The organism is Desulfuromonas acetexigens, from assembly GCF_900111775.1.
Taxonomy (GTDB): domain Bacteria; phylum Desulfobacterota; class Desulfuromonadia; order Desulfuromonadales; family Trichloromonadaceae; genus Trichloromonas; species Trichloromonas acetexigens.
Genome location: NZ_FOJJ01000041.1, coordinates 112,884 through 167,678 on the forward strand (window position 1 = coordinate 112,884; position 54,795 = coordinate 167,678).

Here is a 54,795-nt window from a genome sequence, read left to right on the forward strand (position 1 = left end):
CATAGGGCGCCGTGCCCAGTTCGATGCCGGGGGGGAGATAATGCAGGCGCGAGCCGAGTTGCGGATAATCGCGGCGCAGCGCCGCACAGGTCAGGGGATTTTGGCTTGCGACGACGGCGGCTTCGCGGAAGGCCCGCAGAATCCAGGGACGCTGCTCGGAGTCGTCCAGGCCCTGATGGACATCGGTGCCGGTCAACAGCACCAGAAAGGGCAGCTTGGCGCCGGCCTCCAGCCAGGGGCGGCCGGTGCGGTAGGCGTGCAAGAGAATCGCCAGATCGGGGGCGAAGGCGGCGACTTCCTCGGCCACAGCCGCCGGCTCCGGAGGGACTTCCGCCAGCCGGACAACGGCCCCAAAAGCTTCCAGTCCCCGCTGAAAACGGCGGGCGGTCACGTAGTTGCCGGTGGCCCGGTCCTGCCGGGGGGAGAGGATCAGGATGCGCATGCGCAGGCTCCGAAATGGGTCAGGTGGATTTCTTTTTCACAGACAAGTCGGGTCATACGCGGATCGGTCAGGGCCAGGATTTCCCGAACCCGCTCCGGGCCGGAAAAGGGCTGCCCCGCATCACGGTAACCGGGATGCACCATCAGCTCCCAGACCCCATCCGGCATCTCTTCCAAAACCGCCAGCAGCGCCTGGTTGTCAAGCCGGTCGAGAATGGTCATGCCCCACAGGCCTTGCGGCGCGAAGAACCCGGCCCCATCGATTAGCGCCGAAACGGCGGGTGCCAGGCGCCGGTAAAGAGCCAGTTCGTCGCCGAGAGGGGGCGGCGGATCGCGCCGGGGATCTTCCGCCGGCAATGGCCGCCGCAGAGCCCGAATGCCTTCGTCACGGGCGAGATCGAGCACCAGTTCGGTCACAGCGGAAAAGAGGAGGAAATGCTGGTGGCTGTCGAGATGATCGGGCGTCAATCCAGCCTGGCGCACGCGGTCGATCTGTGCCGCCAGCTCCCGCCGTGCGCCCTGGCGGTCGAAATCGCCGGCGGCGAGAATCCGCCGCAGCTCAGGCTTGCCGGAAAATCCCCCCCCTTCGTCGGTGAGACCGGCGATAACGCCGGTCAGCGCCCGCCCTTCCGAGAGGTTCAGGTGAACCCCCAGCGGCATCCCCAGGCGCAGGGCTTCGCGGGTCGCCTCGGTGAAGTGTGGGCCGTTCGCCAAAAGCGAAACACTGGTGACAATCCCCTGCTCAAAACAGCGAAAAATTCCCCGGTCCCGCTCCGGCCCGCTCCCCAAATCATCGGCATTGACAATCAGCTGAATCATCTCTCCACCCTCCCTTTCAATCTAATCGGCGAGAACAAGTTAACCCGCAAGGCGCGGTCGCGGCAATCCCAAAGTCGACCGGACCCTTCCGCCGCCCGGCTGGACCTTTGCCGGGGAGCGGCTATGATTAAAGTGTAAACGTTTCCAGCCCCGTGATCAGGCCCCGCAAAGAAAGCCCCCCTTATGGCCGATGTGAACCACAATCCGGGAACCGTCGTCGCCGTGCGCGGCTCGGTGGTGGATGTCCGCTTCGACGGCGAACTCCCTCGCGTCGACACCCTGCTCCAGGCCGGGGATAACGGCGAAGTCGTCATCGAGGTTGCTTTGCATCTCGATGCCCGACGGGTGCGCGGCATCGCCCTCACCCCGACCCAGGGGTTGTCCCGGGGCGCCGTCGTCACCAATCGCGGCGAGCCCTTGCGGGTGCCAGTTGGGCCGGAGATTCTCGGCCGCGCCTTCAACGTCTTCGGCGAACCGATCGACCGGGGGGAGTCGCTGCCCGATGCGGAGCGGCGCTCCATCCACCGCAAGCCGGTGCCCCTGGCCGAGCGCTCGACCCGCGAGGAAATCTTCACCACCGGCATCAAGGCCATCGATGTCCTCGCCCCATTGGAGCGAGGCGGCAAGGCCGGTTTTTTCGGCGGCGCCGGGGTCGGCAAAACGGTCCTCATCACCGAGCTGATTCACAATATGGCCGGCGAGCATGAGGGGGTTTCGGTCTTCTGCGGCATCGGCGAACGCTGTCGCGAGGGGGAAGAACTCTATCGTGAGATGCACGACGCCGGCGTGCTGAAAAATACGGTCATGGTCTTCGGCCAGATGAACGAGCCGCCGGGAGCGCGCTTTCGCGCCGGGTTCACCGCCCTGACCATGGCCGAATACTTCCGCGAGGATCGCGGGCAGGATGTGCTGCTCTTGATCGACAACATCTTCCGCTACATCCAGGCGGGCATGGAGATTTCCGGGCTGCTCGGTCTGCTCCCTTCGCGCCTCGGCTATCAGCCGACCCTGGCCACCGAACTGGCAGCCCTGCAAGAGCGCATCATCAACACCCGGCGCGGCGCCATTACCTCGATTCAGGCGGTCTACGTCCCCGCCGACGATTTCACCGACCCCGCCGCCGTCCATACCTTTTCCCACCTCTCCGCCACCATCGTCCTCTCACGCAAACGGGCGGGCGAAGGGCTCTATCCGGCCGTCGATCCCCTGGAATCGGGCTCGAAAATGCTCAGCCCCGAGGTAGTCGGCGAACGCCATTACCGCATCGCGAAAGAGATTCGCCACACCCTCGCCACTTACGAAGAACTCAAGGACATCATCGCCATGCTCGGCATCGAGGAACTCTCCCGCGAGGACCGGCAGACGGTCTTTCGGGCGCGCCGCCTGGAGCGCTTTCTCACCCAGCCTTTCTTCACCACCGAGCAGTTCACCGGGATGGCCGGACGGGCCGTCCCCCTGGAAGCGGCCTTGGCGGGCTGCGAGCGGATTCTCGCCGACGAGTTCAGCGACCTGCCGGAGAAGGCTCTGTACATGATCGGCACCATCGACGAAGTCAAGGGGAAGGATAAGGGATGAAGCTGCGGGTGCTCGTTCCCGACGAGGTGGTGCTCGACGCCGAGGTCGTCTCCTTGATGGCCGAAGGGGAAGATGGGCACTTCGGCATCAAGCCCCGACATATCGACTTCGTCTCGGCGTTGCCGCCGGGACTGCTCTTTTTCACCCGCAAGGACGCGGCCGAAGGGGAATATCTGGCGGTGGATCGGGGGATTCTGGTGAAACAGGCCGAAACAGTCACCGTCTCGACCCGCCGCGCCGTCGGCGGCGTTCCTCTCGAAGAATTGCTGACGACGGTCACCGAACGTTTTGTCGAGCTGGATGATCGCGAACGGGCCGTGCGTTCGGCGGTGGCCCGCCTCGAAGCGGGATTTCTCCGCCGGGTGATGGATCTCAAATGAACGATAAACCGCGCACGCCGGATAAAACGCCCGCTCCCGACCGGGACTTTCAACGGCGACTGGCCGCCAAACAGCGCCGCCGCCTGCACAGCCAACGGCAGGGGGAGCAAACGGCCTGGTTCGGGCTGGGGATGTTCGGTCTGGTCGGCTGGTCGGTGGCCATTCCCACGGTGCTCTGCATCGCCCTCGGCCTCTGGCTCGACCGCACCGTGACCGGCCGCTATTCCTGGACGTTGCTGCTCCTCGGCGTCGGCATCACCCTCGGCTGCCTGAACGCCTGGTACTGGGTCGGCAATGAGCGCCGGGCGATCGAACGGGAGCGACGCGATCCAGAGGAGAAGGACGATGCCCTTTGATCCCATTCTCATGACCTGTGCCTTTGCCGTCGGCGCCGCTGTTGGCGGCCTCTACTTCGGCGGTCTCTGGCTCACCGTGCGCCGCCTGGCGACCGCCCGGCAGCCGAAAAAGCTGCTGGTGATCAGTTATGGATTGCGTCTCTCGCTCTTATTGGCGGCCTTCTATCCCCTGGCCCGGCATGGGCTGACTGCCGTCGCCGCCGCCATGGCCGGCCTACTCCTTTCCCGTCACCTGTGGCTGGCAAGCAAGGGGCGCAACCGCTCCACTCCCCGGGAGGCATGATGCAGATCAGCCCCGACCACATCCTGCTCTGGCAAGGACCGGGCTTCGCTCTGAACGCCACCTTGGCCTTCACCTGGCTGAACATGCTGCTTCTGGCAACCGGGGCGGCGGTCATCACCGGCCGCCTGACGACCTCCGGAAACCTTTCGAAGGGGCAAAATCTGCTCGAGACCCTGGTTACCGGAGTCTGCAAGGAACTGGAGGCGCTGGGCCTTACGCCGGCCAAGGAATTTCTTCCCTTCATCGGCACCCTCTTTCTCTTCGTCCTCACCGCCAATCTGCTTTCGGTCGTCCCCGGTTACCAGGCGCCCACCGGTTCCCTCTCCACCACCACGGCCCTGGCCCTCTGCGTGCTGGTCGCCGTCCCCTGGTGGGGCATCAAACGCCAGGGGGTGCGCAACTATCTCAGGCTCTACCTGGAACCGACGCCGCTCATGCTCCCCTTCAACCTCTTCGGTGAACTGGCGCGGACCCTGGCCCTGGCGGTGCGCCTCTTCGGCAATATCATGAGCGGAACGATGATCGCCGCCATCCTGCTGACCGTCGCCCCGCTCATTTTCCCGGTCATCATGAATCTCCTCGGACTGATCATCGGCGTCATCCAGGCCTACATCTTCGCCATCCTCGCCGCCGTCTACATCGCCGCCGCCGTGCAGACGCGGGAGGGGGAGGAAAGCGAATGATGAGTGATGAATGAGGCGACAACTACCAACTACCAACTACCAACTACCAACTACCAACTACCAAAGGAGCCCATATGGACATTCTCGGATGGATTGCCGTCGCTTCGATTTTCGCCGCCGGCCTATGCATGGGGATCGGCGCCATCGGCCCGGCCCTCGGCGAAGGCCGCGCCCTGGCCCAGGCCCTGAGCGCCCTGGCCCAGCAACCGGACGAAGCCAACACCATCACCCGCACCCTCTTCGTCGGCATGGCCATGGTCGAATCGACGGGCATCTACTGCTTTGTCGTCACCATGATCCTGCTCTTCGCCAACCCCTTCTGGAACCACTTCATCAAGCTGGCGGCGGAGAAGTAGATGCTCATCGACTGGACCACGGTCGCCTTTCAGCTCTTCAACTTCCTGCTGCTGGTTGTGCTGCTCAAGCGCTTTCTCTATGGCCCGATCACCCGCGCCATGGACCGTCGCGAAGAAGAGCTGACCGAGATTCGGGACGAGGCGTCACGCCTGCGCGCCGAAGCCGAGACGGCCCTCGATAGCTACCTGCGCCAACAGCGGGAGTTGGAGGAAGAGAGCGCCGAGCTGCTGCGCCGGGCGACCGAAGAGGCGGAGACCCGGCGTCGGGAACTCCTTGCCCAGGCGCACGCAGAGGCGGAAGTCCAGCGCGATCAGTGGCGCCAGGCCCTGCACAGTCAACAGCGGGAATTTCTCGCCGAACTACAACAGCGCTCGGTGACCGGCGTCCTCACTCTGGCCCGCCGGGCGCTGGCCGAGTTGACCGATGAAACGCTGGAGAACGCCCTGGCCCGGGAGCTGCTGACCCGTCTGCGGGAACTGCCGGAGCCGGATCAAGCCCGTTTCCTGGCGGCGGCCAGGTCGGGACGGCTGGTTGCCCGCGGCGGCTTCGCGGCGGACGAGGATTTACGGCACAAACTGGAACAGGCCTTGGGCGACAAGGTCGGCGCGCCGGTCGAACTCGCCTGGGAAGAGAGCCCCGAGGCGACTCTCGACATCGAAATCATCGGCGACGGTCGGCGCCTGGCCTGGGGCATCTCCGGTTACCTGGAAGAGGTACGGGAACGGGTGCGGAAGCTCTTTGATGGGCAGGGGCGCGCGGAGGTAAACGGAACCGATTCGCCGATGGAGGAACCATGAACCGGACCCCGGAAAGCCTGACGGCGGCGCTCGATGCAGCCATGGCCACCCTGGACGAGGCGGTCGCGGGGGGCAAGGCGCGCCTCACCCCGGAAGAGATCGGTCACATCACCTATATCGGTAAGGGCATCGCCCTGATCGACGGCCTCCCCGGCGTGCGCAGTGAAGAGCTGCTGATGCTGGGGGACGGCGTTCAAGGCTTGGTCTTCAATATCGATCCCGAGCAGGTCGGCGTCATCCTCTTGGGGGATTACGGTGCCCTCGGCGCCGGCGATCTGGTTCGGCGCAGCGGTGAAGTGCTGGCGGTCCCGGTCGGGGAGGATCTCCTCGGGCGGGTCGTCGATCCCCTCGGGCGGCCCCGCGACAGCCGGGGAGAGCCCGTCTGCCATGAGCGGCTGCCGGTCGAACGGCCGGCGGCGGAAGTCATGGACCGGGCACCGGTCACCGTCCCCCTGGCGACGGGGATCAAGGTCATCGACGCCCTGATTCCCATCGGCCGCGGCCAACGGGAACTGATCCTCGGCGACCGGCAGACCGGCAAAAGCGCCATCGCCATCGACACCATTGTCAACCAGCGTGGGAAAGATGTCGTTTGCATCTACTGCGCCATCGGTCAACGCTCATCGAGCATCGCCCGGGTGATCGAACAGCTGCAGCGGCACGGGGCGCTCGATTACACCCTGGTCGTCGTCGCCGAGGGGGACGATCCGCCCGGACTGCAATATATCGCTCCCTACGCCGCCACCAGCATGGGGGAATTTTTCATGGAACAGGGACGCGACGTGCTCGTGGTCTACGACGACCTCACCCAGCACGCCCGTGCCTACCGGGAACTTTCCCTGCTGCTGCGGCGGCCGCCGGGGCGGGAGGCCTTCCCCGGCGACATCTTCTATCTGCACTCGCGCCTGCTCGAACGCTCCACCCATCTGCGCCCCGAGCGGGGCGGCGGCTCACTCACCGCCTTGCCGATCATCGAAACCGAGGCGCAGAATCTTTCGGCCTACATCCCGACCAATCTCATTTCCATCACCGACGGCCAGATCTACCTGTCGCCGCAGCTTTTCCAGAAGGGTTTGCTTCCCCCGGTCGAGGTCGGCAAGTCGGTCTCGCGGGTCGGCGGCAAGACCCAGTTGCCGGCCTATCGGGCGGTGGCCTCCGATCTCAAACTGAGCTACGCCCAATTCGAGGAGCTGGAAATTTTCTCTCGCTTCGGCACCCGGTTGGACGACGAAACCCGCCGCACTTTGGAGCGGGGGCGCAAGGTGCGCGGCATCCTCAAACAGCCCCAGCTCTCCCCCTTGAGCCCCGCCGAGCAGGTCATGGTCCTCTACGCCGTCACCCAGGGGCTCTTCGACGCCGTGCCGGAACCGGAGTTGTCCCAGGCCGAAGCCGCCGTCGTCGCCGCCCTCGGAATACTCCCCGACATCGTCCGCACCATCGAGCAAGGGGAGACGTTAAAACCAGAGGCCCTCGAAGCCTTGCTCGCGGCGGCACGAAAAGCCGTGTCCCCCTTGCTGGGCCCGGAAAAAGTAGCAGACGATCACTGAAACCGTTATTGGGCTGATCAAAAATGTCCAGGCGCAAGGCGCCCGAAATTCGAGGAGTGAGTCGTACCTCTAAGGTACGTCGCAACGACGAGGATGAGGGCAACGCCGCGAATGGGCGTTTTTCATCAGCCCTTCAGGAGCGTGGATGGAAACCTTGCAGGACATCCAACACCGCATCCGTGGCACCGCCGATCTGCATGCCGTGGTGCGCACCATGAAATCCCTGGCGGCGGTAAATATCCGCCAGTATGAAAAAGCCATGCTCTCCCTCGGGGATTACCGGCAATCGGTGGAACTCGGCCTGCGCGGGGTGCTGCGCCTGCGCCCGCTTCTGCCGCGCACGCCGGAACCCCGACGGGGCGTGGTGCTGATCCTTGGTTCCGATCAGGGGATGGCCGGACGCTTCAACGAAGTCCTCCTCGACTTCGCCGAAGAAGAGCTGCGCGACCAGCCACTGCCCGAAGCCGGATGGGAATTCTGGGCGGCGGGAGCGAAAATGATCGGCGGCGTCGAGGATCGTTTCCGTCCCCCTCGCGAAGCCTTCCCCCTCCCCGCCTCTTCCCACCAGATCACCGCGACGGTGCAGGAGGTGGTGCTGCGCTTCGAGGCCGCCTGCAGCGAGGGGGGAGAAACCCGCCTGCTGCTGTTGCACAACGAGCCCAGCCCCGGCGCCGGGTACCGCCGACGCCAGGCGATTCTCCACCCCCACGACCGGCGCTGGCTGGAGGCCATCGGCGGCCAGACCTGGCCCGGCCGCGCCCTCCCAGCCCACACCCTGCCCGCCGAACAACTCCTTTCCGCGCTGCTGCGGGAACATCTCTTCATCTCCCTCTTCGAAGCCTTCGCCGCCTCCCTCGCCGCCGAAAACGCCGCCAGGCTGGCGGCCATGCAGCAGGCGGAAAAAAAGATCGAGGAAATGACCCTCGATCTCACCGCCCGCTTCAACCACCTGCGCCAGACCCAGATCACCGAAGAACTCCTCGACGTTATTTCCGGCTTCGAAGCGCTCTCCAACTGACGTCCAAAAATCGCCCACGACCTAAGGACCCGAATGCAAAGATCTTTTAACCAAGACATTCTCCTGTTTTTTTTATGGACGCCGGAGCATCATTCCCCGTAAGATGAAAAGCGGCTTTAAAGCCGGATCTCTCATTTATGCACGGAAGGAAATCTGAATGGCACAGGCAAAAAAAGGTGATCGCGTCACCATCAACTTTATCGGCACCCTTGAGGACGGCACGGTTTTCGACACCACCTTTCCCGATTCCAATCCCGAAGCGGCTTGCAGCACCGAAGACTGCGGTTCGGACGATTGCGGCTGCTGTGATGAAAGCGGTCCCATGGAACTCGTCATCGGCGAGGACGATTTCTTCACCCAGATTGAAGAAGCGCTGGTCGGCATGGCTCCCGGCGAAAAGAAGATCGTGAAAATTCCCGCCGAAGACGCTTTTGGCGAATACGATGAAGACAAGGTCTTCACCGTCCCCCGCAGCGAAATTCCCGACGACATCTACCCCGAAGTCGGCCAAGAGTTGGAACTGACCGGCGAGGACGACGAAGTCATCGAAGTGACGGTCATCGAAGTCGACGAAGAAAACATCACCCTCGACGCCAATCATCCCCTGGCGGGGGAAGATCTCAGCTACGAGGTAGAACTGTTCGAAATCCTCTAGCCAACCGCCGCAACATTAAACAAAAGACAAAAGCCCCCGGAATTAAATTTCCGGGGGCTTTTGTCTTTGCGCCCTTGCCGACGAAAAAAGCCCCAGCGGTTGCCGGGGCTTTTCGTTTCATGCGTATCGCGGAAGAAGCTTACTTGACCTTCTGAGCCACCAGGTCTTCTTCTTCGATACCCACCGGTACTTCGGCTGCAACTTTGACCTTCTTGGGCTTGAGCGTCAGGGCCATCATGGCACCGACCAGAAGCATCACGCCGGCGGAGGCGAAGGAGACGGTGACGCCGCCGAACTTGGCATTGAGGGCCGCCGAGAGTTTCACCAGGACGAAGGCGCCGATGCCCCAGGCGGAGAAGAGGATACCGTAGTTCATGCCGTAGTTCTTGGTGCCCCAGTAGTCCTTGGCGAAGGACGGGAAGAGGGACAGGTTGGTGCCGTAGTTGAAACCGATGAAGGTAGCCAGCAGGGTGACGATGAGGCCGCTGGAAGCGTCGCTGGTGACGACCGGGATGGCGGCGAACATCAGAACTGCCTGGAAGCTCAGCATAATGGTCAGGGTAGCGGCGCGACCGATTTTGTCGGAAAGAACCCCGGCGACGATGCGGCCGGCGGCGTTACCGATCGCCATGACGGCGACGGCGATGAAAGCCATTTCGCCCATGCTCTTCTTGGCCAGACCAGCGATGCTGCCGATAACCATCAGGCCAGCACCGGCACCGATGAAGTAGGTCAGCCAACAGGTGTAGAAGCGGCCTTCTTTGAGCATCTGGGCAGGGGTCTTGTCTTCAACGTGGCTCTTCTTGGCAGCGGCGCTACCGACGGCCGGGGTTCCGGCGGGAATGTAGCCGGCCGGGGGATTGGCAACCAGCATGGCCATGCCGCAGACGATGGCGATGAAGGCGATACCAAGGATAAGCATGGTCTGATGCAGGCCATAAGCGCCCAGCAGGTACTGGCAGGTCGGCGCCAAGTAAACCGGGGCGACACCGAAGCCGGAGACGACGATCCCTGCGATCAGGCCGGTTTTAGCCGAGGGGAACCACTTGAGTGCCGGAGGCGTGGCCGCCGAGTAACCGAAACCGAAACCCGCGCCGGCGAAGACGCCGAAGCCGAGGATCCAGCCCCAGTAGCTGGAGGTCTGGGAGCAGATGATGAAGCCCGCGCCGACCAGCAGACCACCGAGGATGGCGGTGAGCCGGGGACCGACCTTGTCTTGCATCTTGCCACCGAGGATCATGCAGAGCGCGAAAACGAGGCAGGCATAGGCATAGGGGTCGCCCGAACCCGGGAACAGTTTGCCGATCTCGCCTTTGAGCATGCTGTAAGCATAAAGGATACCCAGGGCCAGGTTGATTCCGAGTCCGGCCATCGTTACGGTCCAACCTCTGTTTTTCACTTGTTGGCTAGTCATGACATTTACCTCCTTGGTTTGAATGGGTGTTTCGCTGTGATAGAGAGCCTGGTAACGCATATGGTAAGGGAGCGGCCATTTCACCTTGAAGGGCGGCACTTCCGGCCGTGTGTTCAAGGGTTTTTCCATGATGATTTCCCCCGCTCCCCGGGTTTCCTTCCCGGTCTTTCCCGTGTGGATTCTGATGCCTTTGTTTTCCATCTCCGGTGCCATTCGTGCCGCCAACTGCTGGTAACGAGCGCATGCGGTGTATCGGGTGTTACAGAAATCGACCATCATCTTGACGTCATGGGGGGAGATGTATCCGCACCCTACATCACAATCATCTTCGTTTTTTCTGAAGTAGGGGCAAAGTTTGTTTCCCGCCATGTCTGTGGCCTCGCTGTCTGGGTCCAAGTGCGGCGACCGTCTGTGCTTATCCATAAGAGCAACCCCCATACCAATGTTTTAAATTTTTGAATATTATTTTTTTATTGTTTATATTCAGACACTTACAAAGACATATTGAGGATTAAAAGAGCATCTTATCGATCGTTTGATTTCGCAGGAATGCAAAAGCGGACGGACTCAGACCCTGTTTCCCCGCTGGGATCAAACAACGCAGAAGCTGAATACAAGCCGGCATTGGGCGATTTTCATCAGCGAGAAAGGCCACTTAGAGATTTTCAAAACAGAGTTTTGCAATCCTGCAAGGGGTCCAGGAGCGAGATTTCGCAGCTTTGCGAATGGGCGGTTTCTCATGAGTCAGGCAGGTTCGTCGGGATCTCTTCGCTCAGACCATAACCACCATTGCCTAAAACGCCGCCGGCAACGTCGGCGAAGATTCGGTCGTCGTCTATCGTTAACAACCTCCTTCCTCCCCGTGTACGCAAAAAGGACCAGGCTCGTAGCCTGGTCCTTTTTGCGTTTTTCGGCGGCATTTGCCGCACTTCGTTCCGTCAATTCGCCATCCGCACAGCCTTTTGACAAGACCCGGCCGAAACTGTCGCCGGGAAAACCCTTCGTTACGCCAGATAAGGAAGATTCAACCACATGGCACAAAAAGTGCTTTATTGAAAATATTAAATTAATTAACAACCATTTTTTGATTTTAATACATCGGTCGCGAGGTTCTCATGGCCAGACCCATTCCGCAACGAAACGTCCATGAACAAGCCTGTAACTTTTTTTCTACATGCTTGATCTTGCTCCTCTTTAGCCTTGTCTCCGGAATGTCGACAGCGGCCTGGGGGGGCGATGGCACCATCGTCGGCGCCGTCGTTTTGAAACCGGGGCCGGCAACCAAGGTTGCGGAAGCGTCAAAGATCACCGTCAATATTCCGTACACTGGTGACGACAACCACAACAACACCGCGCAGATCGAATGGGGCCTGGACGAGGTCGACTTCACCCTCGGTTCCGCCGACCTGCTCCATAACAATCTCTTCTACACCCACCAGATCACCAACCTCGACTGGGACAAAACTTACCAGATCCGCGTCACCGTCAGCGATGACGATGGCGGCGAAAACCTGGTGCAAACCCTGACCGGGGTGAAGGCCTACAATCATCTGGTTCACAACGCCGTATCCACCGGTTCGACCAGACACGAGGGCAGCTGGGGCCTGGCCGACGGCCAGTACGGCGAATTCACCTGTGCCACCTGTCATGATCGCAGCACCGGCAACATCAAGCGCATCAAGGAGACGATCACCCCACCCAACCCCGACCATCCCCTCCCCGGCAGCAGCGTCATCCTCACCGATACGCGGGAAGGCACCGCTACCTTCGGTGACGACAGCATCAAACGCACGGCCACACCGTCCAACCGCATCTGCGAGGTCTGCCATTCGGAGACCAACTACCACCGCTGCCTCAACGCCGAACAACTCGGCGGGGTCAATCACTACAACAACAAGGATTGCGTCTCCTGCCACCTGCACCGCTCGGCCTTCAAGGCGAGCTGCGACGGCTGCCACGGCAATACGGCGACCGGCGCCATCTGGCCGGACGATCCCTCGGCAGGCGCGGTCCTGCCCGACCGCGTCGGCGCCCATGTCGAGCACATGACCTCCATCGGCGACATTCTCAACGGGGCCGGTCAGGGCAGCGCCACCGTCGCCAACAAGAACGCCTCCTGCATCTTCTGTCATCCCGAAGGCGCCCATACCGGCGCTCACCTCGACGACGACCATGTCGATGTCTACATGGACGGCACCAATGGCGCCGCGCAAGGATACTATGTCTACCTGCTCGACAACCCGAGCGATCCGCGCGGCGACACCGACGGGAGTTATGACCCGGCCACCGGCACCTGCTCCCTCATCGACTGCCACGGCAACGCCCCCTACACCCCCGGCTGGTACGGCGACGACCTCCCCCCCGGCGCCGTCACCGACCTGACTGCCGCTGACAGCGCCGAGCCTGGCAGCGTCAAACTCACCTGGACCGCCCCCGGCGACGACGGCATGCTCGACGGCACCGCCTATCAGTACCAGATGCGCTACAGCACCGCGACCATCACCGAAGCCAACTTCGCCGCCGCCGCCATCGCCGGCGGCGCGCCGAGCGTTGACCGCAGGGGCAAAGCCGAAGAGATGGTCGCTTCCGGCCTGACCCCGGGGCAAAACTACTACTTCGCCCTGAAGACCGCCGACGAAGCCGGCAACTGGTCCGGGCTCTCCAACGTCGCCGGGCCGCAAACGGCCCATGTCGACGACGTCGCCCCCGTTTTCTATGGGCTCGACTCGGCCACCGCCGACGACAAGGCCGGCGCGGTCAATCTGCACTGGCAGGCCGCCATCGACCATAGTTTGCCCGTCACCTACCGCATCTGGTGGAGCAGCCATTCCCTGATGGATCATCTGGCGAGCTTGCTCACCGTCACCACCACCTACTATCCGGGGACTAACGACGAATACACGATTTACACCGCCACGACCCCGGGCCTGGCCTACCAGGTTCACGATCTCTCGGCCGGCGTCCTCTACAACTTCCTGGTGCGGGCCTACGATGCCGCAACGCCCACCAACAACGACGGCAACACCGAAATCAAAATGGCTCTGGCCGGCAAATGCTCCAGCCAGCCGCAGGATCTGCGCACCTACTATGCCAACGGCCCGTTGAGCGGCACCACAACCGATTTCGCCGCCGTGCTCGACACCAGCGGCTACACTGCCAGTGTCACGAAGATCATGGCGGCCAACGACAACATCATCTGGATCTTCGGTACCCCCTATGCCGTCAAAAAGAAAGTCACCGGCCTGAGTTTCGATATCTATGCCTACAACGGCGACCGGCAGCCACAGGTATTCAGCTACCAGTTGGGGTACGTGGATTCCGACAATACCTTCATAGCACTGGGCGATGCGCTGACCGTGAGTCTTTCGAAAAAATCCGGGCGCATCATGAAACTCCCCCTCTTCAGCTTCTCCGGAGTTATCGATGTCGGCAACCGGCTCGCCGTGCAACTCGCCTACGCCGGCGGCGCCACAATCTTGCCCACGGTCAAATTCGGCGATGCCGTCAACAAAGGGCTGCTACTGGTCAACGAGCAGAACTACAACCATGCCCCAGGCGTCTTCAACATCCTCAATCCGACAAACGGCAGCACCCAGACGGGTCTGGTCAATATCTCCTGGACCGCCGCCACGGATATGGACAATTTCGACGACGGCGTCCATTACGATGTTTACGGCTCCCTCGACGGCGGCCTGAGCTATCCCCATCAGATCGTCATCGGCACCACCGCGACCAGCGCGGTCTGGGACACCATCCGCGGCGGCGTCGGCCTCCTTGCCCCCAACACCCAGGTCCGCATCCGGGTCGAGGCGGGGGATGGCTACATGCCGGACGATATCGGCACCAATCATCGCCAGGTGACGACCGGCAACTTCACCATCGACAACACCAGCGATACCACGGCACCGGCGGCGATCGCCAACCTCCATGCCGAAACCCGGCCCAAGGCGGGAGCGGTCTACCTGACCTGGACCGCCCCCGGCGACGATGCCGACCGAGGACGGGCCGCCCGCTACGACGTGCGCTACAGCACCAGCGCCATCACCAACGAAACCCTCTTCAACGCCGCCAATGAAGCCGTCGGCGAACCGGTGCCGGGCCTGGCCGGCAGCCATCAAGGCTTCGAAGTTCTGGGGTTGGAGCCCTACACCACCTATTACTTCGCCATCAAGACGGCGGACGAAGCGGACAACTGGTCCACCCTGTCCAATTCGGTCAGCGCCGCCGGCGGCGAAAAGTGCGGCATCTGCCATAGTACCCCGCCCGACGAACCCCAGACCGCGGGCACCCATGCCGCCCACGGCTACACGAAAAAGGATTGTGCCAAGTGCCACGGCTTTGAAGCGGAATTCTTCGATGTGCGCCATCAGGACGGTCTGCTCAAGCTCGGCTGGCAGACTGACGAGCCGGTGGTCGGTACTGTCGACGGCATCAAGGTCACCTACATCCAAAATGGCGTAAAAATTTACGAGGACACCACCGGATCGGGCGGTTTCAACACCACCGGCGGCGACAACACGGATACCGGCACCTGCTTCGGCTTCGTCGGCACCAACGCCGTCGGCTGTCACGGCCCGGCCAACACCCCGCCGGTCTGGGGCACCACCACGCCGCCCCAATGCGCCGACTGCCACGGCAACCTGACCCGGACCACCGACCCCTACGGTCGGGCCTATGACGACGCGAGCCACGATGTCATGGCTTCGCCCCCCCTGGACAACGAGGGCAATAGCACCGGCAAGTTCGTCGGTCAACACGAGAAGCACCTCAACTTCTCCTTCCGTTTCTCCAAGGGAGATTCCTGTAAGCTCTGCCACCTGGACAACTACCATGCCGACGGCATCGTCGACATCAAGCTCGACCCCGTCGGTGCCGGCGAGGAAGCAAGCTGGAATGCGGGAGCCGGCGCGACCCCCGGGACCTGCGGCGGCACCTCGACCAGCGGCTGCCATGGGCCGAATCCCGTCGACCCGCCCTGGGATAGCGCCGTGCCCATCGCCTGCAACAACTGCCACGGCCATCAGGACAACCGTTTTTCCGCCGGTTCCCCCAGTTCGGTGACCGCCGATCGCACGGCGACCCTCAGCGGCAACGTCACCGGAGACGGATCAACCGTCACCATCCCGGTCAACAGCGGCTACACCATTCAGGTCGGCGACCGGGTGACCAAGGGAAATTCCTATTTCGTCGTCGCCTCCGCCAACTCAACCTCGTTGACCTTCAGCCATGCCATCCCGGTCGGCGTCAATTTCACCAGCGGCGAAGTGCTCATTTCCCGCCACATTCAGCACGCCGTCGACGGCGGCACGGTACGGGCCTGCGACTGGTGCCATGCCGAGGGGCATCCCCAGGGGAGCGGCGACGCCTCGCTGATTCTGTTGCCCAACAACCCGGCGGTGGGTATCGACTACCGTTCCGGCGGCATTCATCTGAAAAAGGTCATCAACGGCCGCACCACCCTCAACAACGGCGAACCCATTGACACCGAGGCGGAAATCTGCTGGGGCTGCCACGAAGACAACGGCATCTCCGAATGGGGTGTCAACAACAACGTCAATACCGGCGAGATGCCCTACGACTACGGGTCACTGAATCAGACCAGTTGGTACGGCGCTACCTGGACGAGCCCCAACTTCGCCTACAAGACCGGCTCGATCCAGTCGACCCACACCGCCAACTCGGTCTCCAATCCCGGTTCCAGCGCGGTGACCGGATCGTCCTTCAATTACACCGAAGCACCCGATGCCGTGGCTAAGATCCGCTGCTCCTACTGTCACGACGTTCACGACATGAACATGGCCGAGTACGACACCCAGAACGGGCAGCCTTACCTGCGCGGCACCTGGAAAGGAAACCCCTACAAAGAAGACGGAGCGCCTTGGAACAAAGACTATGCGGATGTCTTCTATAGTCCATCTGGACAAGCTAAAAACCTGTTTGGGAAAGTGCCTCGGGGCGGCACCGCTTACCGAGAACTCGGAGGCTATTTCATCGATCAGAACAGCGACTACCCGACCTCGGGCTGGACCATCTGGAACTCGGCGGGTCTCTGCGTCCTCTGCCACGGCGACGACGTGGATAACATGGACCAACTTACCGATGAAGGCCTTTGGCTTGGAACCAATGGGCACAGCAATTCAAGTATCGGTGGAACATTCGCCAACAAAGCCAACATTTTCGATTTCAGTCACGGAAGGCCGACACCAATAACCGTTGACTGGACAAACCAACCCGGCTCGGACTACAACACTCAGGTCCCCAGCATGGCCTGGATGGCACAAGGTGATCTAGGCTTGGGCGGCGGCTATCGTGGCAATGAAACAAACGCCGGCAATTATATTCCTTATGTTTATGAAACGGTTGTGGGCAAGAATTCCTTCCCCTATGCTTTCAACGACTACGACTGGGGCGTCAGTGTCGACGCCGACACCACCGATGTCATGTACCATCAGTTCTCCTGTTCAAAGTGCCACAACCCGCACGCCTCGCGGTTGCCCAAGCTGCTCATCACCAACTGCCTGGATATTCAGCACAACACCTGGGACGAGAACAAGACGACCTTGCAGACCAAATACACCAACGCTGCCCTGACCGCCGTCGATCGCAACAAATACGGCGCCTACTACGCGGCGGCGCAGAACTGCCACCGCTACGACGGTAGCCGCGCCACCGAAACCTTGAAAGGCGGCTGGAACAAGGTCTCCCCCTGGGCACCGTAACGGGGGTATGAACGGAACAAGGGGGGCGCATCGTAAGTGCGCCCCCCTTGTCTTTTCCAGAGAAATTCTACTGTTTGCTTTCCCTGTCAGTCTCCGTACATCGCCAATACTTCCGCCGAATACCCTTCCCCCTCGTAAATATAAAGCGGCGCCGCCATGGTCAGGCCAGGGCGCCCCGCCTTGCGGCCTTCGACCAGCACCAACCTCGCCCCCTCCCCCAGGCGGGAATGGACGCAGCGCAGCCGCTTCGGCTCCAGGCGAAGGCGCTGCATGGCCGACAAAATTTCGGCCAGGCGCTCGGCGAGGTGGATGAGGTAAAAGTGCCCCCCCTGTTTGAGCAGATACTGGCCGGCGGCGAGAAAATCCTCCAGCCCTCCGGCCAGTTCGTGCCGGGCGACGGCCCGCTCGTCCCCGGGGGCGATCTTGCCGGTGCCGGTGGGACGAAAGGGGGGATTGCTCAAGACCACATCGCGGGATTCGGGCGCGAGCGCACTGCGCAGATCCCGCAGATCCCGATGGAGAATGGTGATCCGCTCGGCCAGACCATTAAGAACCGCCCCGCGCCGCGCCCGATCGGCAGCCTGCTCCTGGATTTCCACGCCGACAATCGACCCGGCGGCAGTGCGGCGCGCCAGCAGCAGGGGAATCACCCCCGAGCCGGTGCCGAGATCGACCACCGACTCCCCCGCGCCGATCCGGGCGAAGGCACAGAGCAGCACCGGGTCGAGGGAAAAGCGGTAGCCGTCCCGCCGCTGGATAATCCGCAAACCGCCGCAGCGCAGATCATCAAGGGTTTCGTCGGGGGCGAGGGGAAATTCATCCATGATCATCACCGAATCTGAACGCCGTATTGCCGCCAGAGGCGCAGGCGTAACTGCGCGGCCAAGGTTGCCGTGGCCGGGTCGTTGAAGGCGAGAAAGGCCCGATAGTGAAAAAGGGCTTGCTCGCGGTCGCCGAGCTGTTCGTAAACCCTGCCGAGATTGTACCAGGGCATGGGATTGTCGAAGTTGGCCGCCGCCTGCCTGAACTCGTCCCGCGCCTCCTCCAGCCTTCCCAGTTCCAGATAGGCCGCGCCCAGGTTGTTGCGGGCGCTGGTCGAGGCGGGCGCGACCCGCGCCGCATGGCTCCACAGGGAAAGGGGCGTGGACCAGACCCGATTCTGCTGCCAGCTGAGCAGCGCGCAGGCAAAGAGCAGCAGCGCCAGCAATTGCACCGGCAGGTGATTCTTCCCGGGACACCAGCGTTCGATCACCAGCGGCGTCAGCAGCGCCAACCCGGCGAGAGGCGTATACAGATAGCGGTCGGCGGCGAAATAGGAGAGAGGCCAGAGGTTGGCGGTCGGCAGCCAGAAAAGCCCGAGCCAGAGCAGGGCGAAGGCGGCCAAAGGCCAGCGCCGCCAGGCGCGACCCAGCAGCAGAAGATAGCCGGAAACCAGCGCCAGGGCGCCCAGCACCCAGGGATCGAACCAGCCGCTGGGGGCGCCATAGACATATTCCGGCGCCAGGGCCAGGGGCCAAAGCAGCTTGCCGACCATGAAGCTCAGCGACTTGAGCGCCATGAGCAGATAGGGGGCGACGCTCCCCGGCTCCAGATAGATCGTCATCTTTGCCAGCACCGGCGCCATGGCCTGCTGGTGCAGTTCGAGCCCACCGAAACCGAAATACCAGACGCACACGGCAAGCGCCCCGGCGGCGGCGATCCCCAGGATCAGCTTGGGAAAGCGCAGCAACAGCCGGTTTTCGGGAAGAACAAAAAGCGCCTCATACCCCAGCCATAAGAGCGGCAACACCACCGCATTCTCCTTCGCCGTCCAGCCCAGCAATCCCAAAACGAAAGCGCCGGCCAACCACAGCCAGCGACGTCCGTCCGCGCGCATTCCCCGCAGATAGGCGAGGGTCGCCAGCAGGACGCAGGTCAGGGCGAGGCTGTCCTTGCGATGGGAAATGTTGGCCACAACTTCGACCGTCACCGGATGAACGAGAAAGAGCAGCCCTGCGCTCCAGGCCGCGAAGCGCCCGGCGCCCAGGCGCAGCGCCAACAGCAGCAACAGCCAGGCGTTCACGGCATGCCAGAGAATATTCTGGAGATGCCAGCCGGCGGGGTTCAGACCGAACAGGGCGTGATCGAGGAGAAAGGAGAGTTCCCGTAGCGGCCGCCCGGGATAGCTGTTTTCAAGGAACCCGGCCCAGGACTTCACATCCGGGTTGTCGACGATCACCGGAAAATCATCCAGCGTCCACTGATGGCCGAAGCTCTCGGCGTAGAGGATGAAGGCAAGGACAAGCAGAACCGGAAGGGAGCAGAGCAGACAGCGTTTTTCGGCACGAGTGGTCATGAGGTTAACCGGTAGGCAGCGGGTTGAGGCGACTTCCGATGGGCCAGCCACCAAACTCTATCAGAAATCGACCCCGTATGCCCCTTGCAAACGCGCCCGCAGTGCCTCGGCCTGCGCGCGAAACTTGGGATCGTCCAACTCCAGAAAGAGCCGGTAGTGCTTCAACGCCTGTTCCTTCATTCCGACCCGCTCGTAAATCAGCCCCAGATTATAGAGGGCGGTGGTATTGAGCGGGTTGACCGCGAGGGCCTCGGTGTAATAGTCCCGCGCCTTGAGGAGCTCCCCCTTGAGCAGATGGACGTTGCCGAGATTGTTCAAGGCGAAGGCCGAGGTGGCGCTGACCCGGTGCGCCTGGGTCCAGAGGGTTTGGGGACTTCTCCAGACCGGGATCTGCCGCCAGGAAAGCTGCGCGAGCAGAAGAACGACGGGGACTATCAGAACCACGCGCAGGGGCAGCGGCAGGCGCCCGAGAGCCAGGGCCGCCAGCAGGCAGAGTCCGGCCAGGGGCGCATAGCAATAACGGTCGGCGGCAAAATACGCCAGCGGCCAGAGGTTGGAGACCGGCAGCCAGAAAAGCCCAGCCCAGGCAAGAAGAAAAAAGACTCGGGGCGCCCGCCGCGCTGTCAGCCACAACCCGGCGGCAAAGACGGCGAGACCGAAGAGCGCCGTGAGTACCCAGGGATCGAACCAATCCATGGGCAGCGGATAGGTGTACTCCAGCGCCAGATCGACGGGCCAGAGCACCTTGCCCGCCATGAAGGTCCAAGATTTGAGAACCATCCGGTAATAGAGATCCCAGGAGACCTCGCCGAAATAGTTGGCCTTGGCTTGCAGCAGCTGCTGCATCCCCGCCAGATGCCGGGCCCTCCCGCCCTCGAAAAGATACCAGCCGAAACCCCAAGCAATCGCGGCGAAACCCGCCACCGGCCAAAGCCCGCGTCCTTCCGGCAAGATCCGCCGCCGCGACGGGACGAAGCAGCGCTGATAAACCAGAAGCAGCACCGGCAGCACCACGGCATTCTCCTTAGCCAAGAGCGCCGTCCCCCAGGCCAAAGCGGCAAGCACCACCCACCCTGCCCGCCTCTTCCGAGCGGCGCAGGCGCGGCTGAAGGCAAGAAACGCCAGCAGGCAGAAGGCCAGGGCCAGGCTGTCCTTGCGGTGGGAAAGATTGGCCACGACCTCGACGTTCAGGGGATGAACCAGAAACAGCAGCGCCCCGGCCCAGGCCACGAAACGCCCGACACGAAGGCGCCGCGCCACGAGGAAAAGCAGCCAGGCATTGAGCCCATGCCAGAAAATCTGCTGCACCCGCCAGCCCGTCGGATTCATCCCGAAGAGGGCATGATCGAGCAGAAAGCTCAACTCCCGCAGCGGCCGCCCGGGATACACGTTTTCCCAAAACCCCGCCCAGGAACGCACATCGGCATTCTCGACAATCACCGGAAAGTCGTCATAAGTCCAGGCATGGCCAAAAGTCTGGGCATAGAGGGCGAAAGCGAGGGAGAGGAAGATGAGCAGGGGGAGGAGGGTTCGAAAGGTTGGGTTATTTTTCGCCATGCGGCAAGCTCACAGGGTTTCCGCGAGGGAAGCGACTTCGCGCCAGGAAGATGAATCGAGAAAAGACTTCATGGCGTTTTTGTTAATCATATCGATAAGATAGAGAAGTTCTTGCAAATTGTCAATTCAATTGCCAATTTGCAAAAAACTCGCTTACCGTCAGCGGGATAGGCTTTAGTCAGTCAAGGATTTCCCGCCTCCGGCCGCCAAAGACCGGATAGATCGCTTCTGTTCCGATAAAAGATCAATACGGCCGCGCCGGCGATGCTGAAAACCAGACTGATTGCATAGACCAGAAGAGAGAGAGCAATCGCGTCCGCCCCGGGGACACCGGCCCGGGCAAGAAAAAAAGCGAACCCGCCCTCCCGTACCCCCAGGCCATTCAAACTGACTGGAATCAACGTCAACAATGTCACAACGGGAACCACCGCCGTCATCTGCGCGAGAGCGACCTCCATATGCAACGCCTTGGCGGCGGCGAAATAGGTGGCGACCGCCAGCAGTTGATAGACCAGGGAAGTCCAGGCCAACGGGACAAAAAGGCCGGGCCGAGTGAAATAATGCAGGGTTCCCTGCACAACGCCGACCAACCATGAAAGGATGCGGCCGCGATCCTTTATATCAGACAAAGCCGTGCGCACAGGAAGGTAAGCTAGAGGGGCCAGCAACAGCAACCACAAAAAGATGCCACATCCGACAAATAGACCCGCGAACGTCGGGCCAATAACCGACGGCGCCAATAAAATGCCGCAAAACCCGACCAGCACCAAGGCCAGAAGACCGGAAAAGCGTTCCGCCAAGACCGAATTCACCCCTACCCGGTAATTTCCACACTCTTTTCCGACCAGAAACATTCGCGCGGCATCGCCGCCAACGGAAGTGGGTAAAAAATTGTTGAAAAAGTACCCCAGCAGATAAAACCCGGCAAGCGTCGAAAAGGTACATTCTTGTCCGTCGGAAAGCAGTAACCGCCGCCATTTGAGGCAGGAGATAGCAAAGGCCAACAGGGCAAGAGCCAGGGATAAAAACCAGAAGACCCAATCGACGCCAAAGAACGCCACCTTCAGCCTGGCAGGCTCCGCATAGATCACCAGGAAAAGGAGGATTACAAAGCTGATGACGGCTTTAATTATGAACTGGAGGGGTTTCATTCGATTTTCATTGCCACAATCTGCATCCGGCCCCCGATACGCAAGCACTTTTGCAAAAGGGTCAAGGGTAAAAACATGCCAAGGGCAACGGGGTTTTTAAGATTGAAAAATCGATATAGCGAAAAATCGGGGTGAAGGGAGTGCAGCATATTGCGGGTGCTCCCAACCCAGTCGTTCGGTGCAATTTCAAAACGAACTGAATTAATCTGAAAGCCACAATCGTTCAACTGCCTCTGCAAGGTCGATACGGAAAAAACAACTTGGTGCCTGGGGACATCTAAATCATGCCAAAATTCTTTGAACAACCGTCTGTTGAGACTGTCGAAGTTGGGAGTCGAGATATGCAAAAAACCACCAGGTTTCAGCCATGTCCGGATTTTCTCCAGCGCCGCCCTGGGTGAAGGGAAATGTTCGATAACGTGCCGAAGAACGACCGCATCAAACATCTTTCCGGGAAAAGGGGCATCAAAAACCGTACCCCGATAAACGTCGAGCCCGTACTCGCGATGCGCCTTTTCCGCCGCGTGAAGACTCGGCTCCAAGCCGGTCACTTCTAAACCACGATCACGAAGGGCTGTCAGCAATTCACCAGCAGCGCATCCGACCTCCAAAACCCTAGCCCCTGGGAGTAAAGAACCGGCGATACCAGCAGCCTCGCGCCTTCGAAGAACCGTACGGAGATAGCCAACGACGCCGCGATCCGACGCGAACGGACTGTATTCCTCCGGATAAAAATCCGCCATCGACGATTCGTCGGGCCTGGGGTTGAGATAGACCAAACCGCATTCCCGGCACTGAACCACCGGGAAAGTTCCCGGCAATCCATGCAGCCGGTCCCGTCCCTCGAAAAGAAGGTCGTAATTATCCGCGCCGCACAAATCGCAGTTTACATGTTCAAAGTTCATATGACGGCACCCGCGACTCAATCAGCGGACAAAGGCCTTCTTGCGACAAAAATCTCGTTATAGAGGTGCACCAAACTCCGTGCCGCCACATCCCAGCCATGTTCGGACACTGCCCTTGCCCGCGCCGCCCCGGCGAGTCTCCTCCGCTGAGACTCATCCCTTCCGAGTTTCTCGACCGCTTCGGCAAAAGCGCCCACATCGCCCGGCGGCACCAGCACCCCGGTTTCTCCCAAAATCTCGCGATTCACTGGGTTGTCAAAAGCGATCACCGGCAACCCGCAGGCCATATAATTCAGAATCTTGCCATTGGCTTCGCTGTCGGACATTTTCGGGGCCAGGGCCAGATCCCCGAGATTCAGATATTCGGCCGCCCGGCTGTATTCGATCCGTCCAGTAAAGGTGACGCGCTCGTCAAGGCCAAGCTCTTCGGCCCGCCGACGATAGCCCTCTTCCGGATAACCCATGAGCAGGCAATAAACCTCATGTCCGTCAGCCCGCAAAGCGCCAATCGCTTCAAGGAGCATATCGACCCCCTGATGCTCGCTCATGACCCCCATAAAAACCGCTATCAACCTGTCTTGCGGTAAATTAAGCTCTCGGCGCAGACCAGACACCTCCAAACCCGGCCGGAAGATCTCAACATCGACACCATCGGCCACCACCGAGACGATTTCAGCGGGGATGGCGAAATCTTCGATCAGAATTCGGGCGGAGGGACCGGCACTGCACACCGTTCGATCCGCACGGCGCACGATCCAGCCTTCCAGAAAACGGAAGACGCGATACAACCAAGAACCTCTTCTGATGAAGCGATGCTCGACCAGTTCCCCCGTCAGGCTCCCCTGGCAATCGAAAACCATGGGGATACCGAAGAGCATCTTAAGCAGAAAACCAACCAAAGCACCTTCGTGAAGGTGGGCATGTATCAGGTCCGGTGACAACTCGCGGATGGCCTTAAAGGCCGTGAAAAACAGGAGGAGGTCCAGATAAAATTTGTGCCACGACGGCCCGGCCGACAACTTTCGATACCAGGGGATGCGGGGAATGCGCCATGTTGGTATATCGCCCAGATCACGGCCCAAGTGATAGGTGCAGATCCGGACATCGTGCCCTAAAATCCTGAGCGCCTTGGCTTCTTCATAAATACGCACATGACAGCCCCTATCCGCGAAATACGGGGTCGGCGCGAGCATCAGTATTTTCAACTTTTTCGTCGTATTCATTTGATGAGAACGTACGTTTCCGATAGGGAAAACATCGGCCGGAATCGACTCTTGATTTCGCCATCCATCTCGCCGCTGATAATTGATGTGATTTTCCAATTCGTATAAAGCCAGATCCGGCGATGTTCGGTTTTCAAAAGAGCATCAAGCTTCACGGGCGAATCGATATGCCGGTAAGGATATCCGGCCTTTTCCTTCGCGGGGAACTCCGAATACCCTATCGTTCCCCCGTTCATTTTTTCCCGCAGAAAATAATCCACCGGGCGCCCGAGGTAGAACGCAGAGAGGGCGGGTTCCGTCGAAATAATTATATCCCCGGGCAACAGCCGTTCGCGGATGAATTCGTGCGCCGGGCGCTGATCCACAAATTTGAAATAGCTGCCGAATGCTTTGTTCAGATCGAGATTTTCCAGAACGAATAGGTGAATCAGGGCAAGGATCACGACCAGCCCCATCGGCAAGGGGGCGGGAATCGATGCCCATCCTGCGCGGTTGCGTACAACGCTGGCCAAGCGACGTAACCACCAAGACAGTGATGCCGCAACCGCAACGATGCCTAAAGGATAAATATTACTCAGGTAACGGGGATTGTCGCCGGAGGAGAAGATGGTCAAAAAGAGCAGCAACCCGACAAATCCCAGAAAATACAGGGTCCAGCAGCGATTCCGTTCTCGCAAAAGAGGGTACATCCCCAAAATAAGCAGCGTCATACCCAACGGGGTCGTCTGGCGAAACCACTCGTAAAAGGCCGCCCTGTTTTCGAGTCCGAATAATTGCAGGGGGATGGCGGAGTAATTGACGAAAGCCGTCGCCGGGCGGAACACCAGACAAAAATAACCAACGACGGCGACAGCCACGCACCCCAGCCAGAAACTTCTTTGCCAAAAAGATCGGCGCCCCCCCAGCAACAGGGCCAGGGCGAAAACCGGCAAAAGTTCGAAGGCAAATTCGTGCGTGCCGATGGCTCCCAGGGTGGCCAACAGCAGCCACTTGCCCGCGCCGGGACGCCGGGCGATGAAATATTCCCCCGCCCAGTAGACCGCCGCCACGAAAAAGAACTGGAACGGCAGGTAAAAGCGGGCCATGGAAGCATAAAGATTTTCAAAGGCGGAGAAGCCGAGAAACAAAACGGCGAGCCATCCTGCCGTTTTTCCCGCCGCCCGAGTTCCCATGGCATAAACCACGGGCAGCAGCAGGGCACTGAAGATAATACCGACCAGTCGCGTCGAGACCGGCGATACCTCGGCGAAAAAAAGCGGGATCGCCATCAGGTAATGACCGAGGAGCGACCGCCAGTACAAGGTGCCGTTTTCGGCGAAAGGCAAACCGGTTGCGACGATTGAACGCATGACACCGATGCTGCCGATTTCATCCTCATGGTAGGGATAGTTGGGGGCATGGTAGATGCGCAAGCCTACCACCAGCAGCATGAAGAGAAACAAAAGCGCCCGCTCCCAGCGGGACATGGCGGAAGTATCCATGGGGATCACCGCGCCCCTCCCCCTTGCGGCACCAGGGGATAAAGTATGCGGTACAACGCCTCCGCTTGAGGATCGGGGACGGGCGTTCGCCGCAGATACTGTTCGAGGGCAAGAAAAGCCTCGGGGTACTTCCGGCGGGCCATCTGAATTTTGTAGATCTCCCACCAGCCTTTGTAGCGTTGCGGTTCCATCTCGACCAGCAACCGTGCCTCGGAAAGGATGGTGTCGTCGGCGCGGGAGTCAGGCAGCTCGTATTGGGCCAGCCAGTCGGCCGACACGGCATCGCTGCGCACGAAAATCAGCGCCGAAACATCGGCAAAGACCAACCGCCATTCGGGATCCTTACGCAGCAGGTCGATGATCGGGTAATGCTGGCCGGTGTCCACGGTACAGGCCTTGGTGACCACGGTTTTCACGTCGAACTTCTCGAATATCCCTTCCCAGCCGGGATGCCCGGACATGACCCGCCAGCCGTAACTGAACATTTCCGCCGAATTCTGCCGCGCATCCCAGAAAACCCGATGCTCCGGGTAGAGGGTCCAGGCCAGATAGCCCCCCCAGTCGTAGGTGTTGTAGATATTGGCGGGAAGGCGATGCTCTTTCACGAACTCGGCCACCGCCACGGGAAAATGCCAGGTGCGCAAGCCGGTGCGGAAGAGGCCGTAGGTGTGATAGGCCGGCAAGGCGTAATGGATGAAGATCGCGGCGGCCGCCAGGGTCGCGGCCCAGCGCAAGACCGATTTAACCCCAAGGGGGAAGCGAGAGAAAATCCAGGCCGCCGCGCTGTCGGCATAGACCGGCAGCATCGCCGACATGGCGAAGAAGAAAAACGAGGTATGGCGGCTGAGTTGCTGCCCCATGATCGCCAGGCCCCCCACCAGGCAGAGATCGGTCAACGTCAGCCGTCGCCGGCCCAAAGCCATCAGTACGGCGGTCAGGGCCAGACTCAAATAGAAATAGGGATCGGAAGAGAAGGTCGTTGGCCGCCAGTCCATGTTGAAAACCTGGGCGATGGGCGCCCCCTCCTTGCCGCCGCCGAGCTGGTGGGCCGAGAAGAGAGTATCGATGAATTCCCGGGTGTAGGGAGTGAAGAGAAAACCGAGCAGCACCAGGCCGACCACGAGCCACAGCCTTTTATAGGCGGCACGGGAGAGAGTGGATTTGCCCTGCGTAAGCGCCCCGCCCTCCCCGACCAGATAGGCCGCAAGAATCGGCACCGCCAGAATCGCCCCGGCATGGAGGTTGACCCAGAGGAGCATCAGCGGGAAGAGGAGAAAGACCAGCTTTCCCCCTTGGCGGCGGTGGCGTTCGAGAACGAGGACAAAGAGAGCGAAGAAGAGAAAGGTCCAGAGTTGCGGCCGCGCCGTCCACCCTCCCCGGCTCAGCCAGAAGGGGGTCAGAAGCAGCAGCATGGACGGCCAAGACGCCCCCCGGACTCGGGCCGCCCACAGCAGCACCAGGGCCGTGCCGCCCAGGGCCAATCCCTTGATGACGCTCAGGGCATGGTAGCCGCCGAGTCGATGGCCGAAATAGAGGATGAGATCGTGCAGCCAGCAATGCTCGAAACGGGGAACATCCGCCGCCAGGGTGAAGAGATCGGTATGGATGAAACTCTTTGTTTCGACCATGTACTTGCCCGACTGCAACTGCCAGAAGGTGTCGAAGTCGTGAATGACCGTCGTCGCCACCCCGAGGATGGTCAAAAGCGCGGCAAAGAGCAGCAGTTTTCCTACGCGGTCAATCAAAATTCACCCTGTTCGCTGAAATGTGAGTGTTCTCTGGTTTACCCGGTAGGGGCGCAGCATGCTGCGCCCTGCCCCTTCGCGTTGGCCCGACCTTGGGCGCAGCATGCTGCGCCCCTACGTAACGGGTGCAATTTACGGTACCGGGCGACACATTCATCGCCCGCCTTGCCACAATCGCGCCGCCATCCGCCCGAATCCAAACATCCGGTCCCATGTAGGGGCGCAGCACGCTGCGCCTTGTCCCTTCGCGTTGTCCCAACCTTGGGCGCAGCATGCTGCGCCCCTACGAATCGGCACGAATTCCGATTGATTTCGAATGGTTACGCGCCAACACGGCATCAATCAAAATTCACCCTGTCGCGAACGATATAGATCGGCTTGTCCTGGGTTTCGTGATAGGTGCGGGTGACGATTTCACCGAGCAGGCCCATCACCACCAGCTGCACCCCGGAAAAGAGCAGAAAAGCGGTGAGAATCAACAAAGGGTTGCGATTCATGGGCAGGCCGTCAAACCACTTCATGTACAGGGTCGCCATGCCCGAGAACGTTCCTCCCGCGAAAATCCATATCCCCCATTTACCGAAGAGCTGCATGGGCCGGGTCGAATATTTGAGCATGAACTTGACGGTGATCAGATCGAGAATCACCCGCAGGGTACGATCGATGCCGTATTTGCTCGCGCCAGCCAGACGCGGACGATGATTGACCGGAAGTTCGGCGACATTGGCCCCGACCTGACTGGCCAGGGCCGGCACGAAGCGGTGCATCTCGCCATAGAGATTGATCTGGCTGAGCACCTCGCGCCGGTAGGCCTTGAGTGTGCAACCGTAGTCGTGCAGATGCACCCCAGTCATGCGTGAAATCAGGCGGTTGGCCAGCACCGACGGCAAGCGGCGGCTGAACAGCCTGTCGCGGCGATCCTTGCGCCAGCCGGAAACCACATCGAAACCATCATCAATCTTCGCCAAGAGGCGCGGGATATCGGCGGGGTCGTTCTGCAAATCGCCGTCCATGGGAACGATGACATCCCCCCGGGCGGCATCGAAACCGGCGGCCATGGCAGCGGTCTGGCCGAAATTGCGACGCAGGCGAATCACCCGCACTCGGGGATCGGCCAGGGCCAGTTCCCGGGCGACGGCGAAGGAATCATCGGCGCTACCATCATCCACCAGCAGCAGTTCGTAACCGAGACTCGTCCCGGCCAGCGCCGCGACGACTTCAGCGTACAAAGGACGTAAATTGGGGGATTCGTTATAGACGGGAACGACGATGGAAAGATCCATGCGGAAAAAGTCCTCTTGTTACATTTAATGAATGGTTCCCCCTTTGACAAAGTGGGGTCAGGGGGATTTCAGGTCACCAAAGCAAATCCCCCTCGGTCCCCCTTTTCCAAAGGGGGAGGCCCTTAGAAAGTCTTCCGCACCTTCACTTCCCAGCGGTGCTCATTGCGTTTCGCCTCGTCGTTGTAGGCGGTACGCATGCCGTAACTGTAGTCGAAGCTGACCATGAACTTGGCGAAATTCACGCCGGCGGTGAGGGTGCAGAGGTATTCGTCGAAGTCTTCCGGCTGATAGACCCGGTAACGGCCGCGCAAGCCGAGCAGGGTGCTGTAGGTCGGGTAGAGCTCGGCGCCGAGCAGCAGGCTGTACATCGAGCGGCTGTCGCCATCCACCGCGATGTTCTTCTCGTACTCAATTTCCTCGCGCAGCTCCATGAACTTGCGCAGGGTGCCGGTGCTCCGGAAAAAGCTGTAACGGTATTCCTGGGTAGCGAAAATCTGCTGGGTCGAACCCTCATCGCCATCCTGCCAGTAATAATCGAGATCGGCCTTGGCTTCCCAGATCCGTCCGGGAGAATAGCGCAACGAACTGTTGTGGTAAAAGGTTTTATCGACATTGGTCACCCCTTCGGGATTGCCGAGATTCTCGCTGCCGATATTCACCCCACTGAGCCCATCGCCGTAGGCAAGTTCGTTGCGCATCCGCGCCAGAAACTTATGGCGATCGTAACGCATACTGTGGCGCAGCATGACCTGATCATCGCTCCCATCTTCCGTGGAAAGATAGTCGTAAATAATTTCGAAACGATTGCTAAGGGGACGACTCGCCCTGTGATCGGCGAACCATGACGTGGTTGAACGCAGGACGCTGCCGTCGCGACGGGCGCGACCGCTGTTGGAACCGGTCAGGCTGGTGTCGCCGACGATATCGATGTAGCGGGTCACCGAGGTGTCGGTCGTTCCCGAACCGACAACCAGCCGCTGTTCGATGCCAGTACGCAGGGCGCTGGTGGGCATCCCTTCGAGGCGACCGAGCACCTGGTTTTCCCAGTATTCCACATCGGCGCCGTCCTCGGCGGTGCCGTCGATGCGGGTCAGGGAGTAGGAAGTGAACCAGTCCACCGGCGGCCGGTGGGCGCGATTGGTGAAATACTCGAAGCCGCTCGAAACGCCGTAGCCCTTCCCCTGATTCCCCGTCTTCCATTCCGCCTCGAAGCGCGGGGTGAGCTGCTGGGCGCGGGTGCGATGCAGATCGGCGCTGGCGGCGAAATAGACATCCCCTTCGTCTTCCCGCAGGCTGCGGTCATAGCTGACTTGGGTTTCGCGGGCGGCGATCATGCGCATCCGGTAGGCGGTGTCCTTGCTCAGTTCATGCTGAAAAAAGACCGGCACCTCGATGTTCTTTTCGATGGTGCTTTCATCGGTGGTACGAGAGAAGGTGGGAAAGGCCGATGCCCGCCAGTCGCGGCGGGCGGCCACGGCAAAAAGGTTGTAGTTGTAGGTACGCTCGGGAACTTCCCCGAGGCTGTTACGGTTGGAAACGATATACGAGGCATCCGTCGAGATCTTGATCCAGTTGGTGAAGTTAATCCACTGCCGGGTCATGGCATGGTCGACGGTGCCGAGCATGTAGGTGGTTTCCTGATAGTTTTCCAGCTCGTCCTCAAAGTCGGTGTAATCGTAAAGCCGATAATGAAACCAGTTGTCTTTCTTGTTGAGGGAAACAAAGGCCAGGTTGCGGGTGCGGTAGTGCTGGGGGGTGTCGTTGTTCAGATCGCGCACGTAATCTTCGCGATAGTCAATCAGAAGGCGCGGCACCTGGGAAAGAATTTCCCGGTATTTACCCAGATAGCTGCCGTTACGGATGCCGACCATCAGGGTCGCCCCGGTCTGCACATACTGCCCCCCGTACATGCCGCCGATCATGTAGGGGTCGATGATGTCGTAGTCGAGATTTTGACTGTCGTAATCCCAAGTCGGCAGACGCATGTCATGGGAATAGAGGTGCAGATTGAAGGGAAGCCCGCCGGGGGCGAGCAGCAGATCGCCGCGATAAAGAAACTTCAGCTCATCGGTGTCAAAATCCTGGCCGTCAAAGGAACTGTCAACGGAAGACCACTGGGCGCCGAGCCCCAGGTCGTAGCGACCGGCGCGGCCGCCGCTGATGAGGCCGCTCTTTTCGTAGAGAAGGGAGTAAAGCTGGGTGAAATGGGATGCATCGGCGACTGTTTTGCCATCCTCCTTGGCTGCATAATCGGCATAGCGCCACTCGACCAGACCGGAAACTTCGGCCAAGGCAGAGGCGCCGCAGAGAAGCGACAGAAAAAAAAAGAGGATTACAAAGCGCATAAAACCGCTCTGACATTGGCAAAAAAGGGAGTGGATAGAAGCCCATTTTTCGAAAAATCGGAACGCGCAAATTCTTTGGGAATTGGCCCGATGTCTGTCACCCCACCGGCCCGCAGCCCCAGTTTTTACGCCCCCCAGGGCCGTAGCCCTGGGGGAGTGGGTCGAAGCTTATTTGTTGTGACAGGTCAAGCAGAGAGCTGAACCCGTATTGTCAGCCGCCAAGAATGGCTCATGATCATTGTCATGTACGTCATGACAACTTGAACACCACATTACACCACTACCATATAGTGGCAGGGTTCCTACAACAGGCTTACCATTGGCATCGGTGCCATCGGCGTGAAAACCGGAATCGACCTTAACAACAGAGTTGTAAACCATGCCAATCGGGTGGTCATCATGAAGGTCAGTTCCGATGTTGGCAGTAGCGACCATTGTTGCCGTAAAAGTAGTAACAGCGGCCTGTCCTGTCGTTGTGTTTGGAGGGTTCTGCAATGCGTCCGTCAAACTTGAACCATCGTGGCAGGAAAGACACAAGGGGGCGTCAGATGCAACGATAATATCATCGACATTTGTCTCTTTAGTGTAACTTTCGATAGTTGCACTATTGTAGTAATTGGTGATGTCATCGATGCTATCAACTGATAGTGACCTATTCCATAACGGAGCGTTGTCGTGAGGCAAAGCCTTATGTGGCGTGTGACAAAAGACACATATTTCATCATAATCTGTATTTTCAGCTTTCAATGTAGTAGTAGAACCTGTTGAAAGGTCATGTTTGGTATTCTTGATCGTCACAATCGCTAGGGATTGGGTGGCAAACAGCGTTAGTCCTGCTGCCACCAACAACATGAAGATCCTCATTTTTCTACCTCCTTTGAAAAGGTGTGGCCATGGCCACGTGGGTTGGGGAATCCTTCTCTCACCGAGACAAGGAGTGACAGCGAAACAATTTCACGTACCTTTATATGCAAAAAAACGACCATCTTTTTATATTGCTTTCTAGGCACTTAGATTGCGGCCCAATGCTTCTAACCGGACATAAATATAGGACAAAACCACAAAACCGACTCAACTACCACCTGAGGTTTTTTGACTTATCCCGTCAAATAACGGAACAGAATCGTGCTGAAAAGCGTGGCCGCACCAAGAGTCCTATCGGCAAAAAAAACGTAAAATTAAGGGGCGCACAAAGTGCACCCCTTAATTTTACAAATCGCTGATCATAAAGGCGACTTAACTACCTAAAGCGCCTTTGTCGTTCTATCCCGCAAAGCAACCTATTCAACCGGCTGTTCCTTGAGATAAGCATCATTGAGATACTGCCAGATGGCGAAACGGCGGCCGATCTGATCCACCACATAAATCTGATCTTTTTTATCCACCCAAATCCCAGCCGGAAGCATCAGAGACAGCGGGTGAGAAGCTTTTCCTCCACCGGTAAAAAGCAGCAGTCGCCCCTCAGGATTGTACGTCAACATCGCTTTTTTACGGGCATCAGTGATGTACAGATTGCCGTTGCTGTCGATGGCGATTCCCTTGGGCATCTCGAAATTCGACTGCAAATCCCCCCGCTCGCCAAACTTGCGCAAAAACTTGCCTTCGGCGTCGAAAACCTGGACCCGGGCATTGAACATATCCGCCACATAGAGATTGCCGTTTTTATCGACCGCCATCCCCTGCGGGCTGTAGAAATTACCGTCCTGCGGCCCCCAGTCGCCAAAGGAGCGAAGATGTTTGCCCTGCATATCAAATACGGCAATTCGGTGTGCACGAGCGTCGGAAACGTAGATCCGGTCGCGCGCCTCGTCCAGAGCTACGAAGGTGGGATGATCTAATAACTCGGGCCCACCAATGGAAAAAAGCGGTGTGTCATCAGGTGCAAACACCAGTACCGTCTTGCCGGCGGCGTCGGCGACAAAAAGTCGACCAGTGCTGTCCATCGCCATCCCGAAAGGCGTGCGAATGGATCCCGTGTTTTTAAAGGGATATACCGAGCGTTTATTGAGGTCATAGACGATAACCTGTCGTTGATCGACATCGGATATAAAAATCCGTCCATCTCCGGAAGAAGCAACACCGAAAGGGCGTTTAAAAACCGGCACAGGTTGACCACCAAGGATCGATTGGGTCATCTTTTCACTTGCAGTCTTCGGCATCTGATCCAAAGACCTATAAGTACCAATCCACTCCAGCTTAGGCGGATTGGGAGGCGGTGGCCAAAGCACCCGAGTCTTTGTTTCTTTCGCAGAGCAGCCGCCAAGGAAGATCATAACGGTAAACAACAGAAACAATCGAGTGACGGGCTTTTTCATATGGTCTTTCATCTCCACCTCTTTTCTTTATTTTCAATAGGTTAACAAATCAACGACTCACTTCTTGTGACACATCTGGCAAAGCTCCATGCGGGCGCTGATCCCCCGCTGGAAATAGGCCGACGAATTCCCGCCGTGGGGATCGTGGCAGCCGATGCAGGAAAAGCGACGGTCGGGAGTGCTGGGATCGACCGGTCCTTCCAGGGGATGGCCCTTGCCGGAGAATCCCCGCACCACATGGCTGGTGGTGTCGACCTTGGAATGGCAACCCATGCAGAGATCGTTCACCGCCGCCGTCAGCTGGCCGAAATGGGCGCTGGCGTGGGAGTCGTGGCAGACCGAGCAAAGCCCGGCTTCGATGGGGCCATGGACAAACTGGCGGGACTTGAACTCGTCGATCTTGTGTTCGTGGCATTCGGCGCAGAGAGCGATTTCCTCGACTCGGGTCGCATACTTGACCGGCGCGCTCTTCACGTCGTGGCAATAGGCGCACTGAAAGACCCCGGCGGGACCGTGAACGTAGTCGTAATTGAGCCGTCGGGCATGGCAGGCGCCGCAGGGGTTTTTATCCGCCGACTCGTTATCGAGGGATTCGGGACTCGGCTGCATGTTGTGGCAGGCGGCACAAAGTTCTTCCTTTTCCGGGGTGTGCAGCACATAGGGGGCGAATTTAGTCGGCGCCGTGACCCCGGGCCGGTCGATGTAGAAGAATTCGGCTTGCGTCCGCGCCACCGGCTTGCCCCCGGCGAAACCTTCGACCTTGATGGTATCGGCGCCCGGTTCGAACCCCGGTTCGAGAATGACCATATCGCCGAAAGCCTTGCGGTATTCGGCGCCGGAAATATCGATCTTCCCGCTCTTCGCCCCGCCGAATTCGACGGTGATCTGCTCAATGACCGGATCATTCCCAGCCTTGATGATGAGAAAATCGGAACGCACGATGGAAGTCCCGTCCGCCGGATAAAGGATTTCCAGCGCGAAGGACGGCGCCGCAACCAGCATCAAAACCGGCAAAATCGACAATAGCCGTTTAATCATATCCAGACCCCATGTAGGGGCGCAGCATGCTGCGCCCTGGTTCAATTATTCATCCCCCAACAGCCACACCAACCATTTCACCGACATTGCCACGTAGGGGCGCAGCATGCTGCGCCCTGATTTCTATCGGATCGTCAGATTCGGGCGCAGCATGCTGCGCCCCTACGGCTGTCTCACCGTCAAGATGGCATATTGTCCATCATATCCGTGTCGGATGATTGTCATCCAATGCCCATTTCGCCGGATTGTCGGCGATATATTGCCGGATGGCGTATAAATCCCGTTCGTCGCGAATGACGTGTTCATGATAATTCCGTTGCCACACCGGACACCCCGGGTTGTCGCGCATGGTGTTTATCCGTTTGGTGACGGCGGATTTGAACGATCGGACAACGGCGCCCAACGACCCGGGGATGACGTTGTTGGGGGTTATCCCCCTCTTCTCCATTGGTTCCGGCATCTTATGCGCCGCCCATTGTAAGGGCGCAGCATGCTGCGCCCCTACCGCGGAATGTCGATGGTCAAAAAGCAATACCCCATGCACATGGTTCGGCATGACAACGAACGCATCTAATTGCACATGCGGAAAATGTTCCGGAATCGCGGCCCAGCATTCCCCTACCACCATCCCAAAATCATTCAACCGCATCCCAACATCATGCACGTCTCCAAACAGGCATTCCCGTTGCCATGCGCACAGGGTCACGAAATATCCGCCACCTCGGGCATAATCGAAATCCCGCAGACGGACCGATTGACGATGGTGGTGGTCGGGTTGGTAGGGCATGACAATATCCCAAAATCATCGTAGGGGCGCAGCATGCTGCGCCCTGATTCAATTATCTACCCCACATAACAAACGCATGCACAACGGACCACGACGGACACGTTTATGCGGCATTGCCCCCGTAGGGGCGCAGCATGCTGCGCCCTGGGTTCTATCGGACCACCAGATTCGGGCGCAGCATGCTGCGCCCCTACCGCCTCAAACTCCTGTTCGGCCGGTTCGGGCGACGCCTACCCCGCCCCTTACCGCAAATCCCCCGGCAACGCCATTTCCTCCGACCGGATCGGATGTTCGCGCAGGTATTTTTCGTTGAGAAACTGGTATTTATGCACCATGCGGTTGAAGGTGTCGACCACCCAGATACCGTCTTCGGCGTCGGCGTCGATCCCCTTGGGCATGTCGAAACCGCCGGGCAGGCCAAGTTTGCCTTCGGTGGAGGTGCGGCCGCCGAGGGTCATGAGGTGGTTCCCTGCTAGATCGAAAATCACGAAGCGGTGACCGACGCCGTCGGTGACGTAGACATGGCCGGAACGATCGACGGCGATCCCCTTGGCCATGTGGAAAGAACCAAGGGAGGTGCCGCGCTCGCCGAAGGTGCGCAGGAAGTTGCCGTCCGTGTCAAAAACCTGAACGCGAGCGTTCATGGTGTCAAGAACGTAGAGGTTACCCGCCGTATCCACTTCGAGGTCGAGGGGATAGTTGAAGTCCCCCGTCGCCGAGCCGCGCTTGCCGAAGCTTTTGAGCCATTCGCCATTCCCATCGTAGACCACCACCTGATGGCTGCCGGCATCGGCGACATAAAGAAGATTCCGTTCTCGGTCGCAGGCGAGACCGACGGGGCGGGTCAAATGCCCCTGGCCGATGACCTTGCGCAGGCGCAGGTCGGAACCGAAGAGATAGACCCGACCCTGCTGGTTGTCGGAGACGTAAACCACATCGTCCCGACCCACGGCCAGGGCCATGGGCGACTCGAAGTAGAGCTCGTCGTGCTTGGGACGCTCGAAATGGCGCACCTGGTGGTTGGGCAGATCGAGAATGAGAACATCACGCTTGGCCAAGTCGGAAACGTAAATCCGCCCGCGACCGTCCACCGCCACATCGTAGGGGCTGCCGAAAATCCCCCGGGTCTCCTCGATCCCGAGAATCGCCTCCAGTACCCGGCTTTCGCTCCCTTCGCGCACATCCCGATCGCTGGCGATGGTGCGGATGAATTCGATCTTCGGCGAATGGCCGCCGATGGGCCAGAGATAGCGGCGGCTGTCGACTTCCTTGGCGGCGCAGCCGGAGAGGAAGATCAAGCCAAAGAGCAAAATCAATTTTGTCACGGCTCGCGTAGCGCCCGCGAAAGGTCTTTCCATCTTCTTCATTGGTCTACGGGTTCTCCACCGGGCGCACCCGGTCGTAGGATTTGGGTTTGTGGCAGCCGGCCAGGCAGGTGGCGCCGGTTTCGGTGGGCAGAAAGCGCACCGGAATCTTCCACTGGCCGAAGCCCGGCACCCGGCTAAGGATCAGTTTGTACTGATCGGCGCCGTGGATGCCGTGGCAGTTGCGGCAGACCCGCCCTTTGACCGGCTTATTGACGTGCAGATAGTGCAGATTGGCGTCGCCGTTGCGAAAACCGGTCGCTTCCGTGGTCCGCTGGTATTCGAATTTGCCCAGGTCGGTATGGCAGCCGAAACAGAGGGCGAAGTTTTCCGGATCGTAGGGGGCGTAGAACTCCCGGGGATAATAGCCCTGCAGCAGGGGCCGGAAGGCCGAGGAATGGTTTTCATGGCAGTCCCAGCAGCGCCCTTCGGCCACCGGCTGATGCTGGGACGCGGCCTGCTCGATGGTGGTACGGATGCCGCTGTGGCAGCTGAAACAGATGCGGTTACCGGAAGCACTGAGCAGACCCGGCTCGTCGCCGCCGTGGGGAACATGGCAATAATCGCAGCGCCCAGCCCGCACCGGACCATGCACCCGGCCGGATGCGCCGATTTCACCATGACAGGAGCGGCAGAGCGTACCCTGTTCGGCAACGAGCAGATGGGGCTGGGTGGAACCGTGGGGTGCATGGCAGGCCAGGCAGCGCCCTTCAGCCACCGGCGCATGGGGATGGGCTTTACCGGCGGCGACGGGAACATGGCAACCCTCGCAGAGCCGGGCGCCGGTTTCTTTCAGGACAAAAGCGGGGGATGGTCCGGGATGGGGGACGCCGGTTTGCCGGTGGCAGGCGAGGCAGTTGCCAGAAGCGACGGGAGAGTGGGAAACCGGAGCCGAAGCGAGAGAGGCATGGCAAGAGGTGGTCACACAGCCCTGATCGGCGCGTGCGGAATCAGCCCCGCACAGCGCCGCACAGAGGAAAAGCGAGCCGAAAACAGTCAACAGCCGAAGAAACGACAACAGACACCCTCCCAGGCGAAGGATCAATTGGATGAAGTGCTGTCCCGGCGTTGATTACTGTAGGGGCGCAGCATGCTGCGCCCCTACGATCTCACATTCCCTAGCTCCCGTAGGAATGCAGACCCGAGAGCAGCAGGTTGACGCCAAGATAGCAGAAGATCGTCGCGGCGAAGCCGATGATCGACAGCCAGGCCGCCTTGCGCCCGACCCAGCCCCGGGTGAAGCGGGCATGGAGGAAAGCCGCGTAGATGAACCAGATGATCAGGCTCCAGGTCTCTTTCGGGTCCCAACTCCAGTAGGTGCCCCAGGCGTAGTTGGCCCAGGCGGCGCCGGTGATGATTCCCAAAGAGAGCATGGGAAAGCCGAACATGATCGCCTTGTAGTTGATGTCGTCGAGCACCTTGGCGCTGGGAAAAATTCCCATCAGCCCCTGGTTGTTCCCCTTGCGCTCCTCGCGGCCGATCATCAGCAGGTACATGATCGAGGCGCCGCAGGCAACGGCGAAGGCGGCATAGCCAAGGAAGCAGGTGATGACGTGGTAGGTCAGCCAGTTGCTCTGCAGGGCCGGTACCAGCGGCTGGATCTCGGCGTTGAGGCCGAGCTGCGCCCAGATCATGAAGATGAAGGCGAAGGGGATGACGAAAGCCCCGACGGCGCGCTGCTTGTACTTGAGATCCATCAGCAGATAGCAGAGGGCGATACTCCAGGCGAAGAAGACGACCGACTCGTAGAGGTTGGAGAGGGGCGCCTGCTGGAAACCGAGAGCGTAGGCCTCGCGCCAGCGCAGGCCGATGGCGATGGTGTTGGCGACGAAACCGGCCCAGACCACCCCGGTTGCGGTCAGGCCGATGGCCTGGACGCGACTGACGATGTAGACGATGAAGAGCACCATCGCGGCAAAGTAGGCGATGGTCGTGATATTGAAAAAGAGGGAACTGGTCATTTTATTCCTCCAACGGCAGCCGGCCGGGTTTAGGAAGCGATTTCGGATTTGAGGTTCTTCTTGAATTCGTCAAAAAAGAGTTCAAAGCCCGGCTGGTTGCGGTGGGCGCTGCCGCCGATCTTGACGCCGACCTGATCGCCGACCGTTTCGACCCGCACCCAGATGCGTCGATGGGACATGAAGAATGCAACCATCGAGCCAACAACCATCAGAAAACAACCGAGCCAGACCACCCAGACGCCGGGGTCCTTGGCCACCTGCAAACCGGTGTAGTAACGCTGCTTGAAATCCCCGAGTACGAATCGGTAGGCGGCATCGCGCCGACTGTCGAAACCCGGGAAATTCTTCAGAACCAGATAAGTGGAACGCTTGCCGTCGCCGTCGACGACTTCGAGCTGCGCTCCGGGCCCGAAATTCTGGTAGGACTGGGAGACGCTGAGTACCCGCAGGGTGCCGCCGCCGGGCAGATCCACGCGCTGGCCCTGACGCACATTGAGATCGACCGTTTCACCGCCGGCCAGAGCCGTCGCCTGCAGTCGAATCTGGGCGTCGCCCGTCGGCCCGTAGCTCGACTGGTAGAAGGTGATGCCCTTGTAGGTCAGGGGATCGTTGACGATGACCGGCCGCCGCTCCTCAATCACCTGCCCGCCGTCGATGACGGTCAGCAGGCTCTTGAATTCCTTGGGCCGGTTGGAGCCCTCGTAGAAACTCACGGAAAACTCGTCACAGCGCACTGTGAAGCCGAGGTCGATGGGGGCGTTGCTTCCCCGCGGCCAGACCCGGCTTTCGCTCGTCCCCTCGACGATATTGACGTAGGCCTTGTAGCCCCAGAGATTACCGATGATCGCCCCGACGAAGATGATCAGAATCGACAGATGGGTGATATAGACGCCGAAGCGGGCGTAGGGCATCTTCTGGGCAAAGAAATGGAGGACGCCGTCCTGTTCGGTGAGAATCGGCGCGGCGAAATGCTGCCGCAGAAACGCGCTGATTTTCTCACCGACTTCACCAACACTCTTGCCCTTGACCAGTTGCTCCTCGGTGTTGGCGAATGTCTGAAAGAGCGAATTATCCGCCGTCAGCCGGGGCTGGGTGACCGCCTTCCAGACCAGGGGAAAACGCTTCAGCGAGCAGGCGATGAGATTCAGCGAGAAGATGCCGAGCAGCGCCAGGAACCACCAGGAGTGGTACATGTCGAAGAATTGCAGGGAATCGAGCAGGCGGTAGGTGCTCTCGCTGTAGCGCTGGAGGTATTCCTCCGGCGATCGGTTCTGCTGGATGACCGTGCCGATGATGGAGGTCGCCGCCAGCAGGATGAGGGTGACGATGGTCAGTTTGAGGGAACAGAAGAAATCCCACAGGGCGTCAATCGGATTTTTTTTTGCTGGCAAGATGATGTACTCCCGAGACAGGAGCCTTCGCCGACCGCGCGGAGACCCCGGAAAACAAACAAAAGGAGCCACGGGCAACCCGGCTCCGGCAGACAAACGACGGACGGACTGTTCCGCGCCACAACGCCGCGGAACAGTCCGCTCCGAAAAAACTAATACAGGGGTTCTTGAGCTGTCAAGGGAAATCCCCGAAAACCAAGCCCGAGAAAAACCCTCGGCAAACATAGCGAATTCGCGATTTTAATCAGAAACCGTCGCGCACCAGGCGCTCAGCGAGGGATTTGGCCTTCTTCTCGACGCCGTTGGCCAGTTCCACCTTGTAATCCGCGAGGCGCAGGGCCAGGGATTCGTCGGCGGTGGCAAGGATCTGCACGGCGAAAAGCCCGGCGTTGCGGGCCCCAGCCTTGCCGATGGCCATGGTCGCCACCGGGATACCCGCCGGCATCTGCACCATGGCCAGCAGGGCGTCGAGCCCCCCCAGGGAAGTGGCGTCGATCGGGACGGCGATGACCGGCAGGGTCGATTCGGCCGCCACCACCCCCGCCAGATGAGCGGCGGCACCGGCCCCGGCGATCAACACCTTGAGCCCCCGCTCCTTGGCCGAACGCACATATTTGGCGGTGCGCTCAGGGGTGCGGTGGGCACTGGAAACGGTCATCTCTAAGGGGACGCCAAAGCTCTTGAGCGCATGGGCCGCCTCGGCCATCACCTCGTAATCATTGTCGCTGCCCATCAGAATCCCGACCAACGGCTTGTCACTCATAGCTTGCTCCTCGTTCTTGTCAAAATGGACTATCATCGCCGGCCCCAATGCCGGTTTATTTTTCGTTAACGGTTCAGCGCTTTCTGCCCAATATCCTTGCGATAATGGACATCCCGCCAACGGATCAGCGCGGCCCCCTCGTAGGCTTTGGCGATGGCTTCGGCCACCGTCCGCCCGAGGCCGGTGACGCCGAGCACCCGGCCGCCCTGGTTGACGATTTTGCCATCCTGAAAAGCGGTCCCAGCGTGAAAAACCATCAAATCCTCAACGGCTTCTGCCGCCTCCAGCCCGGAAATCTCCAGCCCCTTTTCGAAGTTGCCGGGATAGCCGCCCGAAGCCATGACCACGCAGACCGCCGCTTTCTCGTGCCATTCCAGGGACACGCCGGCGAGATCCCCCCGGGCGCAGGCCTGCAGCACCGGCACAATGTCGGACTTCATGCGCATGAGCAGCGGCTGGGCCTCGGGATCACCGAAGCGGGCGTTGTATTCAACCACCTTCGGCTTGCCGTCTTCGATCATCAGCCCGACGTAAAGGATGCCGCGATAGGGGCAGCCCTCGGCGGTCATGCCGGCGATGGTCGGTTTGACGATGGTCTCGATGACCTCGGCGGTCACCGTCTCGGTCACCACCGGTGCCGGCGAATAGGCGCCCATGCCGCCGGTGTTTGGCCCTTCGTCGTTATCGAAGATGCGTTTGTGATCTTGGGCCGAGGCCAGCGGCAGGATGTTTTTGCCGTCGGTGAAGACGAAGAAGGAGGCCTCCTCGCCGGTCATGAACTCCTCGATGACAACTTGACTCCCCGCCGCGCCGAAAACCTTGTCGAGGAGGATGTCGTCCACCGCCGCCAGCGCCTGCTCGACGGTCATGGCGACGATTACCCCCTTGCCGGCGGCGAGGCCGTCGGCCTTGACGACGATCGGCGCACCCTGCGCGCGGATGTAGGCATGGGCCTGGTCGCGGTCCGTGAAGGTGCGATAGGCCGCTGTCGGGATGCCGTACTTGGCCATCAGATCCTTGGAGAAACCCTTGCTTCCTTCCAGTTGCGCCGCCGCCTGGCTGGGGCCGAAGATCTCCAGACCAGCGGCCTGAAAACGGTCGACGATCCCCAGGGTCAACGGCACTTCCGGCCCGACCACGGTCAGATCGATCTTTTCGGCGAGGGCGAAATCGAGCAGCGCGTCGATCTCATCGGCCTGGATATGCACACACTCGGCCAGCGCCGCGATGCCGGGATTCCCCGGCGCGCAGTACAGGGTCTCTACCAACGGCGACTGGGCGATCTTCCAAACCAAGACATGCTCCCGCCCGCCCCCGCCGATGACCAGTATTTTCATCTATCGCATCTCCTAAAATCCGGGTATTCCGTGTAGGGGCGCAGCATGCTGCGCCCTTTAGGTGGCCGTTCAGAAAAAACCAGGGCGCAGCATGCTGCGCCCCTACGTCATTAGTGCCGGAAATGCCGCATGCTGGTAAAGACCATGGCAATGCCGTGCTCGTCGGCGGCGGCGATGACTTCTTCGTCGCGGATCGAGCCGCCCGGCTGGATGACGGCAGTGACGCCGACGGCGGCGGCGTTGTCGAGGCCGTCGCGGAAGGGGAAGAAGGCATCGGAAGCCATGGCCGAGCCCTTCACTTCGAGTCCGGCATGTTCGGCCTTGATGGCGGCGATGCGCGCCGAGTTGACCCGACTCATCTGCCCGGCGCCGACGCCGATGGTCATGCCTTCCTTGCCGTAGACGATGGCGTTGGACTTGACGAACTTGGCCACCCGCCAGGTGAAGAGCAGATCCCGCATCTCCGTTTCGGTGGGGGCCCGCTTGGTCACCACCTTGAGCTCGTCATAGAGGGAAAGGTCGGTGTCCTGCACCAGCAGGCCGCCGTTGACCCGTTTGAAATCGAGGCGCTGCCCCGGCTCGGCCGGCCAGAAGCCGCATTCGAGCAGGCGCACGTTCTTCTTGGCGGCGACGATCATGCTCGCCTCCTTGGAGACGGCCGGAGCGATGATCACCTCGACGAACTGCTTGTCGCAGATCGCCTGGGCGGTGGCGCCGTCCAGTTCACGGTTGAAGGCGATGATGCCGCCGAAGGCCGATTCCGGGTCGGTGGCGAAGGCGCGATTGTAGGCATCGAGCAGATTCTCGCCGATGGCGACGCCGCAGGGGTTGGCGTGCTTGACGATGACGCAGGCCGGCCCCTCGTTGAACTGCTTGACGCATTCGAGAGCGGCGTCGGTGTCGCCGATGTTGTTGTAGGAAAGCTCTTTCCCCTGCAACTGGCGGGCGGTGGCGATGGAGGCCTCGGTGACGTTCTTCTCGACGTAGAAGGCCGCGCTCTGGTGGGGATTCTCGCCGTAGCGCATCCCCTGCGCCTTCTGGTATTGCAAGGTCAATGTCGGCGGGAACTCGGCGGATTCGGCGTCGAGCTTCTTGCCCAGCCAGTTGGAGATCATGCCGTCGTAGGCGGCGGTGTGCTGGTAGACCTTCACCGCCAAGCGGAAGTTGGTCTCCCGCGAAACCGCGCCGCCGCCCGCCTTCATTTCGGCGAGAACGGCCGGGTAATCGGCGCAGTCGACGATGACGGTGACGTCGCGGTTGTTCTTGGCGGCGCTGCGCAGCATGGTCGGGCCGCCGATATCGATGTTCTCGATGGCGTCCGCCAAGGTGCAGTCGGCCTTGGCCGTCGTCGCCTCGAAGGGGTAGAGATTGACCACCACCATGTCGATGCACTCGATGCCGTACTCCTTCATCTTCGCCACATGCTCGGGGTTGTCGCGCATGCCGAGGAGGCCGCCGTGAACCTTGGGATGGAGGGTCTTGACCCGGCCGTCGAGCATCTCGGGAAAGCCGGTGAACTCGGAGACGTCCTTGACCGTCAGGCCGGAATCCCGCAAGAGCTTGGCGGTGCCACCGGTGGAGAGGATCTCGACGCCGTAGGCGGCCAGTTCCTTGGCAAATTCGACGATGCCGGTCTTATCCGACAGGCTGATGAGGGCGCGCTTGATGGTAGCCATGGGGGAGAATCCTTTCTTGCGAAGAGCGGGGAGCGAAAACGCCGGTCCGGCGATCCGCCAAGAGAGAAAATGGCGTCAGTGGACCTGTATACGTTACGCCAAAAACACGAAAAAACCGTCATTCCGGCGGTTTTTTCAGAAGTCGATCGCGTGCAGAAAAGCCGTTTCGAAGGCCGGGGTTCCCGAAAGAGGATAGGGTTTCAGACTTTGGACCAGGGTTTCCAGCCTGGTGGCGGCCTCGGGTTCGAGCAGATAGCGAACGGTGCCGAGAAGCGCTCCCGCCGGGACGAAACGCACCCTATCTACCATGTTTTCCGGCAACATGGCAACTTTTTTCAATGTCTCAGGCGCCAGGGAAAGCCCGAACGAACCGGTCAGAAGAACCGCCCCGACCTGCTCCGCCGCGACCCCGGCGCGACCAAGTAGACAGTCGATTCCCGCCCGCACCGCCCCCTTGGCCAGTTGGAAGGCGCGGATGTCGGCCTGGGTCAGCCGCAGCTCCCGCGTCGCATCCCGATAGAGACGCAGGGCATAGCTTTCGCCGTCCGCGACCAGATAACGGGCGAGATTGGTCGTCACCTGTTCGGGAGCGAGGAGCGTGCCGTGGCGGTCCATGAGGCCGCCGTCGCGGGCGGCGGCCACCGCCTCGACCAGGCCGCTGCCGCAGATCCCCAGGGGCGGCCGGTCGGCGACGGTGAGCAGGCGCAGGGCGTCGTCCTCGACCCGCACACCGCGAATCGCCCCCGGCGTCGCCGCCATGCCGCAGGCGATCTCCGCCCCCTCGAAGGCCGGTCCGGCGGGGACCGAGGTCACCCACCAGCGGCCGTCGGCAAAGAGCGCCATCTCGCCGTTGGTGCCGACATCAATGTAGAGCGTTACGACTTCGGGCGGCGGACAGGCAAAGAGAAAGGCGACCAGATCCCCGCCGACATAGCCGCTGACCTGGGGGAAGAGATAGAGCGGCACCGGCAGATCGAGCCCCAGTTCGACGGGGTCGAGCAGCGCGCCTTCGGGATGGCGGGGACGGTGGGGAGGAAAGAGGATGGCGTCGACGGGCAGGCGGCGCAGCAGATGACTGATCGCCGGGTTGGCGGCGGCGGCCGCGCCGCGCAGGGATTCGCGCCGGAGACCGGAGAGGCTGAGGAGTTCAGACAGAAGCTGGTCGATACCCGCGACCAGCAGCCGTTGCAGGCGCTCCCCCTCCCCTTTGTGCGCCGCTTCCAGGCGACGGATGACATCGCTGCCCAGTTCCCGCTGGGGATTGAGCAGGCGGGATTCGGCCAGGGTCCGGCCGGAAAAATCGAACAGACGCCCGGCCAGGGTAGTCGTCCCCAGATCGAGGGCGAGATAGCTGTCGGTAGGGTTCATCGATCCCCGGCTTTATTTGCCGCGATAGATGCGCGGCACCCGCTTGCTGATCTGACAGAAGACTTCGTAGGAGATGCTGCCGATGCGCTCGGCCCATTCCTCGGCGCTGACGCGATTGCCGTTATCCCGGCCGAGGAGGGTCACTTCGTCGCCGATCTCCACGCCGGGGATGTCGGTGACGTCGACCAGCGTCCAATCCATGCAGACGGTCCCCGCCACCTTCGCCCGCTGGCCGCGAATCAGCACCTCGCCGCAGTTGGAGAGGCGCCGGTTGTAGCCGTCGGCATAACCGACGGGAATGGCGGCAAGGAGCGTCTCGCGCTCGGAAACGAAGCGATGGGCATAGGAGACACCAGTCCCCGCCGGTACCCGCTTGAGTTGGGCGACGCTGGTGCGGAAGCTCATCACCGGCAGCAGATCGAGCCGACCGGCGAAGGCGGCGCTCGGCAGGGCGCCGTAGAGGACGATGCCCGGCCGCACCAGATTGCATTCGGGCAGATCCTTGGTGAAGATGGCGGCGCTGTTGCCGATATGGATGAATTCCGGCGAAAAACCGGCCCCTCGCACCTGGGCGAGGCCGTCGCGGAAAATAGCGATCTGCCGGTCGGTGAAGGGATGCTCCGGCTCGTCGGCCAGGGCCAGGTGGGAGATCACCCCGGCCAGGTGCAGATGTTTCAGTTCCACCAGGCGCGGCAGCACCTCGGACAGCTCTTCGGGACGGAAACCGACCCGGCCCATGCCCGTATCGATCTTCAGATGATAGCGGCAGACTTCCCCCCGCTCGGCGGCGGCGCGATCCATGCGCCGGGCGGCGTCGAGATCGAAGAGCGTCGGGGTCAGGCGGTGGCGGAAAAATTCCTCTTCCTGATCGGGGTAGACGCCGCCCAAAACCAGGATCGGCCGATCCACCCCGGCGGCGCGCAGCTCTATCCCTTCCTCGGCAATCGCCACCCCATAGAGATCGACCCCGGACTGTTGCAGGGCCGGTGCCACCGAGGCCGCGCCATGGCCGTAGGCATCGGCCTTGACCACCGCCAGCACCTGGGTTTCTGGGGCAATTTTACCCCGCACTTGCAGAAGATTATGACGCAGGGCGGCGAGATCGATTTCAACGTGGGTGGGACGACGGCCATGCATGGCGTAAACCTCGACATCAAGGATGAAAGTGTGATTTTTAGCACGCGGTAAAGAGCGGTGTAAAGGGCAAACTCCCCGGGCAACAGGGGCTCAAGACTTTAGAGGTTGACAGGTCGGGGGGGAATCCGATAGGCTCAGATGAAATTTTCCGGAGAATCCGTCTATGTGCTTGGATAATGGAACCTTTCTTCTTGTTCACGGTGGTGGGGAACTGAGCCTGGAGCATGTCGCCTCGGTCCTGCCCGTGGCCGGCGGCCTTAAACTGGTGGACGTTTTCGGCAAGAGCCGGGAAATCGCCGGCGCCATCGAAGAGATCGACCTGCTCAACAAGCGCATCGTCGTCGCCTGAAGCGACGGCCAACGGTCCAAGTCGAACATCGATATATTAAAAAAATACCGCTAGGGGAGTTTTATACTGAGAGTTTCGCCCCCGCGAAACGACCCTTGGAACCTGATCCGGGTGATGCCGGCGTAGGGAAGCGGCGACCAGAACCGACGACGTTCAAATCGCCGCGCCCCATTGTCGGGCCCGGCGATTTTTCTTTGCCCCAACTGTAAGGCTTTGGCACAAAGCATTAAAGTGGGATGGCTAAGCAAAAAGCGCCAAATGCAAGGCGCGCAATCGGCGAGCAATGAGGCGTACTTACGTACGTCGAAGCAGCGAGCCGGTTGCAGCAACGCAGCAGTTGGTGAGTTTTTGCGACGCCATCATCTGTGAAGGGAAAACGGCCATGAAGACCATCGAAGGGCTCTATCTGATTACCGACCACAACCGGGACGGCCAGTTGAAGGCCCGGGTCAAGGCCGCCCTCAAGGGAGGCGCGCGCATCGTCCAGTATCGGGACAAGACCCGCCCGGCGATGGAACAGGTGGCGGACGCCGCGGAGTTGCGGGAGCTGTGCCACAAACACGGCGCCCTCTTTCTGGTCAACGACGATGCCGATCTGGCGAAAGCCTGCGACGCCGACGGAGTGCATCTCGGCCAGGAAGATGGGACCATCGCCGAGGCCCGCAAATGCCTCGGTCACGGCCGCATCATCGGCATTTCCACCCGCACCGCCGAAGAGGCGATCAAGGCGGAAATGCAGGGGGCCGATTACGTCGCCATCGGCAGCATCTTCCCCACCGGCAGCAAGCAGGACGCGGTGGTGGTCGGCCTCGAAAGCCTGGCCAAGGTGCGCCGGGCGGTGACCATCCCGGTCGTTGCCATCGGTGGGATCGACGCCAACGGCGCCGACGCCGCCCTCAATGCCGGCGCCAATGCGGTGGCGGTGATTTCGGCGATCATGGAGGACGACTCCCCGGAAATCGCCGCCCGCGAAATCGCCCTGCTCTTCAACCGCCGCAAGCCCTATCCCCGCGGCCGGGTGCTGACCGTGGCCGGTTCCGACTCCGGCGGCGGCGCCGGCATCCAGGCCGACATCAAGACCATCACCCTGCTCGGCGGCTACGCCAGCAGCGCCATCACCGCCCTGACCGCGCAGAACACCCAGGGAGTCAGCGCCATCCATCCGGTTCCCGCCGAGTTCGTCGGCGAACAGATCCGCGCCGTCCTCACCGACATCGGCACCGACACCCTCAAAACCGGCATGCTCCACTGCGCTGAAATCGTCGCCCTGGTCGCCTCAGCGATTCGCCGTCATTCCCTGATGGCGGTAGTCGATCCGGTGATGATCGCCAAGGGCGGCGCTTCGCTGCTGCAACCGGAGGCGGTGGAAATCCTCAAGATCGAACTGCTCCCCGAAACCTACCTGCTGACCCCCAACCTGCCGGAAGCGGCGGCCCTGGCCGACATGCCGGTGGAGAACGAGGGGGACATGGAACGGGCGGCGCGCAAGCTGCGGGAGATGGGGGCGCGCAACGTCCTGATCAAGGGCGGGCACCTGCCCGGCGAGGCCGTCGATCTGCTCCTGACCGGCAAGGGGCTGCACCGCCTGCCCGCCGATCGGGTCGACAGCCGCAACACGCACGGCACCGGCTGCACCTTCTCCGCCGCCATCGCCGCCCTGCTCGCCGGCGGTCTGCCCCTGACCACCGCCGTCGAACAGGCCAAACGCTTCGTCAGCGAGGCCATTACCACAGCCCCGAATCTCGGCTCCGGGCACGGCCCGCTCAACCACTGGCAGGGGGCGAAAGCCATTAGCTGATTTCCCATGGATTTCTTAGCATCCATGGTTCCCGTTGCCGCTTCATCCCATAATAAATCGAGGAAACCATGACCCAGCTCGAACTCGCCCGCAAGGGCATCATCTCCGACAAAATGAAACAGGCGGCCGCCGTCGAGGGGATCGACCCCGAACTGCTGCGCCAGCGCATCGCCGAAGGCACCGCCATTATCTGTCATAACAATCTGCATACAAACGGCATCCCCCTGGCCGTCGGCAAAGGTCTGCGCACCAAGGTCAACGCCAACATCGGCACCAGCAAGGACGACAAGAGCATCGACAAGGAGCTGGAAAAAGCCCGGGTCGCCGTTGCCGCCGGCGCCGACGCCATCATGGACCTCTCCACCGGCGGACCCATCGACGAGATCCGCGCCGCCATCATCCGTGAAACCCAGGCCTGCATCGGCTCGGTTCCCCTTTATCAGGCCGCCGTCGACACCGTCACCCGCAAAGGCAAGGCGATGGTGGAGATGACCGTCGACGAGATCTTCGCCGGCATCAAGAAGCATCTCGATGACGGCGTCGACTTCATCACCGTCCATTGCGGCGTGACCCGTGCCGCCGTCGAGCAGATGGACAACGAAGGGCGGATCATGGAAGTCGTCTCCCGCGGCGGCTCCTTCACCATCGAGTGGATGACCTACAACAACGCCGAGAATCCCCTCTACGAGTACTACGACCGCCTGCTCGAATTGGTCAAACCCTACGATGCGACCTTGTCGCTGGGGGACGGTTTCCGCCCCGGCTGTCTGGTCGACGCCACCGACCGGGCGCAGATCCAGGAGCTGATCACCCTCGGTGCGTTGACCCAGCGCGCCTGGGATGCCGGCATCCAGGTGATGATCGAAGGCCCCGGCCATGTGCCGCTGAACCAGATCGAGGCCAACATCCAGTTGCAGAAGCGGCTCTGCCACGGTGCCCCCTTCTACGTCCTCGGCCCCTTGGTCACCGACATCGCCCCCGGTTACGACCACATTACCTGCGCCATCGGCGGCGCCCTGGCCGCAGCCGCCGGCGCCGATTTCCTCTGCTACGTCACCGCCAGCGAACATCTGGCCTTACCGAACGTGGCCGACGTCCACGAAGGGGTCATCGCCAGCCGCATCGCCGCCCACGCCGGGGATATCGTCAAAGGCGTCAAGGGAGCCATCGACAAAGACATCGCCATGGCCAAATGCCGCAAGGCCCTCGATTGGGAAGGCCAGTTCGCCCAGGCCCTCGACCCGGAAAAGGCCCGCCGCATCCGCGCCGAATCGGGAGTCGACGAAGAGCACGGCGCCTGCACCATGTGCGGCGAGTTCTGCGCCTACAAGGTCATGAACCAGCGTAAGGAAAAGATCGCCGGCTAAAAGCCCACGGAAATCCTGAAAAAGCGACGCCCCCAAATCTTGTGACTTGGGGGCGTTGCTTTTTTTCATTTGAGGAACCTGTCAGCGGCTATTTGCCCGCTTTCTTGCGCATGTCCGCCGCCATTTCGCGGATCTCCACCAGATCCTTCTGCATTTTGGCGAAACCGTACCAGGTGGCATAATCCGGGTTCATGTGGAAACCGGCCTGGAAGGCCTTCATGCGGTGATCCATGAACATCTCGTACAGGGTCTCCTCGATCTTGGTATCCACATCGTAGAAGGTCAGCAGGTCGGGATAGGCATAGGGCTGCCCTTCCTTCTGCTTGATGAGCCCCTCTTCGTACAGACTCGCGACGATCGCGATCGCCTCGGAGAAGAGCTTGTCCGTCTCCTTCACCATCTGGTCGGCATTCTTGAAGTTTTCGGCCACGAAGTTGGGGGAATGGCACTGCTGACAAACCGCCACGAACTTGGCTCGCTCGGTGTCGAACTCCTCTTTGCTCAGCCGGGCCACCTTGCCGGCCTTGACCACATCCAGGCGCGCGGTGGGATTCCCCGCCGGATCGAGCACCCCCAGCCCTTTGAGGATGATGGTCCGATAGCCCATCCATTCGGCATCCTCTTCCGGCAGGCGCACCGCCAAAAATCCCCAGGGGGTCATCACCCGATGGTTGCCTTCCGCCATGTGGCAGGTCTGGCAGCGGGGGGCGCGATCCTTGTTTTCGGGATTGATGATGCGGTTCATCAGATAGGTGACGCCGTGCTTGGAGCTCGACCACATTTCCCACTGGGGATGGTCGAAGCCCATGTGGCAGGTCTGGCAAGCCTCGGGTTCGGCGGCCTCGGCCTTGGAGAAGGCGTGACGGGTATGGCAGTTCTGGCAATCCATGCCGTACTTGTAATATTGGCGGTTCTCGCTCTTGCGCGCCTCGGCGTCGGCCAACCCCAGGGTATGACAGCCGCCGCAACCCTTCTGCCCGGCCATGAAGGCCTTCGGTTGCTGATGGGAGCGGGGCATGGCATCGAGGGCGACCTGCCCCAAGGCGTGCTTGCCGTCCAGATACTGGGCAGCCTGTTCAGGATGACACTGGCGGCAGGTGGCGATGGTCGGCAGCTGCGCCTTGTCCGCATCCGCCGCGCTGGTGTGCTCGCTACCGTGGCAGATGTCGCAGGTGAGGGTTTCGGCCATCTTGCCCCGGTTAAAATCCTTGACCATGACCGGTGAAATCTTCGCGTGGCAGTTCTCGCACTCGGAGGGAACAGCCGAAGCCGGTGCCGGCGCCAGCAACAGACAGAACAGCACGCCACTCAAAACCACGTTTAACCATTGAAATATCCGCATCTCTCTCCTCCTTGACCCAAGTGAACGTCGCCAGCAGGCGCCATGCCGGGTGGCGACTCTTGAAGTATTAATCGAAGCCAACGAAAGTCAATAGATGAGGATGGAGGATGGGGGGGCGGACCTTCAATTTTCGGCGTATGGCTTGCGGGGGCTGACGCCGTCCTCGACGCACATCTCGAGGAAGACCTTGAGGGGGCAGAAACCTTTTCTTTTGAGGATTTCGGCCATTTTCGCCGAAATGAAACAGCCGGACAGTTCCTCGTCTCAGTTCGAGGCCGACGTGGCGGTCAGTTTAACCCCGAGAGCCTTGCAAACGCGCTGAATGGTATCGAAGCGCGGGTGGCTGTTGGGGCGCAGCGCCTTATACAGGGCTTCACGCTTGATGCCGCTGGCCCTGGCGATTTCCGACATACCCCGCGCCTTGGCGATATGTCCCAGCGCCGCCGCCAGTTCACCGGCATCGCCGTCTTCCAGAACCTGTCGCAAATATTCGGCAACATCATCATCGCTTACGAGGTACTGCGCCATATCGAATTCCGGCAACTCGCCGACCTTAACTTTTTTCCCCATGGTCACCTACTCCTTAAGTGTTGCCGCCAGAATCTTGGCTGCCGCGATATCCTCGATCTGACTGTTTTTGTTGCCGCCGCCCAACATGACGATCAAGAACTCTCCCTGCTGAACGTAATACATGCGCCAGCCGGGGCCAAAAAATTCGCGCATCTCAAAGACACCATCGCCGACCGAAGCGACATCTCCCAAAAGCCCCCGTTGCGCCTTTTCAAGACGACGCAACAAGCGAATCCGCGTGGGACGGTCGCGCAGACGGTCAATCCAGTCGTCAAATTCGGGCAAGCGCTTGATGATGTACATGATGAAATCGTAATCGAACGATTACGGATTGTCTAGTCGTTAAACGAGTTCGATTTATACTTCTCGATCTTTGACGGACTTTTCCGCATCCAAAACGTGTCAAAGAAAGACCTGACCCCGACGACTTTCCCCATGCCATCCGGCCAACGCGTAAACCCGCCGGGCCATGCGCTCCAACTGGGAGACCTCCTCAGAACCGCCGCGTTTGAGGTTGAAACGCACCGCCCGCACTCCCGACCGGTCCAATTCAAGAATGCGCTCGTCGCTCACCGTCGCCGGCAGCTGGGTCACCCCGACGAAGGTCGGCCCCAGTTCCCGGAGAGCGGCACAGAGATAGTCCTGATCGAAACCCTGAAACGATCCCGAAACAACGGCGCCGCCCGCCAAGGGATAGCCGGCGAGCCGGTCGAGGTAATCCCGGCAGGTAAAGGGCTCGGGGAGATAGCCCTGATTGGGGATCAGCGGAAAACGTGGGTCGATGATATGCAGATGGGCGTCGAAGATCTTGCTTTTGATTTCCACGGCTTGCACTCCCCTGTCCGGCATGACAGGCGGTTGGCGCGCTCCTGCCGTCACCCTGGATTATGTCGCGTTCATTCAGGCCGCCTGGGTAAGTTTTTCGACGTTCAAAGGCTTCCCCGTCTGTTCGACCTGCCACAGGTCATGAGAGGCTGGTTGACATCGAGGCAAGCCGAAGGTAATACTTCAAACTACCAGGTAGCCCTTTTTTCGAGGTGCGTATGACGACGCAAGTGAAACCCATGGCCATCAAACTGTCCGCGAGCGAACGGGAACGTCTCGGAAAACTGGCGGAAGCGAAAAAACGAACCGCCCATTGGCTGGCCAAGGAAGCCATCGATCAGTACCTTGAACGGGAGGAAGCGGCGGAGCGCTTCCGCCGCGAAACCCTGGAACGCTGGGAGGAGTTCTGTCAGACGGGCCGGAGCGTTCCCCATGATGCCGTCATGGAATGGCTTGAATCCTGGGGCGGCGAAAATGAGGCCGAGGGGCCGAAATGCGGATAGTCTGGCTGCCGGCGGCGGTTGCCGACCTCCAACGCCTGCGGGAGTTCATCCTCCCTCACAATCGCGAGGCCGCGCAACGGGCGGTCAAGGTCATCAAGGCGGCGGTGGCGATGATCGAAACCAGTCCGCGTATCGGCAAATCAGCGGAAGATCTGCCCGACTACCAGGATCTGCCCATCCCTTTCGGCGCCGCCGGCTATCTGCTGCGCTACCGAATCTATCAGGGCGCGATCTACATCGTTGCGATCCGGCATGGCAAGGAGGTTGGATATAGCGGGGGGAGGGATTAAGGGGTGCGGCAGGGTTAAGGGTGCCTGACTCCGGCAACTTTCCCACTGACAGACCAAGCCGTAGGATGCGGTGAACAAAAGTGAACCCCATCAGCCCGTCAAAAGTCCAAATGCCAAACCCGACCCTGGGGGTTGCGGGTCTGCGGATCAGGGATTAACCAAAGAAGCCTGATATTAAAACACCATAAGCCGCTGTGAGAAAACCGGCTATTTCCATTTTCATACCACCAAGCACTGCACTCTTAAGGGTTGTCTTGACTCCATCAACTTCTCTCTTAAATGATTTTTTTGTCTGATTTAGCTCTTTTTCTACTTCATTAATTCTTTTTGCTAACGAATTCCTGATACGGTTAAACTTTTCTTCAAGTTCAACTGAACGTTTCAGAAGGTAGTCTACCTTTTCTTCGACGGTGTTAAACTGTAGCTGGTCTTGAAGAGGGGCTTCTTTAACCTCTAAACTAAGGTTTTGTGTTGTGGTTATAATAGTGCCCCTTGGACGACCAGTGGGCTTCCTTTCCCACCAGTCTTTGACTACTTCTTTAACTATTATACAAAAATTTTTTCCTTCCAAAAGCCCGAGGTTTTGAGCGATGCCCCATAAGACGACTGAAGCACCGGCAATTTGCAGAATACTTCCAAGGGCGGTATTGAACTTTCGAATGTCCGATATGAAGAGAAGAACAGAGATGTGAAAAATTAAAATAATGAACGGCACATAAAAAGGCCATGGTTCTATTGCCCATGAAAACTTTTCAAGCCTAAGGGTACGCGTGAAATTATCTTTAAAAATCTTCTTTTGTCGTAGAAAATTGTTGGCCTTAAGTCTAAAATCCATCGTCACTTGCTTGACCTCGACCTAAAATGCTTCATTGTAGTAACACGGAGGTCTGAAAATACATCTATTAATCACATCTTCCAATCATCATGATCTTGCGATATTTCCAAATCCATACTGTCCCTATCTTGGCCGTGCTGTTTTCTTTCCTCATCTCTCACCCAATAAGTTCCTAAAACAGACAGGCCTATACCAACTAATATTTTAAGAATTCCTCCCACTTGGGCATTTTGCACAGCAACTTTATAAGTCCTTTGACTTGGTTGTCCGAAAGATCTTGTAAAACCACCAACTACTTGATCCAGAGCTTGAATATCTGCATACTGTTGTAGTCCATTAAGAACACCCATAACCCCCAGAACTATCAGAATAATTCCCCAAACGGTCTTTAGTTTCATAGCCGCTCCCTTCGAGAAAAATTTATAAACTCTCTATATAATCTTTTATGGCCAGCCGTCAACAATAGGAGTGGCAAGCCGTCCACAGTACAGGAGTTCGGGGTTACTTACTCAACTTTCGCAGGCACGCACAGCAAATAAATATCTGAAATAATTAAACAAAAGCGCCATCAACTGTAATAGAATGGGTTGTCGCCAAACAACCAATCTACCCTCAGGAGATGACGCTTTGGATCAGAGTGTAGCAGAGACTGTTTCATGTCAGAACCAAATTAATTCGTTTTTTGACCATCAGCGTGTCGCTTTACTCTT

47 protein-coding genes, 1 pseudogene and 1 riboswitch (1 of these 49 cut by a window edge) are annotated in these 54,795 nt (G+C 60.0%); of the genes and pseudogenes, 16 read left to right on the forward strand and 32 right to left on the reverse strand.

Annotated elements, in window-relative coordinates:
- Nucleotides 1-442: the 5' end (the start) of a glycosyltransferase gene (locus BQ4888_RS17015; protein ID WP_092058877.1), read on the reverse strand. It extends 563 nt beyond the left edge of the window; 442 of the gene's 1,005 nt are visible here — the first part of the coding sequence; its start codon is at nucleotides 440-442; its stop codon lies off the left edge, out of view.
- Nucleotides 430-1,260, reverse strand: coding sequence for a carbohydrate deacetylase (locus tag BQ4888_RS17020; protein ID WP_092058879.1), 831 nt, complete (start codon nucleotides 1,258-1,260; stop codon nucleotides 430-432). Before BQ4888_RS17020 ends, BQ4888_RS17015 begins: the two co-directional genes overlap by 13 nt.
- A 183-nt stretch (nucleotides 1,261-1,443) precedes the next feature.
- Here BQ4888_RS17020 and atpD point away from each other — a divergent pair, with 183 nt between their 5' ends.
- The 10 genes from atpD to BQ4888_RS17070 all read left to right on the forward strand — a co-directional run bounded on the left by atpD (nucleotide 1,444) and on the right by BQ4888_RS17070 (nucleotide 8,911).
- On the forward strand, nucleotides 1,444-2,835 hold the full coding sequence (gene atpD / locus BQ4888_RS17025; RefSeq protein WP_092058881.1) for a F0F1 ATP synthase subunit beta: 1,392 nt from the start codon (nucleotides 1,444-1,446) through the stop codon (nucleotides 2,833-2,835).
- Nucleotides 2,832-3,215, forward strand: a complete 384-nt coding sequence (locus BQ4888_RS17030; RefSeq protein ID WP_092058883.1) for a F0F1 ATP synthase subunit epsilon — start codon at nucleotides 2,832-2,834, stop codon at nucleotides 3,213-3,215. Before atpD ends, BQ4888_RS17030 begins: the two co-directional genes overlap by 4 nt.
- Entirely contained in the window at nucleotides 3,212-3,571 is a 360-nt protein-coding gene (locus BQ4888_RS17035) for an AtpZ/AtpI family protein (protein ID WP_092058885.1), read from the forward strand. The genes BQ4888_RS17030 and BQ4888_RS17035 overlap by 4 nt, the downstream gene beginning before the upstream one ends.
- Nucleotides 3,561-3,854: an ATP synthase subunit I gene (locus tag BQ4888_RS17040; protein ID WP_170232931.1), complete on the forward strand. Its 294-nt coding sequence runs from the start codon at nucleotides 3,561-3,563 to the stop codon at nucleotides 3,852-3,854. The genes BQ4888_RS17035 and BQ4888_RS17040 overlap by 11 nt, the downstream gene beginning before the upstream one ends.
- Entirely contained in the window at nucleotides 3,854-4,537 is a 684-nt protein-coding gene (locus BQ4888_RS17045) for a F0F1 ATP synthase subunit A (protein WP_092058889.1), read from the forward strand. The genes BQ4888_RS17040 and BQ4888_RS17045 overlap by 1 nt, the downstream gene beginning before the upstream one ends.
- A gap of 74 nt (nucleotides 4,538-4,611) precedes the next feature.
- Complete coding sequence (locus BQ4888_RS17050; protein ID WP_092058891.1) at nucleotides 4,612-4,893, forward strand: F0F1 ATP synthase subunit C; 282 nt, start codon at nucleotides 4,612-4,614, stop codon at nucleotides 4,891-4,893.
- A complete protein-coding gene (locus BQ4888_RS17055; protein WP_092058893.1) occupies nucleotides 4,894-5,691 on the forward strand; it encodes a F0F1 ATP synthase subunit B family protein in 798 nt (265 codons plus the stop codon).
- Nucleotides 5,688-7,238, forward strand: coding sequence for an alternate F1F0 ATPase, F1 subunit alpha (locus BQ4888_RS17060; RefSeq protein ID WP_092058895.1), 1,551 nt, complete (start codon nucleotides 5,688-5,690; stop codon nucleotides 7,236-7,238). The genes BQ4888_RS17055 and BQ4888_RS17060 overlap by 4 nt, the downstream gene beginning before the upstream one ends.
- A gap of 145 nt (nucleotides 7,239-7,383) precedes the next feature.
- Complete coding sequence (locus tag BQ4888_RS17065; RefSeq protein WP_092058896.1) at nucleotides 7,384-8,256, forward strand: F0F1 ATP synthase subunit gamma; 873 nt, start codon at nucleotides 7,384-7,386, stop codon at nucleotides 8,254-8,256.
- 157 nt (nucleotides 8,257-8,413) lie between these two features.
- A complete protein-coding gene (locus tag BQ4888_RS17070; protein WP_092058897.1) occupies nucleotides 8,414-8,911 on the forward strand; it encodes an FKBP-type peptidyl-prolyl cis-trans isomerase in 498 nt (165 codons plus the stop codon).
- 139 nt (nucleotides 8,912-9,050) lie between these two features.
- Here BQ4888_RS17070 and BQ4888_RS17075 read toward each other — a convergent pair whose 3' ends face one another.
- Entirely contained in the window at nucleotides 9,051-10,325 is a 1,275-nt protein-coding gene (locus BQ4888_RS17075; protein WP_092058971.1) for an L-lactate MFS transporter, read from the reverse strand.
- 1,211 nt (nucleotides 10,326-11,536) lie between these two features.
- On the opposite strand from BQ4888_RS17075, the gene BQ4888_RS17080 reads away from it, so the two are divergent.
- Nucleotides 11,537-17,044, forward strand: a complete 5,508-nt coding sequence (locus BQ4888_RS17080) for a cytochrome c3 family protein (RefSeq protein WP_170232932.1) — start codon at nucleotides 11,537-11,539, stop codon at nucleotides 17,042-17,044.
- A gap of 86 nt (nucleotides 17,045-17,130) precedes the next feature.
- On the opposite strand, the gene BQ4888_RS17085 is transcribed toward BQ4888_RS17080, so the two are convergent.
- From BQ4888_RS17085 to alr, 23 genes are all read right to left on the reverse strand, one after another.
- Nucleotides 17,131-17,868, reverse strand: coding sequence for a tRNA1(Val) (adenine(37)-N6)-methyltransferase (locus BQ4888_RS17085; RefSeq protein ID WP_170232933.1), 738 nt, complete (start codon nucleotides 17,866-17,868; stop codon nucleotides 17,131-17,133).
- A 5-nt stretch (nucleotides 17,869-17,873) separates the two neighbouring features.
- A complete protein-coding gene (locus tag BQ4888_RS17090) occupies nucleotides 17,874-19,379 on the reverse strand; it encodes a tetratricopeptide repeat protein (RefSeq protein ID WP_092058902.1) in 1,506 nt (501 codons plus the stop codon).
- Between the two features lie 60 nt (nucleotides 19,380-19,439).
- Entirely contained in the window at nucleotides 19,440-20,936 is a 1,497-nt protein-coding gene (locus BQ4888_RS17095; RefSeq protein ID WP_092058904.1) for a tetratricopeptide repeat protein, read from the reverse strand.
- A gap of 182 nt (nucleotides 20,937-21,118) precedes the next feature.
- Nucleotides 21,119-22,087 (reverse strand): lysylphosphatidylglycerol synthase transmembrane domain-containing protein, encoded by a 969-nt coding sequence (locus tag BQ4888_RS17100; protein WP_092058906.1) that lies wholly within the window; start codon nucleotides 22,085-22,087, stop codon nucleotides 21,119-21,121.
- Nucleotides 22,084-22,992 carry a class I SAM-dependent methyltransferase gene (locus tag BQ4888_RS17105; protein WP_092058908.1) on the reverse strand — a complete coding sequence of 303 codons (909 nt, stop codon included), beginning with the start codon at nucleotides 22,990-22,992 and terminating at the stop codon, nucleotides 22,084-22,086. The genes BQ4888_RS17100 and BQ4888_RS17105 overlap by 4 nt, the downstream gene beginning before the upstream one ends.
- Nucleotides 22,993-23,009: 17 nt before the next feature.
- Entirely contained in the window at nucleotides 23,010-24,215 is a 1,206-nt protein-coding gene (locus tag BQ4888_RS17110) for a glycosyltransferase family 4 protein (RefSeq protein WP_092058910.1), read from the reverse strand.
- The gene (locus BQ4888_RS17115) at nucleotides 24,212-25,696 is read right to left on the reverse strand and encodes a glycosyltransferase family 39 protein (RefSeq protein WP_140396697.1); all 1,485 of its coding nucleotides are present in this window, start codon (nucleotides 25,694-25,696) and stop codon (nucleotides 24,212-24,214) included. The genes BQ4888_RS17110 and BQ4888_RS17115 overlap by 4 nt, the downstream gene beginning before the upstream one ends.
- Nucleotides 25,697-25,701: 5 nt before the next feature.
- The gene (locus BQ4888_RS17120; RefSeq protein ID WP_092058914.1) at nucleotides 25,702-27,441 is read right to left on the reverse strand and encodes a hypothetical protein; all 1,740 of its coding nucleotides are present in this window, start codon (nucleotides 27,439-27,441) and stop codon (nucleotides 25,702-25,704) included.
- 338 nt (nucleotides 27,442-27,779) lie between these two features.
- Nucleotides 27,780-28,724 carry a glycosyltransferase family 2 protein gene (locus BQ4888_RS17125; protein ID WP_092058916.1) on the reverse strand — a complete coding sequence of 315 codons (945 nt, stop codon included), beginning with the start codon at nucleotides 28,722-28,724 and terminating at the stop codon, nucleotides 27,780-27,782.
- A gap of 122 nt (nucleotides 28,725-28,846) precedes the next feature.
- Nucleotides 28,847-31,069 carry a hypothetical protein gene (locus tag BQ4888_RS17130; RefSeq protein WP_092058918.1) on the reverse strand — a complete coding sequence of 741 codons (2,223 nt, stop codon included), beginning with the start codon at nucleotides 31,067-31,069 and terminating at the stop codon, nucleotides 28,847-28,849.
- A 168-nt stretch (nucleotides 31,070-31,237) separates the two neighbouring features.
- Complete coding sequence (locus BQ4888_RS17135; RefSeq protein ID WP_092058920.1) at nucleotides 31,238-31,933, reverse strand: cytochrome c3 family protein; 696 nt, start codon at nucleotides 31,931-31,933, stop codon at nucleotides 31,238-31,240.
- 416 nt (nucleotides 31,934-32,349) lie between these two features.
- Nucleotides 32,350-33,396: an SMP-30/gluconolactonase/LRE family protein gene (locus BQ4888_RS17140; protein WP_092058922.1), complete on the reverse strand. Its 1,047-nt coding sequence runs from the start codon at nucleotides 33,394-33,396 to the stop codon at nucleotides 32,350-32,352.
- A gap of 45 nt (nucleotides 33,397-33,441) precedes the next feature.
- Nucleotides 33,442-34,422: a cytochrome c3 family protein gene (locus BQ4888_RS17145; RefSeq protein ID WP_092058973.1), complete on the reverse strand. Its 981-nt coding sequence runs from the start codon at nucleotides 34,420-34,422 to the stop codon at nucleotides 33,442-33,444.
- A gap of 199 nt (nucleotides 34,423-34,621) precedes the next feature.
- On the reverse strand, nucleotides 34,622-35,209 hold the full coding sequence (locus tag BQ4888_RS17150) for a transposase (protein ID WP_092058924.1): 588 nt from the start codon (nucleotides 35,207-35,209) through the stop codon (nucleotides 34,622-34,624).
- Nucleotides 35,210-35,451: 242 nt separating this feature from the next.
- Entirely contained in the window at nucleotides 35,452-36,534 is a 1,083-nt protein-coding gene (locus BQ4888_RS17155) for a 6-bladed beta-propeller (RefSeq protein WP_170232934.1), read from the reverse strand.
- A gap of 46 nt (nucleotides 36,535-36,580) precedes the next feature.
- Complete coding sequence (locus BQ4888_RS17160; protein WP_240746379.1) at nucleotides 36,581-37,591, reverse strand: cytochrome c3 family protein; 1,011 nt, start codon at nucleotides 37,589-37,591, stop codon at nucleotides 36,581-36,583.
- A gap of 100 nt (nucleotides 37,592-37,691) precedes the next feature.
- On the reverse strand, nucleotides 37,692-38,534 hold the full coding sequence (gene ccsB, locus BQ4888_RS17165) for a c-type cytochrome biogenesis protein CcsB (protein ID WP_092055584.1): 843 nt from the start codon (nucleotides 38,532-38,534) through the stop codon (nucleotides 37,692-37,694).
- Between the two features lie 29 nt (nucleotides 38,535-38,563).
- Nucleotides 38,564-39,925, reverse strand: a complete 1,362-nt coding sequence (gene resB, locus BQ4888_RS17170; RefSeq protein ID WP_240746380.1) for a cytochrome c biogenesis protein ResB — start codon at nucleotides 39,923-39,925, stop codon at nucleotides 38,564-38,566.
- A 244-nt stretch (nucleotides 39,926-40,169) separates the two neighbouring features.
- The gene (gene purE, locus BQ4888_RS17175; RefSeq protein WP_092058930.1) at nucleotides 40,170-40,688 is read right to left on the reverse strand and encodes a 5-(carboxyamino)imidazole ribonucleotide mutase; all 519 of its coding nucleotides are present in this window, start codon (nucleotides 40,686-40,688) and stop codon (nucleotides 40,170-40,172) included.
- Between the two features lie 65 nt (nucleotides 40,689-40,753).
- The gene (gene purD / locus BQ4888_RS17180; protein WP_092058932.1) at nucleotides 40,754-42,025 is read right to left on the reverse strand and encodes a phosphoribosylamine--glycine ligase; all 1,272 of its coding nucleotides are present in this window, start codon (nucleotides 42,023-42,025) and stop codon (nucleotides 40,754-40,756) included.
- Between the two features lie 110 nt (nucleotides 42,026-42,135).
- Nucleotides 42,136-43,701 (reverse strand): bifunctional phosphoribosylaminoimidazolecarboxamide formyltransferase/IMP cyclohydrolase, encoded by a 1,566-nt coding sequence (purH, locus tag BQ4888_RS17185; protein WP_092058934.1) that lies wholly within the window; start codon nucleotides 43,699-43,701, stop codon nucleotides 42,136-42,138.
- Between the two features lie 135 nt (nucleotides 43,702-43,836).
- Entirely contained in the window at nucleotides 43,837-45,069 is a 1,233-nt protein-coding gene (locus BQ4888_RS17190) for an ASKHA domain-containing protein (RefSeq protein WP_092058936.1), read from the reverse strand.
- A 12-nt stretch (nucleotides 45,070-45,081) separates the two neighbouring features.
- Nucleotides 45,082-46,206 carry an alanine racemase gene (gene alr / locus BQ4888_RS17195; RefSeq protein ID WP_092058938.1) on the reverse strand — a complete coding sequence of 375 codons (1,125 nt, stop codon included), beginning with the start codon at nucleotides 46,204-46,206 and terminating at the stop codon, nucleotides 45,082-45,084.
- 163 nt (nucleotides 46,207-46,369) lie between these two features.
- On the opposite strand from alr, the gene BQ4888_RS17200 reads away from it, so the two are divergent.
- The 3 genes from BQ4888_RS17200 to thiC all read left to right on the forward strand — a co-directional run bounded on the left by BQ4888_RS17200 (nucleotide 46,370) and on the right by thiC (nucleotide 49,720).
- On the forward strand, nucleotides 46,370-46,555 hold the full coding sequence (locus BQ4888_RS17200; protein WP_092058940.1) for a CooT family nickel-binding protein: 186 nt from the start codon (nucleotides 46,370-46,372) through the stop codon (nucleotides 46,553-46,555).
- Nucleotides 46,556-46,597: 42 nt separating this feature from the next.
- A riboswitch (TPP riboswitch) is annotated at nucleotides 46,598-46,701 on the forward strand.
- Nucleotides 46,702-46,937: 236 nt separating this feature from the next.
- A complete protein-coding gene (gene thiD / locus BQ4888_RS17205) occupies nucleotides 46,938-48,353 on the forward strand; it encodes a bifunctional hydroxymethylpyrimidine kinase/phosphomethylpyrimidine kinase (protein ID WP_092058942.1) in 1,416 nt (471 codons plus the stop codon).
- A 68-nt stretch (nucleotides 48,354-48,421) separates the two neighbouring features.
- On the forward strand, nucleotides 48,422-49,720 hold the full coding sequence (thiC, locus tag BQ4888_RS17210) for a phosphomethylpyrimidine synthase ThiC (RefSeq protein ID WP_092058945.1): 1,299 nt from the start codon (nucleotides 48,422-48,424) through the stop codon (nucleotides 49,718-49,720).
- 88 nt (nucleotides 49,721-49,808) lie between these two features.
- Here thiC and BQ4888_RS17215 read toward each other — a convergent pair whose 3' ends face one another.
- The 4 genes and pseudogenes from BQ4888_RS17215 to BQ4888_RS17230 all read right to left on the reverse strand — a co-directional run.
- Nucleotides 49,809-51,062, reverse strand: coding sequence for a multiheme c-type cytochrome (locus tag BQ4888_RS17215; protein ID WP_092058947.1), 1,254 nt, complete (start codon nucleotides 51,060-51,062; stop codon nucleotides 49,809-49,811).
- Nucleotides 51,063-51,326: 264 nt separating this feature from the next.
- Complete coding sequence (locus BQ4888_RS17220) at nucleotides 51,327-51,632, reverse strand: addiction module antidote protein (RefSeq protein WP_176374265.1); 306 nt, start codon at nucleotides 51,630-51,632, stop codon at nucleotides 51,327-51,329.
- Nucleotides 51,633-51,638: 6 nt separating this feature from the next.
- On the reverse strand, nucleotides 51,639-51,935 hold the full coding sequence (locus tag BQ4888_RS17225) for a type II toxin-antitoxin system RelE/ParE family toxin (RefSeq protein WP_092058951.1): 297 nt from the start codon (nucleotides 51,933-51,935) through the stop codon (nucleotides 51,639-51,641).
- 126 nt (nucleotides 51,936-52,061) lie between these two features.
- Nucleotides 52,062-52,481 (reverse strand): annotated as a pseudogene (locus BQ4888_RS17230) (amidohydrolase family protein); the annotation flags it as partial.
- A gap of 215 nt (nucleotides 52,482-52,696) precedes the next feature.
- Here BQ4888_RS17230 and BQ4888_RS17235 point away from each other — a divergent pair.
- Together BQ4888_RS17235 and BQ4888_RS17240 are read left to right on the forward strand one after the other, a co-directional pair.
- Nucleotides 52,697-52,960: a CopG family ribbon-helix-helix protein gene (locus BQ4888_RS17235; RefSeq protein WP_092058953.1), complete on the forward strand. Its 264-nt coding sequence runs from the start codon at nucleotides 52,697-52,699 to the stop codon at nucleotides 52,958-52,960.
- Complete coding sequence (locus tag BQ4888_RS17240) at nucleotides 52,951-53,250, forward strand: type II toxin-antitoxin system RelE/ParE family toxin (protein WP_092058955.1); 300 nt, start codon at nucleotides 52,951-52,953, stop codon at nucleotides 53,248-53,250. The genes BQ4888_RS17235 and BQ4888_RS17240 overlap by 10 nt, the downstream gene beginning before the upstream one ends.
- A gap of 154 nt (nucleotides 53,251-53,404) precedes the next feature.
- On the opposite strand, the gene BQ4888_RS17245 is transcribed toward BQ4888_RS17240, so the two are convergent.
- On the reverse strand, nucleotides 53,405-54,085 hold the full coding sequence (locus BQ4888_RS17245; protein WP_092058957.1) for a hypothetical protein: 681 nt from the start codon (nucleotides 54,083-54,085) through the stop codon (nucleotides 53,405-53,407).
- Between the two features lie 71 nt (nucleotides 54,086-54,156).
- Entirely contained in the window at nucleotides 54,157-54,483 is a 327-nt protein-coding gene (locus tag BQ4888_RS17250; protein WP_092058959.1) for a hypothetical protein, read from the reverse strand.
- Nucleotides 54,484-54,795 lie beyond the last annotated feature (312 nt).

Coding starts and splice junctions, on each gene's coding strand:
- alr (WP_092058938.1), bottom strand. CDS start 46,206: ATGCATGGCCGTCGTCCCACCCACGTTGAAATCGATCTCGCCGCCCTG.
- atpD (WP_092058881.1), top strand. CDS start 1,444: ATGGCCGATGTGAACCACAATCCGGGAACCGTCGTCGCCGTGCGCGGC.
- BQ4888_RS17225 (WP_092058951.1), bottom strand. CDS start 51,935: ATGTACATCATCAAGCGCTTGCCCGAATTTGACGACTGGATTGACCGT.
- purD (WP_092058932.1), bottom strand. CDS start 42,025: ATGAAAATACTGGTCATCGGCGGGGGCGGGCGGGAGCATGTCTTGGTT.
- ccsB (WP_092055584.1), bottom strand. CDS start 38,534: ATGACCAGTTCCCTCTTTTTCAATATCACGACCATCGCCTACTTTGCC.
- BQ4888_RS17190 (WP_092058936.1), bottom strand. CDS start 45,069: ATGAACCCTACCGACAGCTATCTCGCCCTCGATCTGGGGACGACTACC.
- BQ4888_RS17140 (WP_092058922.1), bottom strand. CDS start 33,396: ATGAAAGACCATATGAAAAAGCCCGTCACTCGATTGTTTCTGTTGTTT.
- BQ4888_RS17090 (WP_092058902.1), bottom strand. CDS start 19,379: ATGACCACTCGTGCCGAAAAACGCTGTCTGCTCTGCTCCCTTCCGGTT.
- BQ4888_RS17250 (WP_092058959.1), bottom strand. CDS start 54,483: ATGAAACTAAAGACCGTTTGGGGAATTATTCTGATAGTTCTGGGGGTT.
- BQ4888_RS17220 (WP_176374265.1), bottom strand. CDS start 51,632: ATGGGGAAAAAAGTTAAGGTCGGCGAGTTGCCGGAATTCGATATGGCG.
- BQ4888_RS17245 (WP_092058957.1), bottom strand. CDS start 54,085: ATGGATTTTAGACTTAAGGCCAACAATTTTCTACGACAAAAGAAGATT.
- BQ4888_RS17080 (WP_170232932.1), top strand. CDS start 11,537: ATGTCGACAGCGGCCTGGGGGGGCGATGGCACCATCGTCGGCGCCGTC.
- BQ4888_RS17150 (WP_092058924.1), bottom strand. CDS start 35,209: ATGCCCTACCAACCCGACCACCACCATCGTCAATCGGTCCGTCTGCGG.
- BQ4888_RS17060 (WP_092058895.1), top strand. CDS start 5,688: ATGAACCGGACCCCGGAAAGCCTGACGGCGGCGCTCGATGCAGCCATG.
- BQ4888_RS17050 (WP_092058891.1), top strand. CDS start 4,612: ATGGACATTCTCGGATGGATTGCCGTCGCTTCGATTTTCGCCGCCGGC.
- BQ4888_RS17135 (WP_092058920.1), bottom strand. CDS start 31,933: ATGAGGATCTTCATGTTGTTGGTGGCAGCAGGACTAACGCTGTTTGCC.
- BQ4888_RS17100 (WP_092058906.1), bottom strand. CDS start 22,087: ATGAAACCCCTCCAGTTCATAATTAAAGCCGTCATCAGCTTTGTAATC.
- BQ4888_RS17075 (WP_092058971.1), bottom strand. CDS start 10,325: ATGACTAGCCAACAAGTGAAAAACAGAGGTTGGACCGTAACGATGGCC.
- BQ4888_RS17115 (WP_140396697.1), bottom strand. CDS start 25,696: ATGGATACTTCCGCCATGTCCCGCTGGGAGCGGGCGCTTTTGTTTCTC.
- BQ4888_RS17235 (WP_092058953.1), top strand. CDS start 52,697: ATGGCCATCAAACTGTCCGCGAGCGAACGGGAACGTCTCGGAAAACTG.
- BQ4888_RS17065 (WP_092058896.1), top strand. CDS start 7,384: ATGGAAACCTTGCAGGACATCCAACACCGCATCCGTGGCACCGCCGAT.
- purE (WP_092058930.1), bottom strand. CDS start 40,688: ATGAGTGACAAGCCGTTGGTCGGGATTCTGATGGGCAGCGACAATGAT.
- thiD (WP_092058942.1), top strand. CDS start 46,938: ATGAAGACCATCGAAGGGCTCTATCTGATTACCGACCACAACCGGGAC.
- BQ4888_RS17095 (WP_092058904.1), bottom strand. CDS start 20,936: ATGGCGAAAAATAACCCAACCTTTCGAACCCTCCTCCCCCTGCTCATC.
- BQ4888_RS17200 (WP_092058940.1), top strand. CDS start 46,370: ATGTGCTTGGATAATGGAACCTTTCTTCTTGTTCACGGTGGTGGGGAA.
- BQ4888_RS17055 (WP_092058893.1), top strand. CDS start 4,894: ATGCTCATCGACTGGACCACGGTCGCCTTTCAGCTCTTCAACTTCCTG.
- BQ4888_RS17070 (WP_092058897.1), top strand. CDS start 8,414: ATGGCACAGGCAAAAAAAGGTGATCGCGTCACCATCAACTTTATCGGC.
- BQ4888_RS17035 (WP_092058885.1), top strand. CDS start 3,212: ATGAACGATAAACCGCGCACGCCGGATAAAACGCCCGCTCCCGACCGG.
- BQ4888_RS17240 (WP_092058955.1), top strand. CDS start 52,951: ATGCGGATAGTCTGGCTGCCGGCGGCGGTTGCCGACCTCCAACGCCTG.
- BQ4888_RS17105 (WP_092058908.1), bottom strand. CDS start 22,992: ATGAACTTTGAACATGTAAACTGCGATTTGTGCGGCGCGGATAATTAC.
- BQ4888_RS17040 (WP_170232931.1), top strand. CDS start 3,561: ATGCCCTTTGATCCCATTCTCATGACCTGTGCCTTTGCCGTCGGCGCC.
- BQ4888_RS17020 (WP_092058879.1), bottom strand. CDS start 1,260: ATGATTCAGCTGATTGTCAATGCCGATGATTTGGGGAGCGGGCCGGAG.
- BQ4888_RS17110 (WP_092058910.1), bottom strand. CDS start 24,215: ATGAATACGACGAAAAAGTTGAAAATACTGATGCTCGCGCCGACCCCG.
- thiC (WP_092058945.1), top strand. CDS start 48,422: ATGACCCAGCTCGAACTCGCCCGCAAGGGCATCATCTCCGACAAAATG.
- BQ4888_RS17085 (WP_170232933.1), bottom strand. CDS start 17,868: ATGGATGAATTTCCCCTCGCCCCCGACGAAACCCTTGATGATCTGCGC.
- BQ4888_RS17045 (WP_092058889.1), top strand. CDS start 3,854: ATGCAGATCAGCCCCGACCACATCCTGCTCTGGCAAGGACCGGGCTTC.
- purH (WP_092058934.1), bottom strand. CDS start 43,701: ATGGCTACCATCAAGCGCGCCCTCATCAGCCTGTCGGATAAGACCGGC.
- BQ4888_RS17125 (WP_092058916.1), bottom strand. CDS start 28,724: ATGGATCTTTCCATCGTCGTTCCCGTCTATAACGAATCCCCCAATTTA.
- BQ4888_RS17215 (WP_092058947.1), bottom strand. CDS start 51,062: ATGCGGATATTTCAATGGTTAAACGTGGTTTTGAGTGGCGTGCTGTTC.
- BQ4888_RS17145 (WP_092058973.1), bottom strand. CDS start 34,422: ATGATTAAACGGCTATTGTCGATTTTGCCGGTTTTGATGCTGGTTGCG.
- BQ4888_RS17030 (WP_092058883.1), top strand. CDS start 2,832: ATGAAGCTGCGGGTGCTCGTTCCCGACGAGGTGGTGCTCGACGCCGAG.
- BQ4888_RS17130 (WP_092058918.1), bottom strand. CDS start 31,069: ATGCGCTTTGTAATCCTCTTTTTTTTTCTGTCGCTTCTCTGCGGCGCC.